Origin of the sequence: Dokdonia sp., assembly GCF_039945015.1 — a bacterium.
Lineage (GTDB): Bacteria > Bacteroidota > Bacteroidia > Flavobacteriales > Flavobacteriaceae > Dokdonia.
On the sequence record NZ_JBDUXP010000002.1, the window covers coordinates 1 to 57,671 of the forward strand.

The window sequence follows — 57,671 nt, forward strand, 5'->3', positions numbered from 1 at the left end:
GCAGCTTATAGATGGAGTGCTGCCTTTAGTGGTCTTGCTGGTTTTCAAGTTTCTGATAGTATGCTTATAGGTATTGCTTATGATAGAGAGACTACAGATTTAGGAGATACCACATTTAATGATGGAAGTTTTGAAGTTTTCTTACGATTTGAACTATTTAACGAATATGATAGGTTATTGACACCTAGATTCTTCTAACACACAGCATCATGAAAAAATACTTTATTCTCTTACTTATTTTATCTACCCCGGTCATTACAACAGCCCAACAAAGTAAAATTTCTAGAGGAAATAAAGACTTTGCAAAATATAATTATAAAGAAGTACAAGAAATATTTCAAAAGGTTGCAGACAAAGGATATGAATCTGCAAGTTTATACAAACAATTAGGTGATAGTTATTACTTAAATGCATCTTATGAAGATGCTCAGATTTGGTATGGAAAACTATTAGACAAATTTAGCGAGAGTGTAGATGCAGAAACATATTTTAGATATGCGATCTCACTCAAAGGAGTAAAGAACTATAAACGTTCTGACGAGATAATGACTCGATTTAAAGAACTCTATGAGAATGACAAAAGAGCGCAACTCTTTAAAAAAGCACCAGATTATCTTACAGAAATTCATAAATATAAAGACACTTATAAAGTAACTAATGTTTCTATAAATTCTGAATACTCTGATTTTGGTCCAGCATTATATAATGATAAACTTATCTTTTCATCTGCAAAAGACACAGGTGGTTTTGTAAAAAGAATACATAAGTGGAATGGACAACCATTTTTAGACCTCTATGAAGTGTCATTAGAAGATGTCTCTGAAAATGGCGCTACGTCTAGAGACGTTAAGAAGTTTAGTAAAAAGATTAATGGTCCTTTCCATGAGAGTACACCTACTTTTACAAAGAGTGGAGATACAGTATACTTTACACGTAATAATTATAATAATGGCGTGTATAGAGATGATGTAGATGGTATAAATAGATTAAAAATTTATAGAGCTATTAAAATTGAAAATGATAAATGGGGAGAAATAGTAGAATTACCATTTTCTAGCGATAATTATACAATTGCGCATCCAGCATTGAGCCTAGATGGTAAACGTTTATATTTTTCTTCAGATATGCCAGGTACTTTTGGTGGAGCCGATTTATGGTATGTAAATATTCTAGCCGATGGGACATATAGTGCCGCTGTAAATCTAGGAAATAAGATCAATACAGAAGGAAGAGAGTCATATCCATATATATGTGATGAAAACGATTTATACTTTACTTCTAATGGACATGTAGGTTTAGGAGGGCTTGATCTTTTTAGAACAACACTCGGGGATAATGGTGAAGTAAGTACTATTGTAAACCTTGGTGAATCTGTAAATACACCAACCGATGATTTTGCATTTGTAATCAATCATGCAGCAAATAAAGGATTCCTATCATCAAATAGATCTAATGAAGCTGGTAATGATGATATCTATATGTTAGAACGCAATCCACCTCCACCTCCAGCGCCTTGTGATATAGTATTAAAAGGATTGGTGACAGATAAATATACAGGAGAAAAAATAAGTGAAGCTATAGTTACACTATCTGATACAAATAAAAATGTATTTAGATCTTCAGTAACAAATAGTAGTGCAGCATTTACTTTTGATCCTAGTTGTGATAAAGTAATGGTACTAAGAGCTGAAAAAGATGGATATAAATCTGCAGAGATAATTGTAACAATACCACCTACATCTGCAGAACTCGAAGAATTATTACAATTAGAAAAAGAAGTACCATCTCCTATAGAAATTCTTGATATCCTTTTTGATTTTGATGAAGATTATATTAGAGATGATGCGACTGTAGAGCTAGCAAAAGTGCTTGTCTTTATGGAAAAATACCCAACGGTACATATAGATGTAAGATCACATACAGATAGTAGAGGTAATGATGCTTATAATCAAGATCTGTCAGAAAGAAGAAATAAATCTACTATACAATGGCTTATAGAACATGGAGTAGATTCTTCACGTTTAACAGGTAGAGGTTATGGAGAATCAGACCCTATTAATACATGTGTAAATGATGTACCATGTAGTGAAGCCGATCATCAACTTAATAGACGTAGTGAATTTATTATACCAGACGATCTTTAAAATATAAAATAACTGTTTTAAAAAGCGCTCTATTAAGAGCGCTTTTTTTATATAATCAATAGCTATTTTGTATTTTTACACTGAATATGAAAGAAGAATTAGTCATCCTGGTAGATGAACAGGATAATCAGATAGGATTAATGCCCAAAATGGAAGCCCATGAAAAAGCAATCCTTCATCGCGCCTTCTCTGTTTTTATTTTTAATGATAAGAATGAACTCATGCTTCAACAGAGAGCATTACATAAATATCATTCTCCAGGATTATGGACAAATACCTGTTGTAGTCACCAACGTGAAGGAGAGAATAATATAACTGCAGGAACCAGAAGGCTCCAAGAAGAAATGGGATTTGTAGTTCCTCTTAAAGAGACAACATCCTTTATTTATAAGGCCCCATTTGATAACGGACTTACAGAACATGAACTAGATCATATCCTTGTTGGATCTTATGAAGGACAACCTCTCATTAATGAAGACGAAGTTGCTGCTTGGAAATGGATGCCTCTAGAAGCTGTAAAAGACGATATCCAAGAACATCCAGAAGAATACACCGCTTGGTTTAAGATTATTTTTGAACGATTTTATTCCCATTTAGAATTATGAGAATTACTGTAAATAGACATGCACATTTTAATGCCGCACACAGATTATATTGTAATGACTGGGATGATGCAACAAACGAAAATGTATTTGGAAAATGTAGTAACCCACATTTTCATGGACATAATTATGAGCTCATTGTAGGGATTACGGGAGAAATTGATCCCAAAACTGGATACTTGATAGATTTAAAAATCGTCAAAGATCTTATTAAATCAGAAGTAGAAGACGTTTTAGATCATAAAAATCTAAACCTAGAAGTTGAAGAATTTAAAAATGTAAACCCGACGGTAGAGAATATCGCGGTTTTTATTTATAATAAAATGAAACCTGTTTTGGGTGCAAAGTATGACCTTACCATTACTTTATATGAGACTCCTCGTAACTTTGTGGTATATAAAGGAGAATAAATGATACTATCTGAAGGCGATAGCGCTCCTATTTTTTCTTTAAAAAATCAAGATGATCAAGAAGTACATCTAAGTTCATACATTGGAAAAAAAGCACTCGTCATCTATTTTTATCCCAAAAACTTCACGCCAGGATGCGTTGCAGAAGCTTGCAGTTTTAGAGATCATTTTGAAGAATTTACAGATATAGGTGCTATGGTAATAGGAATAAGTACAGATAGTGTTTCTTCACATGCACGTTTTGCAAAAAAGTATGAACTTCCATTTACAATGTTATCTGATAAAGGAGGTAAAATAAAGAAAATGTATGGTATACAAGGAAATTTTATGGGACTCATTCCTGGACGAGAAACATTTGTAATAGATAAAAAAGGTGTTATTAGAATGCGATTTAATAACATGATGGCTTCAAAACATATTTCAGAAGCACTTCGCATGGTAAAGAAAATTTGTAATGAATAATATAGATTGGTACCCACTTCGGTTTCAACCGATTCTGAAAGAGAAAATTTGGGGAGGAAATGCTCTAAAAACATATCTTAATAAAACTCATGATGATATGCCTTTCGGCGAAAGTTGGGAGATTGTTGACTTACCAGAAAATCAGAGTATCATTACAAATGGATCATTAAAAGGAAAAGAGTTAGGGGAGGTGGTAACCGCTTTCGCGAAAGCGATATTAGGAACATCAGTCGTAGAACGTTTTGGAACTAGTTTTCCATTACTCATAAAATATATTGATGCAGCCGACGATTTATCGGTTCAGTTGCATCCGGATGATGTACTTGCAGCACAGTTGCATAAAGGGAAGGGAAAAACCGAAATGTGGTATATCCTTAAAGCCGATTCAGGAGCACAGCTTATTATTGGGTTTAAAGATAAAATGACATTAGAGCAATTTGACACTTGTGTAGCAAATACAACAGTAAATGATCATCTTCAATATATTGATGTACAAGAAGGAGATTCTTTTTTTATAAGTGCAGGTCTTATCCATGCGATAGGAAAAGGGATTGTACTTGCCGAGATTCAACAAACATCAGATATTACCTATAGAGTTTTTGATTATAATAGAAAACAACAGGATGGGAGTTTGCGTGACTTACATATAGATCATGCACGTAGTGCTTTAAATTTTACAAACCCTGACGATTATATACTCTCTTATGATAAAGAGAAAGTAGGAGCACAAGTACTCAAACATGGTGCCTACTTTAAGACCGATATTGTACAATTAGCCACTTCTTCTCATAAAGTTGACCGTACAGATAGTTTTACAGTTCTTATGATGGTTTCTGGCAATATGACTTATACTTTTGATAATATAACAGAAGTGCTTGAGATAGGGGAGACACTACTAATTCCTGCAGATTGTACAGAATGTGTCATTCAAGGAATTGATGCTAAATTTCTTGAAGTTTACCTTTAAATAGATATAATTTATCTTAATTTTGCATTCAAATAAATTATTATGGCAAATCTTAGAGATTTAAAGAAAGACCTGAACTTTGTGTTAGGCGATATTATTGATGCGGTATATGTACATGAAGCATTGAATCCTAAAACAGACGCTACAAAAAGTGAAGCAATTATAGATGATGCTATTGCAACTTTTGACGAATTAATAGCAAAGGTAAACGACCGAAAAGTAGAAAATCGTAAGGCGCATATCAAAACTGTTCGTACAGAATTGCAAGATAAAGCAACTGCTTTGGTAGAGCGTATCAACGCTTTATAAAAAAAGTATAAAAGGGGTTGCAAATATGGTACTAACTATTATATATTTGCCCCCGCAATGCCGATGTAGCTCAGCTGGCTAGAGCAGCTGATTTGTAATCAGCAGGTCGTGGGTTCGAGTCCCTCCATCGGCTCTTTGTAAAAAAACCTTCCATAATTGGAAGGTTTTTTGTTTTTATACCAATCCCTAACGACCATCTGTGGGTGACCTTCATTTTAAAAGGGTAGCTTGCAGCACCCTTTTAAAATGAAGGTCGTTCCTACGCAGTCCCATTGGCTTACATTATTACAGTGTTTTTTTAAATAAAGGTCGTTCCTACGCAACTCCATAAGCTTTTACTATGAATGTGATTTATAGCATGCTTTTAGAATAGGGTCGTAACTACAGCACAAAACCAAAAACCTATTTTTATAATAATAACATCTTTTATGGGATATGGTTGTTTCTAAAGAACTATATAAAGAGATATACATAGTATAAAATATTGCATTTGCTTATTATAGTTAATAAGTGAAACATAACTACTTGATACTGCGTGTTACATAAGTCATTTTTTTTTCATTAATTAGCATTTCCTTAACACTAGTGATTAATTTACATATGAGAATACTATTTTTTGCATTTATTTGTATCATAACTTCTACGCTTTATGCACAACAAAAAGCAGTTACAGAAGTAGGAGATGAAGTATTACTTTATGAAAATGGTACTTGGAAATATGCAAATCAAAAGGATGAAATTGCAAATATAGTTCCCGTAAATACAGAACCATTTTTTAAAAGTGATGATGCTACATTCCTTCTTAAGAGTAAAAATGTAGGTGTAGGTGTTTGGCTAGATCCTACAGAGTGGAGTTTTCAAAAAGCAAAGGATAATCCAGAAGCAGAGTATGAGTTACAATTAAAAGGAGAAGACTTATATGGAATGATCATCGCAGAAAGACTAGAGATTCCTATTGAGAACTTAAAAGAAATTGCATTAGAGAATGGGAGAGCTGCGGCACCAGATTTAGAAGTCATTCAAGAAGAATATAGAACCGTAAATGGACAAAAAGTACTATTCTTACAATTAAATGGTACATTACAAGGAATTAAGTTTACATACTATGGATATTATTATTCAAGTTCAGAGGGTACTGTACAATTTATAACATACACATCTCAGGGACTTTTAAAGTCGTATATTGAGGACTGTGAAAAGATTTTAAACGGCTTTGTAAGAATAGACTAGACATCATTAATTTTTTACAAAGACAAACTAACCCAACCAACTAGGAATTCCCTATCTAATTAAATTAGATGGGGAATTTACTTTTTAGGACGACTAGTCTAGATACAGTGTAAAATCATTAACATTGATAGAAGTATAGTTAACCTGCATTTTGAATCCCTATAGAGTCTTGCAATGATAAGATTCCCAAGAGTTGTATTTATAGGTAAAAGCACAGTTGATCCTGTGGTCATATATAATCTGCATAATGTGATTTTAGGCTTTCTAGGATAGATTCTTTACCTCCTTTAATTTCCTTTTGTTCGAGAGAACTATGAGTATTTGCTCCTTTTAAGATTCATTAATTTTTTCATAATAATAAAGTATTAATATCCCTGAATATTTAAAGGCACTCAGATTTATGTCTTTATTGATATAGTATACTCGTTATTTACGGTATCAGATAATTGTATTCTACGTATGTTATTTTAGTAAGTACTTTTTAGGTAAATTGTACTTGCTTATCAAATTACTTGAAATAAATACATAGAAATTATTATAATGTGTAAACGTGAAAGTGTAATGATTAAAAGAGCTTACTAGTTTAGTATATAGGTGATTTACTAAGTAAATTTAGTTAAAAGAGTAATAAAAATCGAATTTGTTATATTGGATTTTTGCCCTTTTTCTTTAGGGATATGAATAAAAAAAACATCCAACTATTTATAAGTAGTTGGATGTTTTTTTAAGATATATAGAAATAAATTTTATTCTTTTTCAGCTTCTTTGCGTTCTTGGATAAGTTTTTTAAGTTGTTTTCCATATTTAGAACGTCGTATTTTATTTGGGAATCTATTATAGATAGTGTCTAAGTATGTCACATTTGCATCAGGAATTTGACTTAAAATAAGAAAAGGAGCCATTTCTAATTCTGCATTTGTAGATGCAAATTGACCTGTATACCTATATTTTGTTGTTAATAAGCGTTGTAATGAATCGTCATATTTTAAGATTTCGTCTTGATCACCTGCAATTTGAGCTTCATACGATCCTTTAATAAGGTCAAGGTTTTTATCATTAAATTTTTGATTCATTTTTTGAAATTCGATCCATCGCATTTGATTTTCAGAACCTATAACAGCGGCAAAACCTTCAAAATTTTTAAGAGAAGTTGTGATATTCATCTCACCAGGCTCCGCAAAGAATAAAATACGATCATCATATCCAGATGCATCTATCTTGTCTAGATGTAAATACAATACCTCTGGTTCTTCAAGGTTGACACCAAACTCAAATTCAGGATCACCATCTACCACTAAAGAATCTATATTTACAAGGATTGTATCTTGGATACGTTGTAAATAGATCGTTCCTTTTTTAAGTCCTTTTACGGTTCCTGAAACTTTAAAATTTTCTGTTTCTGAACAAGCGACTAATAAGCAAGTACATAGAATGAAAGCACAAATTCTTCTCATCAAAATGGTTTAATTAGATAGCAAAGATGCTATTATTTTCTTTGAAAAGCTAGCTTGCAGAAGCCATTTCCATTAAAATTGTACACAATATTGCTCCATAGGTTCCTACGACATATCCAAAGACAGCTAGTAAAACACCTACACTTGCTAGTGAAGGATGAAACTCGGCAGCTACAACAGGGGCAGAGGCAGCACCGCCAACATTGGCTTGACTTCCTACTGCGAGGAAGAAAAAAGGAGCTTTAATTAATTTTGCAACAAGAATAAGAAGCCCAGCGTGTATAGTCATCCATACAACACCTATAGCAATAAGTCCAGGATTTTCAAAAATAGTTGTCAAGTCCATTTTCATTCCGATGGTTGCCACAAGAATATATATAAATACACTTCCTATTTTACTAGCGCCAGCGCCTTCATAATTTTTTGCTTTTGTAAACGATAGAAGAATACCAATAAGAGTTGCTATGGTAACCATCCAGAAAAACTTTGATCCAAAAGATGCCATAGCAGAGTCTTTAGGAATGTTTTCAAAAAGAGCAGCCATACCATCGGCTCCCCAATGAGCAATTCCTACCGCACCAAATGCAATACCCATCATAATCATTAAATCTGATAAACTTGGATTTCGTTTTACACTTTCAGCAAATGAAGATACTTTTTCTTTTAATTCTGTAATAGCTGTATTATCTGCTTTAAGCCATTTATCAATTCGATTTGATTTGCCTATACCTAGTAGTAAAATAGCCATCCATAAATTTGCAACAACGATATCTACAAGTACCATTCCTCCATATTTTTCAGGATTGTATTGATAAATTTCTAACATAGCTGCTTGATTTGCACCCCCACCAATCCAACTACCTGCTAGCGTGGATAACCCTCGCCAAATTGCATCTGGACCTGCGCCTCCAACAGTTTCTGGAGATACAGCCGAAATTAATAATATAGCAATAGGGCCTCCAATGATGATTCCTATTGTTCCTGTAAAAAACATAACCAATGCCTTAACGCCTAAATTTGCAATGGCTTTTAAGTTAATACTAAGTGTCATTAAAACTAATGAAGCGGGTAATAAATATCTAGATGCTACATAATAAAGTTGAGATGTACTATCACTTATTAAACCTAAAGAATTAAATATGGCTGGTAATAAGTAGCACAATAAAAGAGCTGGGATTATTTTGTAAAATTTATGCCAAAACCCAGACTTTTGACTTGATGTATAAAATACTCCTGCTAGCGCCACAGCTAGAAGTCCAAAAACGATAGCGTCGTTTGTAAAAAATACGTGTTCTTCCATAAATGATAGTTAGTGTTGGTACGCTTTCGCGAAAGCGTACTCAGACCTACAATATACTACTTATAAATATAACCAGTAGGTCACCTTTAAATTAAGAGAACGTACACGAGGTGCAAAAACAGTATCTGTAAAGTAATTGTCATTATAGACTAGGAAAAGGTCTGAGAGAGGCGCAAAACGCCATTGTAACCTAGAGTTAATACCTAAGTTATCTTGCAAAGAACTATACTGAATGAGTGTATTCCAGAATAATGATTTACTAAAGGTCACTTCTACACGAGGACTAATTAACCAGATATCATTATCTGAAAAAGGATCAGGTAAATCTATATTGTCATAACGAGCATTTAGCCCAATAACCAAGTGTGGTTGTAATCTTAGGTTTATTCCTCCTTGTAAGGTGAGTAAGTCTCCATTAAAAAACTCTCCGTATGTTGTATTTAGATTATAAGAAAATACACTACGCATGTCCGATCTATATTCTGCTTCTACACTTTCATAATAATACTCAGTATTTGCAGCAAGCTCAATTCCATCAGAACGTGAAGGGTCAAATCCATCAAATAAGAAAGTATATCTAGAACGTCCAGTAAAACTAAGATTACTTGTGTTTTTAAATTCAGCTTGCCAGCGAGGAGCAAAAGTGTGATCTGCTTTTTGAAAATCTAATTCTGGACGAAAAATAAAGAAAGTCCCTAAAGAGAAAATATGTCTGTTTATTTTTCCTTTTTTTGGAAAAATAAGACGCTCTATTCTATTAAAAGATCTGAGAATATCTTTACGAGGAATAAAACCTAAATCAGAATTAAAATTATCACCTACAAAAATATTAGATGTAAGAATACGCCAGTTATTACGATTGTATTCTAAACGCACCCCTCCTGAAAAGTCATTACTAGTCGTATTAGGAGTAAAAGATTTGTGTAAGAAAAACTTTCCGTTCCAGCTGTTATCTTTATTTGCTAAGTTGTAATCTATACCTATGAGCCTATTATATTCCTCATCAGGAGTAACAAAAGTCTCATTACTAGTATTTTGTCGATTTACAAAAATAACCCCAATGTTAGAACGACTAAATACTTTATGTTGTAAGGCTACAACAGTGTTGTTATTTCCAGCAATCTCTTGTTGAGCATCATTTGCTGTTTGTATATTAAGTAAACCAATTCTAAAATTATTATTGAGTTTACCACTTAATCGAGCACCTGCAAGAATATCATTTTGTGTAGAATTTCCATCTATATCTGTGGCAATGCCTATGCGTCTAGAGAAGAAAGGGTTTGCGGCACGTGAATCTCCAAAATTTGCAAATAGGTCATTATTTTCGATAAAAAATTGACGCCGTTCTGGTAAATTTACTTCAAAACGACTCAAATTCGTAATGACATTATCTACTTCTACCTGTGAAAAATCTGGGTTTATAGTTACGTCTAAATTAAGACTATTTCCTATGGTAAATTTTGCATCACCACCTACTTTAAAATCTGTGGTTTCTTCATCTGTTTCAAAGTCTTTGCCTACTAATCCATTTACATATGGAATGATTGATATAGGACTACGAGGACTCCCTAATGGTTTTTCAAAAACCATGTCACCCATATATGCTAAATTAAAAATAAACTGACTTTGTGGAATTTGTATCCAAGTATTTCGCTCGTTTCCTTGTGTGTCAAATTGATATGAATTAAAACGCCATCTGGTTTCGCCTTCGCGAAATTTAAAAGCAGAAAAAGGAATGGCCCATTCACAGATATAATACCCTTCGTACTTTTTAGTTTCACCTACCCACTTTGTATCCCAACTGGTTGTAAAACCTCTTAAATCAGTTCCTCCGCCAGATACAAGAGCTTCTCGCAAAACACCTTCTGGATTTGATCCAAAAAGAAATGCATTTGCTCCATCATTAAAAGTATCAAACATTAAAGTGATGTTGTCACTCCCGCCAGCTCTAAAATCACGACGTAATGATGGAACAATATAATCATCCCCTTGTGCATAAATTTTTATGCCTACATATAATTTTTGGTCATCATATAAAAATCGAATCTCAGTTTGATTTTCTGCTTGTACAGTATCACTCGGGAAATATTGCCAGAAATTTTTTGCTGGTTCTACTTGATTCCAAACGGATTCATTTAGAGTTCCATCTATTTCTATAGGGGTATCTATATATTTTACAAAGACTTCCTTCTCTTGAGCAAAAGATGTTATACTAATATGTAATACAAATAGAAAGAATAGTTTTCTAAGCATGTTCACAAATATAGTAGGAATAGAATTTAAAAAAAGCCTTTTTATGATCCTTTTAACCAACTCTTGCGGAGCCTTAATTCAGGGCCTTCAACAAGATATTGTAATTCAATTAGACTTGGTTTATTGATAAGAGGGGTAGATACATTCCCAGATAGTGTCATTTCTTCACCATCTCTTTCTATAACCATCGTTATAGCATCTCCTTCTTTCCAATTATTTGAATTTCCTATAAGATCATATACATTTGATAAATCATATGTTTTATCATTTATTTTTTTAATGACATCTCCTCCTTGTATATTCATGTCTTTAAAAAAAGTATGAAGCTCTATGCCTTGTCTAATAAAAACAGTATTCTCAGCTTGAGATCCATCTATATATGGAGTACGAGAATCTACATCTATAAAATATCCAGTTGGTACTTTGTATGAATTATATTCCAAACCAACCTTGTCAAAAAAGGCACTGTAATTAATAGGCATAGTTCCTATGACATGTTTTTCAAAAAAATCACCGACAGCAGGGTATGTCATAGCTGTAATCTGTGGAATAATAGCAGTATCTTCAAAGGGACGATTTGCTCCATAGCGATCAGTAAGTTCTTTCATAAGACTTAGAATACCTCTTTCTCCATTACTATTTTCCCTTATTAAAATATCGATACACATAGCTATAAGTGCACCTTTTTCATATACATTTCCAAAGTTAGAAGCATAAGGCTCTTCTAGTATGTTTTCACTCATTTTTGTAAATGATAATGAATCATTATAACTTTTTGAATTAGTTATCTTACTTACAATGGTATTGTAAAATTCCGCATTATTTACAAGCCCTTGTTGTACTTGGAAGTGTTGTGCAAAATATTCTGTAATACCTTCATACATCCATAAATGTTGACTCATTTTTGGATCATTATATTTAAATTTATGAATTTCTGTAGAGTGTAAATTGAGAGGGGTTACGATATGAAAAAATTCATGAGCCACTACATCCACGATGGCACCATCCATGGCATCTCGTGGCATTGCTTCAGGAAGAACAACAACTGTAGATTTATGATGTTCTAACGCTCCAAAACCTTGAGCATCTTCTGGACCTACTGTACTTAGATATAATAGAATACTATAACGATCTGTAGCATCCATGGCTCCTAAATATGTTTTTTGAGCTTTCATCATTTGCTCGATATTGGCTCTTAATTGTGATGCTTTTACAGTGCCAGATGGACTATATACACTTACTTCTATTGTAATCCCTCCGATGTCAAATACTTCTTTATTTGGAGCATTATACATGATAGGATTATCAATCACTTCAAAATAACGCTTTGCTTCATAACTATCTATAGATTGAGGATTTTCAAAAGTAGCTTTTGTATACGTTAGATTTGTTTGTTTTGGTAAAGATGTTGTGGCTTCAATAGCCGTAGGTCTATGTATATCAATATTATATGAATATTCTTCTTGATTTTGAATATACCCAATCAGCCCATGAAGATTAAGCATAAATTGTTCTTCAACTTTAAAATTAGTACCCGCTGGAGAAAATATATCATGTTCACTCTCTATATCATATGTGTCATTTACTTCGTATTGAATATATCCAATTTGTGTAGCGTTTTGTATATCCCAAGTATTTGTAGAGGTCTGTTGTACTTTTAACAATGATCCACTCTTAGAGAAGACTTGTACATTCTCTATATATGCTCCATAATCAGAATCAGTATATGTGCCCGGAACCGTTTCTGGCAGATAGAATGTGATCATATCTGTTGTTATTGTACCAGGTTGAATACGCACATTGACTTTATCATCTGTTATATTTACTAAATCAATAGCAACTTGTACAGTTGAATTTGTTGTTGTAGAAACAATATTTTTTGTAGAATCACAACTTATAATAAAAGCAATAAGAATAGAGTAAAATACTAATTTTTTCATGTATGAATCAATAAATAATTAAGAATGTAAAAGTACGGAAACAGAAAGAGATATTTATTTAATAATAAAATCGACTATGGTTGTTATGAGTTTTGAAGAAATAGGACGATGAGGTTCATTATAAGATTTTGTATTTTCAATAGTATCATCTCCTTCTATAATTCTTAATACGTGATTCATATTATCTATAAAAATAAGAGAGGCATCTGCCTTCACTTCTTTTAAAGCCTTTGCTTCTTGAATATCTACCTGAATATCATTTGTTCCAGAGACTATTAATATAGGTATCTGAAGTTTCTGAATTTCTTTTTTAGGGTCATATTGCATCCAACTAGCCATAAATGGTTGTGTGTCAGGTCTAAAAATAGAAGATAAAGCAGGACTATATTTCTTTACTTTTCCATTTTCTTTTAATTGTATAAATGCTTCTTCTGCTTTGTCTTTAAGATCAGGCATTTGCAATTCTATCTGACTCAAAATACTCTGATCGATTGTTTGACCAGAACCTGCTAACGAAATAAAACCTGTTACATTCGTTTTTTGAGAAGCAATCATTCCTACAAGTGATCCTTGATTATGACCTATAATATATATGTTTGTATATGTACCACGACGTGTAAAATAATTTATAGCAGAAACAGCATCATCTATAAAATCATCAAAGCGTAATTTATCTTCTTCTAAAGCTCGTTGTTTTAATAGTGTAAGCACTCGTTTATCATACCTAAATGTAGCAATACCATTAGAAGTTAATTTTTCTGCAAGTATGCGTAAAGCATTATTACGAGTTAATTGTTGATTACCATCTCTATCTACAGGACCAGATCCAGGAATAATAATAACTAAGGTTTCTGCTCCTTCTCGGGGTTGTAATAACGTCCCATATACATAGGAGTTTACTTTTATATCTCTCTCAATAGGAGTCTCTTGTGCTATAGATATAAAAGAGATTAAAAATGTAATGATTATTGAGGGTATATGATTCATAGAGTACATATTAAAATCGAATATTGATGTAAAGGTACGGATTATGCTTAGGTAAAAACCTATTCATTCTTACTACTACTATAACAGTTTCTGTCTTATTTCATTGTATTTTTGTAAAAAAATACATAATGAGATATCTATTTTTAATACTGTTTTTAATTTCTAGTTCATCATTTTACGCTACTAATTTTGATTGGGGTAAAACAGGACATCGTACTACTGGAGCTATAGCAGAGCAGTATCTTTCTAAAAAAGCAAAAAAAGAAATAGCAAAACTTCTCAACGGACAATCTTTAGCTATTGTATCTACATATGCCGATGAAGTAAAGAGTGATAAAGCATATCGTTCTTATGGTCCTTGGCACTATGTTAATATCCCATTTGATAAATCGTATAATACACATTCTAAAAATGATAGAGGTGATATTATACAAGGAATAGCAACCTGTATCGAAGTTATTAAAGATGAAAATAGTTTAAAAGAGGATAAGGCGTTTTACCTTAAAATGCTTATTCATTTTATAGGAGATCTACATCAACCATTACATACTGGGATAGGAGAGGATAAAGGAGGAAATGATTTTCAAGTACAATGGTTTAGAGACGGTACAAACTTGCATAGAGTATGGGATACACAAATGATAGAACATTATAATATGTCTTATTCAGAACTTGCTACTACAATGCCTAGACTTTCAAAAAAACAAGTGAAAGTATTACAAAAAGGCACCGTTCAAGATTGGATGGAAGATAGTCGAGTACTCGTTAAAGATATTTATGAAAATACAAAGAAAGGAGAAAAACTAGGGTATGGATATATGTATAAATATTTCAATCCTTTACGTACTCAATTACAAAAAGGAGGAATACGACTTGCAGGTTTACTTAATGAGTTGTTTGGGTAATAGTAGTAATATATTAAAGACTATTACTCTCCTGTAATATCATTGTTTTATATTTTTTTGGTGTCATATCATTGTACTTTTTAAATATACGCGTAAGATGACTCTCGTCAGTAAAACCTAGTTGATATGCAATTTCTGATACTGTGAAGTCAGTATTTTTCAATCTATATTTAATAAGATGTAATTTATACATGAGTATATAATGATGTATAGATTCACCAGTTTTCTTTTTAAAATATAAACTTAAAGCACTATTTGTCATATTAAAATGTGAGGCAAGTGAACTTACTTTCATAAGATCCGTTTCATAAACATGTTGTCGGATATATGATAATATTTGATCTATAGTAGTAGGGATATCTTTATTTAATTTTTCTGGAATAACTTCAAAATCTCTAGTAATATTTCTGGCAATAACACTTAATATCGTACTAACCATATTAGAAATATTATGCTTGTAGAACTCTTTTTCATTGATGTATTCTTGATTTATAACTTCATGAATATGCCAAATAAGATTTCTATCGTGCTCCTCTTTTATAATATCTCCTGGTAATAAATTTGGGTGATGTATAATTCTTTCAATACGATGTAGCCAGTAGGATCTATCAGGAAGATTCATTTTACTAGAAAAAAGTAATTCTGTAAACTGAAAATAGCAAAAAAGAGTTTCTCGCTCAATTTCAAAATGATGTTTGTCTTCTGGAGCGACCAAGAAAATATCTCCTTTTTCATAGGAAACAATAAATTCATTAATATAATGTTTGCCTTTTCCTTCTTCTATAAAAATAATTTCAAAGTAATTTCTATGTTCAGAATCTCTATAAACACCAGTCTTTGCAAATTGTTTGATAAGGAATGTATCATGTAAACTAAAACTTTTCATGATAATAGTATTAATTTTTTACAATTATTTAGTGATTCCTTTTTCTTACAAAAATGTTATAGCAATGTTAATTATCAGTAAGTTACGAATTTTGTACAATTTATTATAAAAAATATACAAGAAATACTATGCGTGCTTAGTATATTTTTGCCCCGGTTAATAAAGTGATTTTCATGAGATTAGAGGTGTTGTCACATTTAGTTGTAAAACTTATTATCTGATTCTTATCCTTGTATAGTGATTATATGTTATAGTGAGATATGGTTAATACATACCCAACTTAGAATCAAATGTAGCAAACATCAATTTGTTAAATAATAATTTTTCCTACCAAATAACACCTCTTTTTACTCTTTTAGAGTTTCGATTAGAATACAACAATATCATAAGTGCATACCAGATTGTATGACTTGTATTTTGATGACACATTATTATCTATATGGTTGTTTATAAATAGAATAGCTATATGTGAATATAAGAATTTTGGCTACTTGTAATAACTAGATCCCCATGGTATATATGAAATAATATATACACTATAGACGATCTGGAGCGAGGATCATACTGGAAATAGCGTACACCCTAATACACTATAAACATTACTTCGTTCTAGATCTTTATCATTAAATGGCTTTCACCCCAAAACCATTCGGAATGTAAGATTTATTCTTGGTTCCACCATTTTTAAAGTCTTTGGTACTTGGTGTTGCCAGTTATGCTGGGTAGCATTTTTCATAAGTAATAAACTTCCGTGCTCTAGTAGCATAGAATGAACAGAAGATTTAGCCTTTTTATCCCTAAATTTAAAAACCCTGCTAGCGCCCAAACTTACTGAGGCAATAGTGGGGTTTTTTCCTAATTCCTTCTCATCATCAGAATGCCATCCATTACTATCTTTTCCATCACGATATAAATTGAGAAGACAAGTAGTAAATTCAGATTTCACAAGAGTCTCAACGCTGTTTTTAATTTCGCTTAAAGCGAAAGTAAACTCAAGAGGATGCATCGTTATATTGGAGTAGGAGTATGGTAGTTTATTATTCCCATACAATGCAGTAAGTCTAGGTTGGGGATATACCTTTCCAAACACTTTAATATCATCTTGTTGCCAAGGTGTCTCATGATAGAGCGTAGTATAATATGCCGAAGCCATTGATTGAGACAAAAACTCAGGGTAATATATAACATCTGCTCCTGGTAAATGAAGGTGTTGCGGTTCTTTAGGAAATAATGACATATTATCTTGAAGGTTTTTTTCTAGTAAAAGATAAAGTTGTATTAGATATAATAATGGTAATAGTATCAGATTTTAGATCTCTACGTTTATATTTTAATTCTGGGACAGTGTCTGTTATTTCTTTATACCAATTATAACTTGCCTTCCCTTCATATACATCAGGTTGCCCTGAAACTCTTGAGAACTTCCCTAAAGTACTAGATACTATTTTAATATCATCTAACTCTTCTTCAGAAAATAAATTTTCTGGAAATTCTAATTTGGCAAAAAGCCCTTGCCCGCGATTAGGAGTATAATCTTTAAAGTATGTACAGGTTACATCTATAATTCGTTTGTCTATGAGTTGTATCGTTGCTCTATTCCATGAAGTTGATCGGATGCAATCTGCTCCTACATAATGATAAGGATCCTGACTTATAGGTGGACATCCTACTAGAAAAAAGCAACAATAAAGTAGTACTATCTTTTTTTTCATGAATTCTAAAGATAAAAATATGCCCAATACATAAGACCAAATTGAGCAATGAATCGAAACCACAATAAAGGTTTCGGAAATTTTTTATGAAACTTTTTGTCTACAATCATATACCAATGTACTACTAGAAAAACTGTTAACATACAGATAATTGCCCATATCGCATATGACCTTGTTTGGTCAAAACACAAAGCAATTCCTAGTCCAACTTCTGCCATACCACTTAGATACACCATTGTTTTGCCAGCAGGAATATACCTAGGCATTATGCTTAAAAATGCCTTGGGTTTTAAAAAGTGCATACATCCTATAAAGATGTACATAAAAGACATAAGGTAGAGATGCCATAAGGCCATAATAAGATGAATTTAAATGATTTTATAAAGTTACTATATATAATGTATAGAAACGATCTTGATTTGTTGTTTGATATTCTATTAAAACCCCTTTGAAAATCAGAAAACAATACGTACTTTTGCACTCCTTTTTGGTAACCATTAGAAAGCCACCAGGAAGATTTAAATCAAATATATAAAACCACTTTTACGGTTTTGAGGTTTAGAGAGCTTTCGCGAAAGCGTAAAATACAAAAACCCATCAGTAAAGAATATTAATTCTAAACTGGTGTAACTTTTTAGCAAATGGCTGAAGAAACTAAAAATCCTGAAGTTCAGGAAGAAGCTGTAGTAGCAGCACCAAAAGTTGAGCAATCTCCTGCTCAAGCAAATCCAGAACAATTTCTTAAAGACTTTAACTGGGAAAAATACGAAGAAGGTATTGATGTTGTAGATGATAAGCAACTTGAAGAATTTGAAGCTCTTGTAGCAAAGAATTTTGTAGATACGCTTAATGATGAAGTAGTAGAAGGAACTGTAATTAATATTACAGATCGTGATGCTATCATTGACATTAATGCTAAGTCTGAAGGTGTAATCTCTCTTAATGAGTTCCGTTACAATCCAGATCTTAAAGAAGGAGACAAAGTAGAAGTACTTATAGATGTACGTGAAGACGCAACAGGTCAACTAGTATTATCACACCGTAAAGCTCGTGTGATTAAAGCTTGGGATCGTGTAAATGCAGCTCACGACGAAGGTACTATCGTAAACGGGTTTGTAAAAGCACGTACAAAAGGAGGAATGATCGTTGACGTTTTTGGAATCGAAGCATTCTTACCAGGATCACAAATAGACGTTAAGCCTATCCGTGATTACGATCAGTATGTAAATAAAACTATGGAATTCAAGGTTGTAAAAATCAATCATGAATTTAAAAACGTTGTTGTATCTCATAAAGCACTTATCGAAGCAGATATCGAAGAGCAGAAAAAAGAGATTATCGGGCAGCTTGAGAAAGGACAAGTACTTGAAGGTGTTGTTAAAAACGTTACTTCATACGGTGTATTTGTTGATCTTGGAGGTGTTGATGGACTTATCCATATTACAGACCTTTCTTGGTCTCGTATCAACCACCCGAATGAAATCGTTGAACTTGATCAGAAATTAAATGTAGTAATTCTTGATTTTGATGAAGATAAAACACGTATCCAATTAGGTCTTAAGCAACTTTCTAAGCACCCTTGGGATGCATTAAGTGAAACTCTTAAAATCGGAGATAAAGTAAAAGGTAAAGTAGTTGTTATTGCAGATTACGGTGCATTTATCGAAGTAGAAGAAGGAGTAGAAGGATTAATCCACGTTTCTGAAATGTCTTGGAGTACGCATTTACGTAGTGCACAAGATTTTGTAAAAGTTGGAGATGAGGTAGATGCTGTTGTTCTTACTTTAGATCGTGAAGATCGTAAGATGAGTCTTGGTATCAAACAACTTGCTCCAGATCCATGGACAGATATCACATCAAAATACCCTGTAGGTTCACGTCACGAAGGTGTTGTACGTAACTTTACAAACTTTGGTGTATTCTTAGAATTAGAAGAAGGTATCGATGGATTAATTTATATCTCTGACCTTTCTTGGACTAAGAAAGTGAAGCATCCGTCTGAATTCTGCGCTGTAGGTGATAAACTAGAAGTAGTTGTTCTAGAGCTAGATGTAGATGGTCGTAAATTAAGCCTTGGACATAAGCAAATTGAAGAAAATCCTTGGGATAAATATGAAGCTGACTTTGGTGTTGGAACAAAACACACAGCTTCTATAGCAGAAATCGTTGATAAAGGTGCGACAGTAACTTTTAATGAGGATATCACTGCATTTGTACCTACACGTCACCTTGAAAAAGAAGATGGTGTAAAACTAGGAAAAGGAGAAGAAGCAGAATTCCAAGTAATTGAATTCAATAAAGACTTCAAACGTGTTGTTGCATCTCATATGGTAATCCATAAAGAAGATGAAGCAAAAATCGTTAAGCAAGCAGCTAAGAAAGCAAAAGCACAAGCTGATGAAGCAAAACCTACATTAGGGGATGCAAATAACGCTCTTGCTGCTCTTAAAGCAAAAATGGAAGGTAAATCATAATACTATTCTTATAATCTAAGAATAGGTATTCACCTTAACTTTATAAAACCCATCAAGATACGCTCTTGATGGGTTTATTTTTTGTTTATAGATTTCTAAATACTAACTATAATGACTTTTATACGCTATTCAAAATGAAATGTTTATTGAGAGGCTTAAATGAATATACCGTTTTATGTGCCTTTAAAATTCCTTATTGCTAGACAACACATGGGTGTAATGTAATAATAGAAGAGGTATAGTGCTTATGACGTGAGATGAAGGAAAGGAAAGGGAAGGAAAGGAAAGGAAAGGGTTGTTAGACCTTAGTCATCTTTTTTTTTACATCGTCAGAAGTGTCAGACTGTTGAGAAGCTTCAAATTTAAGTTGTTGTGCTTTAGAAACCCAGTGGTCATTTTTAATACGATCAGGAAAGAACTTAATTAGTTTTGTGATAGTTGCGATATCCTCATCAGAAAAATTACTTATCTGACTAAAAGTATAAATACCTAAATCATTAAGTTTTGTTTCTGTGTATGGGCCTATACCAGTTATTTTTTGAAGATCATCTTTAATTTCTATTGAAGCATACCCTATGCGTTCAAAATTAATCTTCGTAGCGATAGCATCAGTTTTTTTTGTTAACACCTCTTCTGAGAAAGCTCTTTTTTGAAAATTAACTTGCTCATACTCTTGATCCATTCTGTCTTTGCGGTATGTCAGCTTTCTATTTTGCTGTTCGTTCTCTTCTTTTAGTTCTTGGATTTCTTTTTTGAGGAGATGTATATCTTCCTCTTCTTTCGTTTTCGTTTTTTTATTTTTAAAACGTTCGTAGAATGTAGCCCCAGTGTATCCAATAATAAAAGCACCAAGCATCATGACAAAAATCTCTACATAAGCTACGGGAATAGATATGGTTTCTTGAGTTTCTAGCATGTTATTAATCAACAATGATCTCAATTCTATTATTTTTTTTACGCCCCCAGATACTTGAGTTTTCTTCTATAGGGGTTAATTCTCCTCTAGAAATTGCAGTTATTTTGGATCTTTGGATACCTCTACGTGCTGTAAGATACCATTTTATTTGTCTTGATTTTTTTAATCCTATTCTAAAATTATCTTCAGCATTTCCTACATTGTCTGTATGTCCTATGATGGTTACTTTTTTGCTTGGATTTTCTTTTAATATTTTTTTAAGCTCTGTTGCATAAACAACCAGTTCTTTATCTAGAATTAAGTCAGAATTTGAATAACTAGGGTAAAAAACTCGACTTGGGGTACTTGATTTATTAGTGTGCGTTTTTTCATCTTTATATACAACTTCTGGCTCGTCTTTGTCAATATCTATAGTATCGCTTATCGCAATAGATTTTTTTATTTCATCTGCTAGTGATTGAGAGTCTAAACTGGAACCTTCTGTGAGAGATAAGTTTTCAATGATATCATATGTAATTTTATCTACGAGTGAATCTTTATCTATAGAATCGTTTTCTACAGTATTTGTACTATTCTCGGGAGGTAATTCAAACTTTTTTACTTCTTCAAAATTAGTGGTGTTTTCTCTGTTAAAATCAGTTTTTTGTTGAGTATCCACCATAGGGGAGATAGCAGTTTTTCTGCTTTCTTTAATGTGTGTATAGTATATTCCAGCCGAAGCCCACAAAAGAAATATAAAAAATGTCCCCAAAAAACCTTTCATTTACTGTTTTACCCCAAAATATTGTAAGAGATTTCATATCAAATCTAATGAAAACTTTTTTAGTGTTAAGTAAAGATTAAATTGGGTTATACACTTGTTTTTAACAAAAAATAGAATACTTTTGTGTCAGTTATGCAAAACAATACTATACATCATCATCATTTTTACTTCTATCGCTTGAGCGAGGTAAGATGATGTGTATACATACTATATATCAAAACCCGTTTGAGTTATTCAAGCGGGTTTTTTGTTTTGAATAATTTAAGCATAAAAAAGAAAAAGAAAAATGAATACCAAAATTAGAATTGCAGTCCAAAAATCAGGTAGGCTTAATGAAAAATCATTAGAATTGCTTAAAAATTGTGGGATCTCTATTGATAATGGAGCAGATCAATTAAAAACAACGGCTCGTGATTTTCCATTAGAGATTTTTTATCTCCGTAATGGCGACATCCCTCAGTACTTAAGGGATGGAATTATTGATATCGCTATTTTAGGAGAAAATACATTAATAGAAAAAGGCGAAGACTTACAGATTGTTGAGCGTCTTGGATTTTCAAAATGCCGTGTGTCCTTGGCGATTCCTAAAAATGAAGATTATACATCGGTTCAGGATTTTGAAGGAAAACGTATTGCGACCTCATACCCCAATACGGTACGTAGCTACTTAAAAGAAAAAGGAGTAAATGTCGAGTTACATATTATTAATGGATCTGTAGAAATAGCACCTAATATAGGACTAGCAGATGGTATTTGTGATATCGTATCTAGTGGAAGTACGCTGTTTAAAAACAACTTAAAAGAGGTAGAGACTATGCTTACCTCTGAAGCAGTACTTACCGTATCTCCAAAAATCTCTGATGAGCGTAAAGAAATACTAGAAAAATTGCGATTCAGAATAAAGAGTGTTCTCAAAGGGCGTAATAATCGGTATGTACTTATGAATGTACCTGATGATAAACTAGAAAATGTTATTGCAATATTACCAGGAATGCAGAGCCCTACAGTACTACCACTAGCAGAAGACGGATGGAGTAGTTTGCACAGTGTTATAGATAAAAATCAGTTTTGGGACGTCATAGATCAGCTTAAAGTGGCTGGTGCCGAAGGAATTTTAGTATGTCCAATCGAAAAAATGGTGTTATAATGAATAAAGTATATACTCCAGAAACCAAGGATTGGGAAGAAATTCTAAAACGACCTACCCAATCTGTAGCCGATATTGAACTTGCAGTTACAGATATCTTTAAGGAAATTAAGCAAAAAGGAGATGTCGCCGTTGCAAAGTACACCTCAATTTTTGACAACGTAGTACTAGATACTGTCCAAGTATCAAATGATGAGATTAATAATGCAATAACAGTAGTTCCTCAAGAGGTTAAAGATGCGATCCAACTCGCAAAAAAGAATATAGAAACCTTCCATAAAGCACAACAAACAGAACGTATTTCTGTAGAAACGATGAAGGGAGTTTCTTGCTGGCAAGAAAAAAGACCTATTCAAAAAGTTGGTTTATATATTCCAGGAGGAACAGCACCATTGTTTTCTACAATACTTATGCTAGCAGTTCCTGCAAAATTAGCTGGATGTACCGATATTGTATTATGTACACCTCCTTCAAAGGATGGGTTGATAAACCCTGCAATACTCTATGCGGCACAGTTGTGTGGCGTTACAAAAATCTATAAAGTAGGAGGGATTCAAGCCATTGCGGCTATGACTTTTGGCACAGAAACGATTCCGAATGTATATAAAATATTTGGACCAGGGAATCAATTTGTAACCGTAGCAAAACAACTAGCAACAAAACATGGAATTGCAATCGATATGCCTGCTGGTCCATCAGAACTTTTAATCGTTGCAGATCAATCGGCAGATGCTGCATTTGTGGCTTCAGATTTATTAAGTCAAGCAGAGCATGGAGTAGACAGTCAAGTGATTTTAGTATCTACGTCACGTGATTTTATAGATAATGTAGAAACAGAAGTTGAAAAGCAGATTAGTACGCTTTCGCGAAAGCGTATAGCTCAAAAGGCCATAGATAATAGCAAGTTAATTTATGTAGAAAATGATGTAATAGCATTATCACTAATTAATGAGTATGGCCCTGAACATTTTATCATTTGTGTAGAAGATGAAGACTTTTATGTACAAGGCATTCAGAATGCAGGCTCTGTCTTTATAGGGAATTATACTCCGGAAAGTGCAGGAGATTATGCATCAGGAACAAACCATACCTTGCCTACAAATGGATATGCAAAGCAATATAGTGGTGTTAATCTTGATAGTTTTATGAAGAGTATGACTTTTCAGAAAATTACAGAAGAAGGGATTAAAAATATAGGAAAAGCGATAGAGGTCATGGCAACTGCCGAAGGATTGGAAGCACACAAGAATGCTGTGACATTAAGGCTTGATAGTATAAATAATCGTTAATGACTATTATGAAAAAACAATTTGACCTTTATGCACTTGTAAGACCTAATGTTGCACGTATGTCTGCGTATAGCTCGGCGAGAGATGAGTTTACAGATTTTGATAAAGCAATGGTATTTCTAGATGCCAATGAAAATCCTTTTAATAATGGTGTAAATAGGTATCCAGATCCACAACAGGGGAAATTAAAGGATTTGTTGGCCTCCCAAAAAGAGGTGTCAAAAGAGCAATTACTATTAGGGAATGGTAGCGATGAGGTGCTAGATCTTATTTTTAGAGCTTTTTGTGTGCCAGGAAAAGACAATATTATAAGCTTACCACCTACCTACGGAATGTATAAGGTCTTGTCAAATACAAATGATATAGAAAATAGGGAAGTGCTACTTACAAAAGATTTTCAGCCGGATATAAAAGCAATCTTTGAGCAGGTAGATGTACATACAAAAATCATTTTTTTATGCTCCCCTAATAATCCTACCGGGAACCTTATAGCTCAAAAAAGTATAGAAGAAATAGGGACACGTTTTCATGGGCTTGTTGTAATAGATGAAGCCTATATTGATTTTGCAGATTCAGAAAGTTGGACAAAAAGAATGGCAAAATATCCTAATATTATCGTGATTCAAACCTTATCAAAAGCATATGGTATGGCGGGAATTCGACTAGGAATGGCATTTGCATCTACTGAGATTATACGTCTTCTTACAAAGATAAAACCACCCTATAATGTAAACAAACTTACACAGGAAAAAGCAATAAATCATATTACAAAACGAGATATTGTTGATAATGAAATATATTCAATACTAGAGATTAAGAGTATTTTATGTAAAGAATTACTTGATATTAATTATGTTGTGAAAATATTTCCATCAGACGCAAATTTTTTACTAATAAGAGTAGATAATGCAGACAAGCGATACCAGCAATTAATAGAAAAAGGCATTGTTGTAAGAAACAGAAGTACACAACCTCTTTGTCATAACACATTGAGATTTACAATAGGAACATCAGACGAAACTACAATCTTAATAAAGGCTTTAAAAAGCTTATCTTGAAAACCGTAATTACTAAATAAATTATTTTTTTTTATGAAAACAACATTAACCATCATCACCATTATTGCTTTTACATTCATGCCATTTGTAAGTAGAGCGCAAGATCAATCTGAAAATGATACCGAAACTGAAATTCAACTTACAGAAGAAGACTTACAACAACTAGAACAATACCGAGTATATGCAGATAGTGTGGAGTCTGCAATGAATTATAAATATGGAAAAATAAGTCTAGACGGAGGCTTAGCTGTTATAGATGTCCCTGAAGGATATAAATTCCTAGAAAAAGAACAGGCAAACTATATCATGTCTGATGTTTGGGGAAATCCAGAAGACGCATCTACATTAGGATTATTAATTAAAGAAGACGAAAGTCCTATAGATGCAACATATGCTATTGAAATTTCTTATTCTGAAGAGGGATACATCGAGGATGAAGATGCAGAAGACCTTGATTATGATGATCTATTAGAAGAAATGCAAGAGGATGCTATTGCAAATAATATTGAACTTGAAAAGTTAGGATACCCTACAGCAAATCTAGTTGGGTGGGCAGCTCCTCCATTTTATGATAAAGAAAATCACAAATTACACTGGGCAAAAGAGCTTAAGTTTGATGGATATGATACGAATACACTTAATTATAACATAAGAGTGTTAGGGCGTAAAGGGTTTATTACTCTTAATGTTATAGGAGATATGTCTGTTCTATCCGATGTACAACAAAACATTGACCCTATATTAACCAGTACTACCTTTAATGCAGGAAACCAATATTCAGATTTTAATCCAGACATAGATGAAGTTGCTGCCTACGGAATTGGAGGGCTTATTGCAGGAAAAGTACTAGCAAAAGCAGGATTTTTTGCCTTGATTGCAAAGTTCTGGAAGTTTATTGCTATCGGAGCTATCGCTGTATTTGGAGGGTTACGTAAAAAGATCTTTGGAAGTAAGGAAGCTTAATAGAATACGATCAAATGTGCGTTGCTTATGAGCACGCATATTCATAAAATTGCTATGAAAAAGAAAGTTTTATTTATCGACCGAGATGGTACGATTATTAAAGAAACCGCAGACGAACAAATAGATGCGTTTGATAAAATGATATTTTACCCTAAAGCCTTTACTTGGCTTGGTAAAATAGCACAAGAATTAGACTATGAGTTAGTGATGATCACAAACCAAGATGGTTTAGGGACAGATATATTTCCAGAAGATACCTTTTGGCCCGTGCATAATTTTATCATAAAATCATTTGAAAACGAAGGAGTTATTTTTGATAAGGTCTTTCTGGATCGTACATTTCCTCATGAAAACAAAGATACTCGTAAACCAGGCACAGGCTTGCTTACCGAGTATTTTTCTGAGGAGTATGATCTTGCAAATTCTTTTGTAATAGGAGATCGGCTCACTGATATGCAACTCGCAACCAATCTAGGTGCAAAAGGAATTTATATAAATGACCAAACACATTTAGGTACTGGAGAAATCACGATAGAACGATCAGAACTAAATAAAGACATCGCCTTAGAAAGTAATGATTGGGAAGCTATTTATGCGTTTTTAAAATTAGAAGATCGTATACGTACGCTTTCGCGAAAAACAAATGAAACCAACATCAATATTACATTAAACCTTGATGGAACAGGAATATCTTCTATCCATACCGGTATTGCATTTTTTGATCATATGTTAGATCAATTGGCTAGACATGGTGCTATGGACCTATCTATAGATGTACAAGGAGATTTAGAAGTAGATGAGCATCATACCATAGAAGATACCGCGATTGCTATGGGAGAGATCTTTGCTGATGCACTTGGGAATAAGTTGGGTATAGAACGTTACGGATTCTGTTTGCCTATGGATGATTGTCTAGCACAAGTAGCCATTGATTTTGGAGGACGTAATTGGTTAGTTTGGGAAGCAGATTTTAAAAGAGAAATGATTGGAAAAATGCCAACAGAGATGTTTTATCATTTCTTCAAATCATTCTCGGATGGAGCAAAAGCAAACCTAAACATCAAAGCAGAAGGAACCAATGAACATCATAAAATTGAAGCTATTTTTAAAGCCTTTGCAAAAGCAATTAAAGTAGCCATTAAGAGAGACCCAGATAAAATGATTTTGCCCTCTACAAAAGGAATGTTGTAATGAATATTGTAATCATAAATTATGGAGCAGGTAATATCCAAAGTATCAAATTTGCGATAGAACGATTAGGGTATACCGCCGTTTTAAGTAATGATCCAGAAGAAATAAAGAATGCAGACAAAGTTATTTTCCCAGGTGTAGGCGAGGCGAGTAGTGCCATGCAAAAGCTAAGAGAAAGTGGTTTAAATACTGTTATACCTGAGTTAACACAACCTGTTTTAGGGATTTGTTTGGGAATGCAATTAATGTGTAATCACTCAGAAGAAGGAAATACAGATGGTTTAGGAATTTTTGATGTGGATGTGGTACGCTTTCGCGAAAGCGTAAAAGTCCCCCAAATACAATGGAATACCATCTCAAATCTTAAAACACCTCTTTTTGAAAAAGTTGCTGACCAAGAATTTATCTATATGGTACATAGTTATTATGCACCCGTTACTAGTCAGACGATAGCCGTGTGTGATTATGGAGTGCACTATGGAGCTGCCTTTGCAAAAAACAATTTTTATGGTACTCAATTTCACCCAGAAAAGAGTAGTAGTACTGGAGAACAGATCTTAAAGAACTTTCTAAGGTTATAATATGGAAAATACTATAAAGCAGGATATCACAGCACTTACAAGGGGTATCACAGAAAAATGGAAAAACTTCCCTGTTTGTGAAATCAATGATCATGTGGTGCGTGTGAGTGTTCTTGAAAAAGATTTTTACTGGCATAGTCATAGCAAAAGTGATGAATTCTTTTATGTAGTAGAAGGAGAACTCTTTGTAGATTTTGAAGACCGAACAGAAACGCTTACTCAAGGTCAAATGATTAAAGTGGCTAAGGATGTACGTCACAGAACGCGATCTCAGAAGAGAACCGTTATTTTATGTTTTGAAAGTACAGATAATGATGTAAACGGAGATGATAAGAAAGTAAATGAAATAATAAATTAATAAGATTCCGTAAGTACGGGAATTCACAATGAGAATAATACCAGCAATAGATATCATAGATGGAAAATGTGTACGTCTTTCAAAAGGAGATTATGATACTAAAAAAATATATAATGAAAACCCGTTAGAAGTTGCAAAGAACTTTGAAGCTCACGGAATTAAACATTTGCATTTGGTAGATCTAGATGGAGCAAAGAGTAAGCATATTGTAAATCATAAGATATTAGAACAAATTGCTTCTAAGACGAGTTTGCATATTGATTTTGGTGGAGGATTAAAGACAGATGAAGATTTACATATAGCCTTTGAAAGTGGTGCATCCCAAATTACAGGAGGAAGTATTGCTGTAAAAGACCCAGAAACATTTGAAAATTGGATCAACGTATACGGGGAAAATAAAATTATTCTTGGAGCAGATGCACATCATGAAAAGATTGCTATCAGTGGGTGGCAAGAAGAAAGTAATAAAGATTTGATCCCTTTTATAAAGGAGTATATGAAGAAAGGTATTTCGTATGTTATCTGTACTGATATAAGCAAGGATGGCATGTTGGAAGGTCCTTCTTTTGATCTATATCAAAAAATTATACATCAAGGAACTGTTAGTACCGATGACAGTAGTATAACAAGATCAATACAGCTTATTGCATCTGGAGGAATATCAACATTTGATGAACTTCCGAGATTAGCCGAGTTAGGTTGTGAGGGAACTATTATAGGGAAAGCTATTTATGAGAATCGTATTACACTCAAGCAATTAGAAAACTTTATTTTAAGCCAATAGATTATGAAAGCAGATTGGATTCAGGATTTTAAAGAGAATACCCTTTATAGGATAGACGAGAGTACACGTATGATTCAAATTGCTTTTACAAAAGTTGATGATCAGCAACTATGGCAACGCCCCAATGGCTCTAGTAATAGTTTAGGAAATCAAGTATTGCACCTTTGTGGCAATATGACACAGTATGTGATTTCTAGTCTTGGAGAGCAAGAAGACAACCGTAACCGTGATGCAGAGTTTGATGCTACAGATGGATATAGTAAAGAGGTGTTGATAGAGAAGCTTTTGACAACGGTAGCTGATGTTAAAGACACTATTCAAAATGCAACAGAAGAACAGCTTTTAAAAAAACGTGATGTCCAAGGTTTTCATTTTTCGGGAATGGGGTGTGTGATACATGCCGTAGAGCATTATAGTTATCATACAGGACAAATTGCATTTTGGGTAAAAGAATTAATAAATCAACCATTAGGATTTTATGATGGATTTGATTTAAACGAAAACAATCCATAAAAATAAAAGGCATTGTTTATTTACAAATTATTAAATAGTTAAAAATTGTTTACAAAAAGAATCGTTCCTTGCTTAGATATTAAAAACGGTAGAACCGTTAAGGGAACAAATTTTATCAACTTAAGAGATGCAGGGGATCCTGTAGAGCTTGCAAAAGTCTATTCTGAAACAGGAGCAGATGAACTTGTGTTTCTGGATATATCTGCTACAGAAGAACGCAGAAAAACATTGTCAGACCTTGTATTACGAGTAGCATCACAAGTTAATATTCCATTTACAGTAGGAGGAGGTATCTCTTCGGTAGAAGATGTAGATATACTTCTTAAGAATGGAGCCGATAAAGTATCTATAAACTCAAGTGCAGTTAAGCGTCCAGAGCTCATTAATGAGTTGGTTGCAAAATTTGGCTCACAATGCATTGTTATTGCTATAGATGCAAAATATATAGATGGTTCTTGGATTGTCCATCTAGTGGGAGGAAAAGTGCCTACAACGCTTCATCTATTTGATTGGGCAAAAGAAGTAGAGCAACGTGGTGCAGGAGAAATTTTATTTACCTCTATGGATCATGATGGGACAAAAGATGGTTTTGCAAATGATGCCTTAGCGCGTCTATCTCAAGAATTAAATATTCCAATTATCGCTAGCGGTGGAGCAGGAAATAAACAACATTTTATAGATGTATTTACAAAAGGAAATGCAGATGCAGCTCTGGCTGCAAGTGTTTTTCATTTTGGAGACATACCAATACCAGAATTAAAAAAAGAATTACACGCGCAAGGAATTACTGTGCGTTTATAAACTAAAAAAAGAAGAAATTATGACAATCGATTTTTCAAAATTTTCAGATGGACTTGTTCCAGCAATAGTGCAAGATGCAAAGACTAAAAATGTCTTAATGCTAGGGTATATGAATGAAGATGCATATACTCAAACCTTAGACTCAAAACGAGTTACATTTTTTAGTAGAAGTAAAGACCGTATATGGGTCAAAGGAGAAGAGTCTAATAACTACTTAGATTTGATCGATATAAAGCTTGATTGTGATCAAGATAGCCTTTTAGTTTTGGTAGAACCTACGGGACCAGTATGTCATAAAGGAACAGATACTTGTTGGGGAGAGCGCAACCTTACTCAATATGGATTTTTCTCTCATTTGGAAGAAGTTATACGTGACCGTAAGGATAATCCAGAGCTTAATCCAGATTCGTATGTTGCTAGTTTATTTAAAAAGGGAATTAATAAAGTAGCTCAAAAAGTAGGAGAAGAAGCAGTAGAGGTGGTTATCGAAGCAAAAGACGATAATGATTTATCATTCTTAAATGAAAGCGCCGATTTATTATTCCATTTTATGGTATTACTAAGAGCAAAAGGTTTTGGATTACGTAGTGTTGAGAAAACATTAATAGCAAGACACAAATAAAATACTCAGATGTATACAGACTAACCTGAGTATTTTATTCTTAGTAAGCTAGTTGTATATATTAACTATGCTCAGGTATTGTCAGTGTTTTACGTTTAAGTAAATGCTCTTCAGAAGCTTGTAATTTTGAAGCAAGCTCTTCCTTTATTTTAGTAATAATGGGACCATTATCATATGCTAGATTATTGATTTCGTCAGGATCTTCCTTTAAATTGTATAATTCATACTCTGTAGGATAACTACCTAATGCGTGAAAATAATAGGCATATTTCCATTCTTTGGTTCTAATACAGCGTATTCTATTTGCTGCGAGTACCGCAGAAGGTACATCGGCAGAGCTAGCTTTGGTATCGTCAAACGTAAACATAATAGAATCTTGTACAGCAGTATTGTCTTCCATAATAGGAACAAGGTTTGTACCTTGTAAAGAACGAGCTGGATTTTTAATATTGACCAACGAAGCAATCGTAGGCATAATGTCTATTAATGAAGCTAGATTATCTGAAGATTTCAATATTGGTTTTATTGAATTCTCAGGGAATAAAATAGGATTTGAAATAACCATAGGTACTCTAAGTGTTTGCTCATAGACATTAAACGCCTTTTGACGCATACCACCATGTGCTAGACCCATTTCTCCATGATCAGACAATCGAATAACCAACGCTTCATCTGCAAGCTTTTTACCAGATGCTGAGGTTGCATATAACGCATCGATAAATTGACCTATCTGCGTATCAATTTTCTTGAGAGCATACCCATAGAAATTAATGTAATTTAATTTGTCATCTCTATCGGGTAATGCTCCTAATAATTTGTTGGCAGCTTTCACAATTTGGAATTGAGCCATAGGTTTCTTGTTTTTTAATAACTCTTCTTCGACCGATATAGGTAAGTGAATATCTCTAGAAGACCAATCTTTTTCTGAATACCCATAATCTACTCCATTAGGATATGCTAAGACATCATGAGGATTTACTAAAGAGATAACCAAACAAAAAGGAACTCGTTTTTGACCAGCTTCTCGTTCTTCTCGTACTCTTTTAAGAAACTCGATTCCTTGAGAGATGTATTTTTCATCGTGATTTGCAAACCCACCTCCAAAATTCTCAGGTTTTACATCTTCTCCAGCATCAGGAGCTACCCAACCTTGAAATCCTGTTAACGCAATTTGTGATGAGCTTAAATCATTTTCGGTATCCCCTTTATTAAGATGCCATTTACCTCTATATTGTGTATTATATCCTTCTTGTTGTAACATTCTTGCCATATTAAAAAGACTAGGATCTAGTGTGGTTTCTGCATCAGAATAACGACCACCCCAAGTAAGGGTTTGAGTAACTCCATGTTGTGCAGGGTACGTACCCGTAAATAATGTAGACCTACTTGGAGAACACATACAAGAATTACAAAAGGCACGATCAAAAGAAAAACCATTCTCTTTAAGGAATGTCATGGTCTTAAGGTTTTCAGATTCCCAATCAGGAGGGAAATTCTGGGTAGCACGTTCTTGATCTGTGATTATTAAAATTAAATCAGGTTGTTCGGGTAATACAGCGCGGCGTTTAGAAAAACTCATAGGTATATTTTATATGATTAAGTCATAAAAATACTATGGTATTATAAAGAATTATAGCGTATTAATACCTGATTATTAATTGTTTATGTGTAGAAAAACTACCACAATTCGAGAAGTCAAACTCGAATGTGGTAGTTATTGCATTCATGTATTTATGGAAGTTTTTCTTCTATAATCTCTAAGGTTTGTACAACCCAATCTTCATTAAAATCTAATAGTGTATCTGGTTGTATGCCCACCATTTCATACTCAATAAACTTATGGAAATTCATATCAGTAGGGTAGAAGGTGAAGTTTCCAGTCGGTGAATCATATCCAGTACCATAATTAAGACCATATGCTATGATTCCGTTAGTGCGTTGTCCAAGATGAGTGGTGTTTTTAAGTTTTTTAAGCTTTAATGTAAATTGCTCTCCATTACTTCCTGTAAAATAGTTTGTTATCACGTAGATATGAGCACCAGACTTCTTTAGTATTTTCAAAAAAGGGTCGCTATACTTAGCATTACCACCACCATTATTGCGAAGATCTACAATCATATTTGGAGCACTTATCGTGTCTTTATAACGATTATAAAATTCTTTAAATGCGGCTACATTACTTTTTCTATTTGAGAATGAACCAAAATATAAATATTGAGTGTTCTCAGAAAGCTGTTTAAATTCCCAATCTTTATTTTCAGAAGGTGCTTCTACATAGTTAGGACCTTCCAGTGGTTTTTGTAAACCCCATAACTTTCCATTATAAAATAACATTGATTTTTGAAACCATAATTTACGAGAATATGGATGGTATCGTAGTACTTGATATTCGTTTTCTGTTATTGCATTGATTTGATAAGCAATTTGCCCTGTACCCCAAAAATCTGAAGAAGATTCTAGTACAACTGCGATATATGCTCCTTTCTTAATTGTTTCATAAACTCCAATCTCTCCTACATGCTTGTCTATATAAATTCCTTCTATAGCATCAAAAGGGTTTTGTGATAATCTAGTACGTAATTTGTTAAGATCTTTAGACACTGTAGGGTGAGCTTTAAAAATAGCTGTTTGCTTAAAATTTGATCGATATATTGTATCTAGATACTGTTTGTCTGTTACCAGTGATTCTGTAGAAGTAATACTTGCGTGTTTGTCTTTTACTACACTAAGAAGCGTATTCAATTTAAAGAGACAAACTATTTTGGAAATGGGCGATTGCATTTCGTTTGATAGTGTGATGTATACTTCTTGGAATTCTTTTACTTTATCTCCTTTGATTTGTTTCTTGTAAGAGATCATCTTTTCCATGTTGCTAGCTAGAAAATCTAAATCTTTTTTACAATCACATAATTGAGGTGTTTGCGCTCCTGTTTGTCGTGCTATATTTTGCGCATTAGCGGCAGACAGGTTCGCGAAAGCAAATAAAAAAAAGAATAAAGTGGTTAAAATAGCAGTTAATTGCGTTTTCATAATTAAGATTTTTACGTTTGATTTCTGATTCAAAAGTATTTCTCAAATATCAGTGAGCCTATTATATATGAGGCTTTGGGGTGAAATGAAGCTATTTTGTGGTAGAATGTATAACCGTTTTTACGGTTGTGGCGTAGGTCTTAGATATTGGGATGAAAATATCGTTTGATAACGTAAGGCCTAACTTACCGTTATTGGTTTTCCAAGATTGGAAATGATAGGGATTAATTAAAAAAGAACGATGTGTACGTACAAGCTCTGGAAAACTAGTTTCTATAACCGATAGCTTATTACGAATTAATTGTTTTTTAAGAGTATTTACATCTAGAAAAGATACTTCTATATAATTATCTGATGATTGAATACAGATTATATCGTTAAATAGCAGTCGCAAACTTTCATAATTACCTTCTCCTTGTATTTCGATTTTTGAACCTTCAAGACGTTTGTTCTTATATTTCCCTAATGCCCATCTTCCAGCAAGCACTATCGGAAGAATCGTTAGTATTGCGGGAATAAAAATACGTAGTGTATAATATCCTAATGTATATGGATTACGCTCATTTGCCATAATTACATAGAGATAAAATGAACGCACAACGATAAACGAGAAAACGATAAATACACTATTAAAAAAGAGTTCATTTTTTAGAGACCATACCTTTGCTGTTTTCTTATATAAAAATTGCTGCAAGGGTAATATTGCGATATAACAAATAGCTCCTAAAAGTCCATATAATGGTAGATACGTGAGCTTTTGTTTATTATCAAACTCGTGTACATCTAGAGGTTCTGTAAAATAAAGGAATATAAAAATCCATATAGCAAGCGCAAATGCTACAATCAAATGATGTTTAATAGATGAATCAAAAGGGTAAGTTTTCAAAAGATGTTATGTTGAACATCTAAATATACTATTTCTTGCTTATTTGGTTGTCATTATTTTTCCGTGCGTTAAGTATTTTTCGGCTTTTAATTTATCCATTAAAATAGCGTAATCTTCTTTTTGTATACAATTTATAACGAGGACATTACTCTTTGTTTCTTGGTCATAAAACCCTATGATATAAGAATTATCTGTTGTAAGACCTTTAGGAAAATCTTTGAATTGTTGTTGTAATACAGTCAATATACGAGCGTGATCTTTATCTAATACGATTAATTTTGTTCTATTGCTTTCGCGAAAGCGTTCAAAAGAATCTTCAGAATCTATAGGACTAGAAAAATAGGCAGATCGCATTCTAAAACGCTCTCTTACCCCTGTAAAATAAGAATCTATGAGGGATTCATCTTCTGTCTGTGAGGAAATATTTAGATTATTCATTAAGATATCTAGATCTGTAATAGCTTTAGGAAACGCTTCTCCAAAAAGAACAATTGCTTGATCTATAAAATCCTGATCTATTGTTTTTTGAACATCCATATACTTCTTTACAAGCGGATACAGCTTTTTTCCAAACCCATTAATATATTTAAAACTATACCACTCTCTCGGGTCTAATTCTCCGTGAAGTTGTTCATATGCCCATCCATTACCCACAGCCGTAGCAAGTCCTTCATCAAAAAAATCATAGGCTAGTGGCGCATACGGATTGGTTGAGGTAGTAAACCATGTATCTATATCTTCCTGTAATGCTAAGGGTTGCGCATCAAAAAGAATATGATTCATCTCGTGTATGGCAATTCCTATAAGATCTTCTGCTTCTTTTTCTCGCTCGGATAAATAGGAACAGATGAGATTGTTTCCTTTTGGAATCGCTGTGGTTCCGCCACTTTTTAAAGGAATAGGATATAACATAATTCTAAAAGGAGTTGTTTTTGACCAACCACTTCCTAAGAATACATCTACTTTATTAAATAGAACTTCTATTTGTGGCGCATATGGTAGTAATGCCTGCTCCATATACGTTCTCTTATTTTCTGTAGGAACCCAAACTTGCTCTTTGTAATAGGGTAACGTGTTTCTTAAAATAGCGATGAGTTCTGTATGATCATTGGGTGGTAAGAAACCAATGGTACGCGTTGCAAAGTCGTCTATATCTGTAGCATTGGCACTTGCGATCCACAATAGATCCATTGTACTTGTAAATGGATGTCTTTTTTCTGGAAATTGCTCTCGATGCAAACTTGCCTGTACATCTATTTTTGAAAAACGTTCTGAGAGGGATTGAAACGCGGTATCACTTCCTAATTTAGTTGTTATGTACTGATTATAGGAAGGAGCTGTACCAGGTTGATTACTAGCGGCTGCTATAAAGGTTAATGTTCCTAAGATTTCGTTATGTTCTATTTCAATAAAATCGTTTTGTGCAAAAAGCGATAATTGAAAACATAGGAGGATGCATACAAGTTGTAGTGTTTTCATTGATTTGATGTTGATTGATATTACAAAAGACGAAAATAACAATGAAATGTTACGTCTTTAGAAAATTTTGAATACTACCACCAAACGATAAAACAGCGATCTATCGTCTTATCATCTTTTTTTATCCATACAATAGGCGCACGTTTCTGGAGGTGCTTTGCTTGAATTTCAGAGAGTGCTTCTTGGTAAGAAGTCCAGACAACATCATGATGCGGAGTGTGTATCCATTCTTTTTTTTGAGTGATGTAATATTGATATCCTTTAAACACTGAAGATTTAAAATTAGAAAGTTGTATCCAAAAACCAACAATACAATCTGTGTTTAATGGATCTATAACTGAAGGAGTTGCCTTATAGGGTATAAATAACTGACCTAAGAATAATACCTGCTGTTCAATTTGTAAAGGGTCTATCTCTAGTGATTGTAGTGTTTTTATACCTTCTTCTGTATAGAGTAATGGGAGTTGTTTCTGTTTTGTCTTTTCTAGTTTGGCAAAAAAAGCATCCTTTCTATTTGGTCCGATAAGTTGGTGAATAGGCTCTGAAATGCTAGGATCGATGATGTAAAATTTATAAGTAAGTTCTAGATGGAGTAGGTGTCCGCTTTCGCGAAAGCGTATCAAAAAATCTAACTCTCCTAAAGTATCATGTCCTCTTTTAATCTGAATATTATGTGCCAATACATCACAAGCTTCAGAATGATCTAATAACTGATACAAAATGTGCTCTACTTGATGTCCTAAACGTAAATTTTCGGGAATAGGTTGCAGCCGAAACGTATTAAGATTTATCTCAGGAATAACAAATTGTTTGAGTCCAAATTGTTCGTGTTTCCATAGAGGAGGAGAAGCTAAAAAACCATGTATATGTTTCACTATTTAAAAATACAAAAGGTCGCTTTAACAAAGCGACCTTTTACACGTTGATTTTATATACTATTTAAGATAGTAGTCCTTTACTGGCAGCTTTCTTACTATAAAGATATAGAAGGACTCCTATTAGAATCACGATTATAGGCATAACATATGCATCTACAGGTCCTAAAACATTCCCCCATTTCATAAAGAACATACCATATCCCATTTGGATAATAATACAGAGTAATGATATCAAGAATAAAGGAACAGCTAGTTTCTTACGCATTAACAGCATAATACAAGCAAGTACACCACCTATCGTCGCAATACCATATACAATTACTCCCCAAGAAGGAGCACTTTCCATAAGCTCTAATCGTTCTGGAGGTAAAGCTGCTTTAACTTCATCAGTCATCATGAAATTTTCTGCCATCCAGAAAAACACGCCAATTAAATTCCATAAAAGTCCAAGGATACCAATAATTTTGAGCCCTTTACCAGGATTGTTTGTTGTTGTCATTGTTAGTCAATTTTTGGTTGTTAGTACTAACAATGTACAAATTTTTGAGAATAATGATTATGTGTATCTATAACTTTACTTATTTACTATTGCCTTTATTTAATTAAATGGACCATTATAAATATTTGATTCTATAACACTTTCTATTCCATTTGGAATGTTTTCAAATAGATCATACCCAGTGAGATTTTCGATATCATTTACGGTAGTTCTAAACTGAGACCAATCACTTGAAATTCCTTGATCATTAGGAATATTAATCGCGATGACTTCTGTACTTGTTGTCACTCTATTTATATCATCTGACCCATTAGGAAGTATCAAAGCAACCTTCCAGAACGAGTCAGGTACTGTGATATTACCACCATCTATTGTAGATGCAAAACCATTTCTTCCAGTTCCTCCAGAGCCTATAACACCCGCGAGTATATATACTTCTTTTCCTTCGGTGATTAAAGACCTTAAGAAATTTTCAAAATTAGCCCAACTGCGCTGATTATTATCTGGTGCTTGTGGTGCAATGTTTGTCATATAAAATGTATTCTCATTGGCATCATCTGTATACGTTCTATCTGCCGATGGGCATAAATGACCTCTATCAAAACCAGAGTTTGTATAATCACTAGAAGTTGCTCTAAAGAAATTACTAGGTAATGCTGTATCTCTTTTAAAACAATTACATCTTGGAGCATTCCCTGTCCAAGCACTACTTAAATGCCAACTTACCCAATTTGCCGTTCCTTTACTATTGTTATAAGACAAGGCATAATCTGGTTTTGGGAGGTAATAGTTATTTGCACTAGATGTAGCGTTTGAGGGGTTTCCAAAGGCAATATTACTATCTCGTGTTGCAACTCCTTGATCACCACCTCCAGGTGTTGTAGTTGTTATTACTTCAAAATTATCTATGTTTATTCTATTAGACCCTCCGCTTGTTTTATAAACCCCGTATCGTATACTCCGTGTTTCATTTACAGTAAACGAAACTGTGTTTAAGCTTGTTGAGTTTGTAGTAACTGTATTTCCAACAAAAAACCAAGAACTTCCATTGTCAGTAGAAGCGATAAGTCGCCAGGTTGAGGTACCGTTATTGCCATATTTTGCATGCCTAATGCGTACTTCTTCAGCACCATTGTCTAGATTAAATTCCATTACTGCGTATCCAGAATTTCGAATACGTACAGATTTTGATCCAAATTTTCGGTCATTAGATAAAGTACCTATTAACGCATCACTCAGAAGCCAGATTCCTGAATCTGATAGGTTTACAGTTCCACTGGCATAACTTCCCTTAGATCCTGTTTCAAAAGTCTCCATAAAGCCATCTGCGCGACGTGTTGAGTGATTGTGCTCATGAGGTCCTTCGTTGTCATAATAGTGTGTTTCTATGCTGAGATCTTCTTCTATAGAAAGCGGGATGTTTAAAGTATCTTGTGTTTGATCAAAAACAAGTTGATCATCGTCTGTACTACATCCTATAAAAAAGAGCATAGCAATTAGAGACATGGTTACGGAATTCAGTCTTAGTGATTTCATAAAAAAATGTGTTTTTAGTTAGTTTTTTAGTGATAAATACTGTTTTTTTAATCCTTTAAAATTAGAGCGGTGTTGTTAACTAGTAATCACTCTAATGTTAGCAAACCATTATATACATCTATGTTTGATAAGCGTTTCTATTACTTACTTAAGATCCAGTATTTAGGATTTAGATACCATGGCTGGCAAAAACAACCTGATGTACTTACGGTAGAGCGTATGGTAGAGCGTACGTTTTCGTACGTTTTGGGGCATAAAAATTTTAAACTACTGGCTTCAGGACGTACGGATGCAAAAGTGTCTGCAAATGTGGCGTATGTAGAATTGTTTTTAAAAGATGCCCCGTTGCCAGATGATAATTTTTTAGAGCTCTTGAATTCGAATTTACCGCAAGACATTAGATGTCAAGGAATTACAAAAGTAGACAAAAAATTTAATGTCATGGATGCTCCAAAACAAAAGGAGTACATCTATCTCTTTTCTTATGGTGAAAAAAACCATCCTTTTGCTGCGCCATATATGGTAAATATCGCTGCAGCATTGGATATAGAACTCATGAAAGAAGCAGCTCAATTGTTTGTGGGAACGCATGATTTTAGAACCTATGCATATAAGCCAAATCCTGAGACAAAAACAATAAGCACATTAGTAACTAGTGAAGTCGTTACAAACGAGTTATATACAGCTAGTTTTTTTCCAGAGCAAAGCTTTATTTTCCGGGTATGCGGAAAAGGTTTTAAAAGACACCAAGTACGCTTAATGATGGGGGCTTTATTTGATCTTGGTCAAGGTAAAATCGATCTTGATTTCATAAAACAAACCTTAGTCCCTAACAATGGGATCAAATTAGAGCATATTGCACAACCTAGCGGATTGATGCTTCATGATGTGCGTATGTAAGGGTGTAAAATAGTATCTTTAGTACGTTAAAAAATGAGACTATGAATACGATACCAAAATCTTCCTTTGCCTTTTTAAAATCTCTTAAAAAGAACAATCATCGTGACTGGATGACAGAAAATAAAAAGGAGTATCAGACCAATGAGAAATCCTTGAAAGCTTTTTATGCAGATATACAAGCAGGACTTAATGTAGATGACGAAATAGCAAAGCTCAAGGTTTTCAGGATCAATAGGGATGTTCGTTTTAGTAAAGATAAAACGCCTTATAATGTACACCGTAGCGTTAGTTTTAGTAGGGCAGGAGCTCATCGTAGAGGAGGATATTATTTACGATTAGAACCAGGAGGGAATTCGGTAGTAGCAGGCGGTTTTTTTAATCCAGAACCTAAAGACTTACTGCGTATCCGTACAGAGATCCAAATGGATAGTAGTGAGATACGTTCTATTCTTTCTGAGCCCGCTTTCGCGAAAGCGTACGGAGGAAAATTTGATGCTTGGAATCCTGTGAAAACAGCTCCTAAAGGATTTAGTAAAGACGATCCAAACATAGATCTAATACGCCTTAAAAACTTTGTAGTGACACATAAATTTACAGATGAAGAAGTACATGCACCAGACTTTGGAAAGAAGGTACTCTATCATTTTGAACTCTTAAGACCGTTTTTTGATCTTATGAGTGATGTTCTCACCACCGACTTAAACGGGGTTTCATTACTAGACTAAACATTTTCAGTTGCTATAAAGTAAATACAACCGACCTCAAAAATGATTTGGATCGGTTGTATTTTCTTTTTTATGAGCGTTTTATGATTTTCTTTGTCATAATTGCACCCTCTTGAGTTTCTAAACGTAGTATATACAATCCATTATTTAGATTCTTAAGGGAAACCGTATTGTCACTTCCTTTATACACTTGTTTACCACTTAGGTCATATACTGTTATATTTTTTACCGTTTGTGAGATGTTTATAATATCTGTTGTTGGGTTTGGATACACTGCGACTAGTGGCTTATTTATATCTTGAATAGATAAAGTGCAATCTTCTATAATTTCTGTAGATGGTGGTACATTCTGGAAATTTTCTTCTGCAAATGCAATATTATCTACACATATAGAGGTGAGATTATTGTTGTTTTGAAAAAAATTAGCGCTAGTAGGGAAACTATACGAAGCTTCAAATACTGATATTTCACAAGTTCCATCTAGGTCAAGCAATTCGTTATTACCATTCTGTAAATTTACAGAGATCAGGTTCTCATTTTGGTTTACGGAAACAAAACAAAGCTGTGGATTCATTGAGAAATCTAATGTCGTTAGGTCAGTCATACCAATATCTATAGCACGAAGTGCACTCAAATTTGAAAGATCAATAGATGCTAGTGGATTTCCAGCTATAAAGAGAATTTTAAGTTGTGTATTTTGAGAAAGATCTACAGATTGAAGATTTGTATAGCTTATATCCAGTATTTCTAGATTCGTATTATTTTGTAAATTAATAGATGTTAGTCCCGAACCTCTTAAATCTAGTGCTTCCAAAAGTAGATTATTAGAAACATCGATTTCATTTATCTCTGTGATATTCATAGATAACTGTATAAGTTCTGTAAGTCCAGAAACATCAATTGTACTAAGCAATGTATTAGTAAGAGAGAGGACTTCTAGATTATTGTTTGCAGTAAGATCTAACTCTTGAATTAAGGTTCCGTCTAGATCGAGCCTTCTTAAATTGGAATTAAAAGATAAGTCTATCTCTTGAATTTGGGTTTGACCAAGTCTTACTATTTCTAAATCAGGAAGAAAAGAGAGGTCAATATCGGTAATGGGGTTTACGTCAATAGCAAGAATTTTGAGCTTTGTGTTTTGTGATAAATCTACTGTAGTAATCTCATTGTTGCCTAGACTGAGCACTTCAAGATTTATAAAAGCTTCTATTCCTGTGATGTCAGTGACATTATTCAATATGGCATTAATATTTGGTACAAGTTCTGCTTCAGAGGTTTGAATCTCTCCGTCTCCATTAGTATCAATAGGTAGAAAGTTGTCAAGTAATGCCGCTTTAAAATTTTCGTCAGGAATATTGACTATTTGCGCAAAGGTCGATAGTGAAAATAGTATGATGATACTCGTAAATAATATTTTTTTCATGAGAATGGTTTTTATAAGTGTTATACTATATAAAGTCTATAATTTTTTAAAAGGTTGCGTAGAAGTTGTCTTTATAGCATTTATGGTTAGCGCTCAAAGAGAAATGGATAGAAGCTTTTTAGTTAATGAACTATTTGATTTTCAGGTGCGTATTGTAGGGTGTGAAGAGTTATTGCTGAGTTCGCTTTCAAGGAGTATAACGACGTAGAAGTTTATGCTGAGCCCGCTTTCGCGAAAGCGTACGGAGGAAAATTTGATGCTTGGAACTCTGTAAAAACAGCTCCTAAAGGATTTAATAAAGACGATCCAAACATAAATCTAATACGTCTTAAAAACTTTGTAGTGACACATAAATTTACAGATGAAGAAGTACATGCACCAGACTTTGGAAAGAAGGTACTCTATCATTTTGAACTCTTAAGACCGTTTTTTGATCTTATGAGTGATGTCTTCATCACCGACTTAAACGGAGTTTCACTACTTGATGATTAACAGAAACTACTTATTCTTCTTCTTTTGTTGCCGTCTCGCAATAAAGTAAACCACAATAAGTAATATAGGCAACGCTATAAAAACCAACACTTCAATAGGAGAAGATGGGTCTATAGGCGAATTGTTTCTTGTTTCTGGAACTTGCATTAACTAGCTTTTGTTAGTGCTATTGGTCGTTCAAATAGCTGAATATTACTAAGAAGTCGCTCTTTTACAATATTCATCATTCGTTTATTTAATGCTGACGAATTTTGAATATAAATAAGATACTCCTCCACAGTACATTGACCTATAATCATCCCTTTTAAACTATTTCGGAACTTTGTATCCTTATGAATCGCATTTTCTATATAATCTGTGCGTTTTTCTAGAGATAGATCATAAAATACATTCTTATGTTTTGTTATATAATTACGAAAAACTTCAATAAATAATGGGCTTTGTAGTTTTACAATAGGGCGTATAGTCGCGTTTTGAAAACGCTCCTCACTACTCATTTGATCATGTATTCTAGCCGATGGAATTTCTGGACGAATGCGTTTAATGTCATTGGGTCTGTCATTCATAATTTTCAGTTTTATTAAATGTACAACGAGTCGAACAGCATTTATAGGATGACAGAAAATACTTCTTAACCAGTTATCAACGTATAAATTCCTTGTGATACACAAGGAATTTATTAATGTATATTGATCTTCGAATAAGATATTATGTAGTCTAAACTATAGGGTATGTGGATATTATCTAGTGTATGATGTGATGATTTTTGTGGTTTTTGAATTCGGCTATATCACCTTTGCAGATGCTTACTCATAAAACACAGTCATTTCATCTAATCCTTTTCTTTTCAAATCGGGAACATAGGTAGGTAATTTTGGATACCCAACGGGGAGTAACAAAAAAGCTCTTTCGTTACTAGGTCTATTAAGTGTCTTTGCGAGAAAATTCATAGGACTTGGCGTGTGTGTTAATGTCACTAGTCCAGCATTATGAATGGCAGAAATAAGCATACCACAGGCAATTCCAATAGATTCGTTTACATAGTAATTATTATATTTTTCTTTATTTTCTCCAAATTCATAGACTTTCTTAAAAGCGATGATAAGCCAAGGTGCTGTCTCTAAAAACGGTTTATGCATATCTGTTGCTAGAGGAGCAAGGTCTTCCTTCCAACGCTCACTCATCCTGTTTTCATAACTCTCTTTTTCTTCTATCTCTGCTTCTTTACGAATTTTAGTTTTTAATATTGGGTTTGATATCGCACAAAAAGTCCAAGGCTGTTTATGCGCTCCAGAAGGAGCTGTAGAAGCACTTTTTATTAAGTTTTCAATGACCTGTTTTGGTACTGGCGTATCAGAAAAATCTCTTACAGATCTTCTTGTGTCTAACCAACTATAAAACGATTGGCTTTTTTCAACCAACTTGTCTTCAGGAATATGTTCAGGTTGGTATGCAATATGCTTATATCCATTGATAATAATATGGGTAGGTGATTCCATAGAAATATTCTAATTTTTTAAAATGAAATGGGATTCGTTTTATGATGTAACTTGCTGAATTATAGATTGAAATGCATTTTTAAAAGCATTAGTCTTTAAGTGCATTAGTTTTTACTAAAGTTAGGAGAGAAAGAAGAGATAGCCAAATATTACCTGCTTTTAATATTTATAATTTTATAATGGTTTAAAAATGTAGTGTTACTAAGTACGCTTTCGCGAAAGCAAAAAAATATTTCTCAAACGAAAAAGGAGTGAAGTATGTTGATTATTCAGGCCAAGGACCTACCGCAGTAATTTTGGAAAAAGAAGTTCCATCATAATGATAGAGCCCAGTCCAGCCACCAAACCAAAGCCTTCCTTGGTTATCCTGATAAATACATTGTATGGCATTTGTAGTGAGGCCCTCTTCTTTTTGGAAGTTGGTAAAAGATTGTCCATCGTACCGATAGACTCCATAATTTTCAACAGGAAACCAGATGTTGTCTGATGCATCTTTATATAAACTCCATACTTCAGTGCCTAGAACTCCTTCCTGTGGCGTGAAATGAGTAAATGAGGTTCCGTCGTAACGACAAACACCATTATGATGTGTTGCAAACCAGATATTTCCGTCTGCATCTTCTAAAATATCATTTACACTATTACCACACATACCATCCTTCTCAGAAAGATTGGATAAAGAGGTTCCATCATAGATATAAGCGCCTCCATTAACGCCAAACCACATGTTTCCTTTATTATCTTGCATAATAACGTGTACAATCCTTGCACTAGTAACTCCTCTAGTATAATCTGGTTTTGTGTCTGGAATAGAAAAAGGAGTAAAGACTTCTCCATCAAACTGACTTATCCCTTGATAGGTTCCTATCCATAAGAGCCCGTCACGGTCTACCATAATGCTCCAAATATCATTATGAATGAGTCCGTCTTTCTCGGTAAAATTTGTAAATGTGGTACCATCGTATTTTGTTAACCCGCTATTTGTCCCAAACCAAACGTTTCCTTTTTTATCGGCTACCATTCCTCTTACGGCAACACCTCCAAAACCTTCATTAATAGAAAAATATTCTAAGACTTCTCCATTATAACGTGCGACTCCATCTCCATTTGTTCCAAACCATAAATGGCCTCTTTTATCTTGAAAAATCCTGCGTACAAAATCACTTATTGGAGGAGGAGCAAGCAATGTATTCTCATAGGGTGGAGTAATAGGTTGGTTTTCTTTTGGTGTTATTGTATCGCTAGGAATTTCGGTAGATTGAACAGGATTGTCTTGTGAAGTTTTTGTTCCGTCTTGTCCATTACAAGAAGTTATTAAGACAAAAGACAGAAATAAATATAAGAGTTGAGAGGATACTATAGACTTATTCATACGTATGATTCTTTACTAACAAAGATAGGATGAACTATTTTCTATACGCTTTACCAAGTGTCAAAAAAGTGTCAAAGTTGCGTCAAAAAGCCTTAAATAGGTTAAAAAATGCATTTTTATGTACAATCCATTTTTCGAAGAGCTATAATTTGATTAATTCCCATGGACAATACAATTACACCTATGACTCCAATGATTATGTTACCTATTTGTGTAATGTCAAAAGGATTAAATAGTAGTAGATAAAGGCTTCCTAATACCCAAAGAAAATCTTGAATACTAATCCATAAAATGGCTGACCTTCGTTGTTTCTTGGTTTCATACCATATAGTACCAGCAAAATACAATAATACAATTCCAATAATCCAAAAAACACTATTGTTTTGGACTCCAAACAAATTTGCAATTTGGGTATGTAATATAATCATGATGATACCAGAAATACTAGAGAATATAGTATTAACGATCAATGCTTTTTTTAATGTTTCCATATTTAAGAACTTTATTTTTGGTGAAGTTCTTTAAATAAGGCGTGAAGTCTCTTGACAAATGTTAAGTAATTGATTTGATAGTGTTTTTTCGTAATCTACTTAGGGATTCTGGTGTGATTCCTAACATAGATGCTATATATTGTAGAGGAACATTCTGAAAAAGTGTTGGCTCTTCAGCTAGTAAAGCGTGAAACCTCTCTTTTGCTGTAGTATGGAGCTGCGAAAACATTTTTTTTTCTAATAGTGCAAATGAATTTGCGAGTAAAATATTATCAAATTCTAACCATTTTGGTTCTTCTTTATTGAGTTTAAAATGTTGGTCTCTATGTATCGTATATAATTTACAATCTGTGATTGCTTGTATATTCCACATATTACTTGTTTGAAATACAAAACTTGATAATGAGGTAATAAATCTGCCTTCACTACCAATCCATAATGTGACTTCTTTTCCATCTACAAGATCATACATTCGCATAAATCCAGATTCTATAAATGCCATTTGACGACAAATTTTTCCAGATTCAAGAAAGAACTGTCCTTTTGTTAATTCTAAAGGTTCAAAAACAGATAAGATAGTATCCATTGATTTTTTTTCAATTGTTACTTGACTTAAAATACACTGTTTTAGTTTTTCCATTTGTTATATATAGATTATTTATTTTTAATTCCTGACACCCACTTTCTTATGTTTTTAAAGAACTCTTTTTCATTTGTAGTAATATTAATAAATACATCCTTATACATCTTAACTCGAATTTTTTGATTTTTTGTATTTAAAAAAACATACTCAGTTAGGCAGGTATCTTCTTTGCTTTTTGGTAATATATTTATATATATAAACCCTAGTTCTTTTTTAGGCTGAGCATAGATTTCTTTTAAGTGATTTACAATGACATTGAAAATTATTTTTTGATGATCTTCAAAATAATGAATGGCATTTATTTGTAACGCATCCATGCTATGGAGGAAACTTAAACTAATATGATTGGCGTATATATTGCAATATCCATTGGTTTCCTGAGAGACATCAACAATTCTGTTATTTATATCAACACTTCTAAAACCGTTTAAAGAAGGAACAAAAATGTAATCGTCGTAATCTCGTGTTTGCATATAGAATTTATTTGGATAACTCGCTCAATCTGTCCTTTTCTTTCTGAGATAGTTTGTCATATCCGTTTTTATTTATTTTATCTAAAAGCTGATTTAACTCATTCTGTTTTGATACTTTTTTTTCATTGTATACATCCTCGATGGTATATGCATTTTTTGACCTTGAAAATGGATTGGAAACGATTAATAGATGTAGTTTTTTTACGATTAAGAATATAAAAATAAATGTTGGTACGACTATGAGTATGATAGGTATGGGGTTCTCTGTTAAGATTTTTGGCTCAAGAAGTATGGCTATGATTAATCCTATAATTCCGCCACCTAAATGAGCTTCGTGTCCAATGTTATCTTTTTGACTTTTAATACCATAAATAGAATACAATACATAGGCTATCCCATATAACCAGGCTGGAATAGCTATAGGCAATAAAATAAAGCCAATGTCCATGCCAGGAAATAGACCTATTGCAGCAAAGACCAATCCACTTACAGCCCCAGAAGCTCCAATTGCAGTATAATCTCCATGATTTCTATGAATGTATAAAGCAAATAAGTTACCCCCTATTAAACTTGCGATATATAATACTATAAATGCTGGAATCCCAATAAGTGCCTCTAGACTTTGACTAAAAAAGTATAGCGTAAGCATATTAAAAAAGAAATGTGCCCAATCTGCATGTAAAAAACCAGAAGTGATCAATCTCTTATAGTCCTTATTAATAAGAATTTGATCAACGTTAAAGGAGTATTTATTTAAGAAGAAAGTACTTTTTAGTCCTTTATATGTTATGACCCCATTGATGACAATGAGTGTTAATGCTACTATTCCAATTTCTTCCATTGGGGATTCTTCAATTTGTATTATTAACGATGGCTATATGGGTGATATGTTATAGAAAATGTCCAGAGTCTTTCTATTATAATCGAAAGATAATAAAATTGTGATAGAATTTGATGAGGTATTTAGATGTAAAAAAGAAATGTATTGTATTATTTAATTCCCTTGGACTAATGTTCCAAAGAGACCTACTGCTAGTTCTGCCCAGATAAGTAGAAGGACTATTAAAACTGTTATTATGATGGGAATTCGGTACTTTACATGCTTTATCTTCCGTAGTATAAAATCTATGACATACCCAGTACCAAGAAGAAGTGCGCCAGCAATAATAAAATCAGATAGTGTCCAATGCACTTCATCAGTAAACTGCATGGCTATTAATGGAATAAGCAAAATAACAACTGTAATGAGTATAATGACGCTATTCCTTTTATTTTTCATAGTTATAAATGTACCTTTTTATTCATATACATCTTCAATATATTCACATTAATACATATAATTTTATAGGTGTTTTAATAGTACATTTGAATATATAATGATGCTTTTGTAGTTTACATAGTGTACTCATGTATTTATGAAGAAGAAAGAACTCGATACTAAAAAAATAAAGAAACCTTGGCCTACTAAAGAAGCTATGGAACAGGTCTATGAAATGAATCTTTGGGGAAACAATACCTCTGATTTTTATTCAGGAGTAGGATCGCATCTTCCAGAAATAGTACAGCCATATGTAGAAGCTGTGACATCATTTTTGACTTCTTTTACAACCCCGCTTACGGTATGTGATTTAGGATGTGGAGATTTTAATGTAGGAAAAGAATTAGTAAAACACACTAAGAAATATGTTGCTGTAGACATCGTAGCAGACCTTATTGCTCATAATACGGTACTATTTAAAGAAGAACATGTAGAATTCCAATGTTTGGATTTAGCAATAGATGAATTACCTTTTGGAGATTGTGCTCTAGTAAGGCAAGTACTTCAACACGTATCTAATGCTGAAGTACAAGATATACTAAGTAAGTTGAGTGATTATAAATATGTTATTATAACCGAACATATTCCTGAAGGAGATTTTATACCTAACAAAGATATTATCTCAGGCCAAGGAATTAGACTAAAGAAGCAGAGTGGGATCAATGTATTAGCTCCGCCATTTAATTTTAAAGTAAAAGATGAAAAACAATTAGTATCAGTTATTTTAAATGATTGTAAAGGAGTTATAACAACAACATTATATACAATTTTTTAAAATCAATTTAAGCAAAGACCTTTTATGTTTTTTAAACTAATCACTCATAATAATCTATACTAAACATTTTATAACCACCTACCCTAAAGATTAAGCCTTAGTAACATAAGATATAATCATTTTAATACTCTTTTTAATTCATTTTTAGTTAACCAAGGTCTTTTTCGATGTAGCATTTTATGACAATTAGAACACACCATTACGATATCCTCTATTTTAGTTTTTTCATCTTTTTTCATTTCAGATATTGGTCTAGAATGATGACCTTCAATAAAATCAATGCCAATATCACCATATTTCGACTCAAAATTGAACTCACAAACTTCACAAAATAATTTCTTATTGATTTCTAAGAACTTTTGTTTAGCTAATCGTATTATTTTTGGATTTCGTTCTCTTAGAATATGTTGTCTAAGTTTCTTTTTTCCTTCAGGAAATCCACTATCATCTTCCGTTAAATCAATAGTTTTTCCATATGAAATGTAATCATTATATCCCCAAATTCCATTTCCTAAACCATCAACCGTAAAAAAAAGATCTTCATTACCTCCATATACTTTGGAATCCTTTGAGAATCGCTCTATCGTTCCTCTTACTGAAGCCTTCCATGTTTTTGTTAGTTTTTCTTTGGGCCTTATTTGTTCAACAGCATCATATATATCAGAATAATGACCTTCCCCTCCGATTAAATTAAATGCTTTTATAATATCGTCTTTCCAACTACTCATTTTATTTTAATTACGTATAACATGCATATAAAGATGTATCAAATATACTAGTAATACTGATAATTAATTAGTTATACGTTTATAAATTAGTCTATTACATAAACTTACCCCAAAAATAAAAATCAACGTTTAGCACGTGCCTCAGCAATTTCAACAAGTCGACTATCTATAGCTTCTTTAGACAACCAATGTCCTTGTACAAAGACACCCGCTACGTTTTTAAGATGCTTGATATCTTGTAAAGGATTATTATTTAATAAGACAAGATCGGCGCTTAAACCTTCTGTAATTGTTCCATATTCATCTTCGGCAGCAAAGAATGTCGCAGGATTAATTGTTCCCGATTGTAAGATCTGTAAAGGTGTCAGTCCGGCTCGGGACATTCCTGCAATCTCATGATGTATCGAAAACCCAGGAACATTAAATAATTGCGGTGCATCAGATCCTAATAAAATACCATGACCACCATCTTGCAATGCTTTAATGAGTTGTCTTCGTATGTCATTAAACTGCTGCCATTGTGCCTCATTAAAATCAGGATTATCTGTTGTGTATTGTCCTTTGCGTGCTTTCCAGTTAGCCAAAGTAGATGCAGGCATATATTTCATTTCTGGATCTTGTAATAAATCATCGGCAGTAGCAGGAGCAAACCAACGTTCGTACAAGCTTTGTGTAGGTATAATCCAAATGTTATGCTTTCGCGAAAGCATAACCAGTTCATTTATCTTTGTAACATCGGCTAGTGGTGTAAAGTTATACCCAAAAAAACCATTGTCTTCCGGTCGTACATTTGCTTCGGAAGGAACAAGTCCTTCTATAAACCCATCTACATGGTCAATGGCAGCGTAATTACTCTCTATCGCGTGTCGAATCCCTACATCTACAGGAACGTGCCCTGCAAAAGGAATCCCCACTTCATTTGCTGTGATAACTACTTGGTCAAAGACCTCACGTTTGATTCCAGGATGGATTTTCAAAAAGTCAAACCCCTCTTTTTGATACGCCGTTACTTTCTCGATGGCTTCCTCTTTGGTTTTGACAGAATTCCCGTTAAGCGACGGACTAGCTGTATAGATACGCGGACTTAAGAGATCGCCGTTTTTTGCTCTTTCGCGCAAGCGTAGATGTTCAGCATGTCCCAGCATACCGCGTATGGTGGTAATTCCGTTGGAGAGATATAAGAACAAGGTTTCTTCGGTATGCAGCGCACTCGAAGTAGGAGGAGGGATGTGTGCATGCATTTCGGCAAGTCCTGGGATGAGGTATTTTCCCGCCCCATTAATGATAGTTTTATAGGATTCTGGATGTTCTATGACAGTCGTAATGGTTTTTATTTTTCCAGAATCTATGACGACCTGTTGTGAAGGAATTTCATTTCCAGAGCGTACATTAATAATCGTAACATCGGTAATGAGTTGTGCCGATGGACTCACTGCTTCTTGTGGTTGCGCACAGGAAACGAATAGTAAAAAAGTTGTAAATACAGATAATAAAGTTTTCATAACAGTAATTTTAAAAAGTGTCAATAACAAGTACGCCTTTGTTTTTAAATTGATTCATTGCAGGAAGTTCGCTAATTGCGTCTTCTAGTGTAATGGTACGTTCGATTAATTTTTCGGGATGTAATTGTCCGTTTTTAATCATGGCAAGCATTTCTGGATACCGATGTGCTTGCATTCCGTGGCTTCCTATAATTTCTAATTCGTCAGAAAGCACCCGATCCATAGGCACCTTTTGATGTTTATGATCACCTGTCATCAACCCAACTTGAATATGCTTGCCTCGTTTGCGTAAACAGGAAATCGAATTAAAACAGGTCACGGCACTTCCCAATGCATCTACAGATACGTGCACACCTCCGTGAGAGAGTTCTTTGATATGGGCTACGATATCAGGATGATTATTTGCATTTATAGTGTGTGTGGCTCCTATCGCTTTCGCGAAAGCTAACGTCTCCTCATGAATATCGATAGCGATCACCTGTGCACCGACCGACCGTGCAATCATAATGGCAGAAAGTCCAACACCACCACATCCATGTATTGCGACATACTGTCCCCCTTGAACTTTTCCTTGATCTATAATGGCTCTGTATGACGTTATAAACCGACATCCTAAAGTAGCCGCAGTAATATCACTGATTTCTTCAGGAAGCTTGACAAGGTTGGTCATTGCATAATCTACAGTAGTATACTCGGCAAATGATCCCCAATGCGTAAATCCTGGTTGTGATTGGGTATCACATACTTGGTGATTTCCAGAAATACATTGATTACAACTCCCACATCCACATACAAATGGCATGGTCACACGATCACCAATGGCAAATCCTTTAACGTTTTTTCCTAACGCTTCTATCGTGCCTGCCAACTCATGACCAGGAATATGGGGTAACTGGATATCAGGGTCATGACCCATCCACCCGTGCCAATCACTTCTACAAAGTCCCGTAGCTGCTACTTTAATAACAACTCCGTGATCTTTAGGAGAAGGATCACTGACGTTCTGAATGCTCAACGGAGCTTGAAAATTCTCATATACAAGTGCTTTCATCAAATATGTACTGTTTTTTTAGGTATCTTTAAGTGGTATTAAATGCTACTATCTATGAAAATGATATCCAAAATAGCCTGTATTATATGTATTCTTTTGTCATTTCATTCCTATGGACAACAGACACAAAATGTACAGAAGACAACCATACAAGCCTATAATTTTAATACAGGAGCAATACGTAGTCATTCTGGATTTGCGCTTACCTTAGGTAAAAAAGGTATATCTGCTGTATTTGATCAAAGCTACGGACTTGCACGTCATATTGATCTTACACAAGTTACCAATAGCTATAAACAAAACTTACTCAGTGATACTTTTGTAGATACTTCTTTCATTTATAAGAAAGAAATTCCAGGGACAGCACCGTATAATAGTAGAAGGAGCCTTAGAGGCACCAATCTAGAGAGTTTTATAGTCACAGGTCTGATAAACACTTTTTTTAATTAACTTTTTGTTTTAAATTTTATACTATGATATCTCGTTCTTTATTCCTTTTGTTATTTATAGTGTCTTTTACTGCACAATCTCAAACACAAACTCCTTCCATTAGTGGGATATTAGATATAGATGCTAGTAATTTTTTGTTACAAACAAAAAGAGTTCAAAATATGGATATCGATATTTCATTCCGTTTTAATAAACTACCTAATATAGATGGAGTTTCTTCTTTTTCTCGTTATAACCGTATCACTGGTCTTAATGATGCATATATCCGATATCAAGAAACCTATGAGTATACAAGTTCTTCTATTCTGTTAGAAAATCAAACCCGTGGATTGTCTAAAATAGATTCCTTTAACCCCAATGGTGCTACCGATTTTGGTAATGCAATTGTAAATGGTGTCTTGAATCTTATTTTTGATTGATATGATCCAAAAATGGTTTCATATCTAATAACTTGATATCATCCCGTTTTCTAAGTTCTCTTAAGAACCACCCTTTATGTCCTGCTCCATAAATGATAAGCACACGCTTTCCCTTATAACGATGTTTTTCTAATGCTTTCTCGATATGCCAATAATGTGCAATATTGATATTCTCCCATCCACCAAGTCCTAACTCGACATTAAATAACCGATTATAAGTTTGTAATGCAACATCTTGAATCTCATCATAGCGATCTGTATGGATAAAGTAGGGGTCATTTACTTTTCCCGTGGCTTTGTATAAAGAATCAGAAAGTTGATTTGCCGTTACATAAGCTTGCCAGTCTTTTGTTCGAGTTGAATCTCTACTGATAGCTCTTAATTTTGCACTACGTTCTTCTGCCATAGGACGTGTCCAACCTGCAGTAGGAATGATTTCAAAATCTAATTCCTTAGTGAGTGGAAATACAACATCTACATATTCAGGAAAACGCATTACACGTGGTTCTGAAATACTATCGTCTCTCTTAAAACCTTCCATGACTTCTTGCATACGATCTGGAGGAATTTCAGCAAGAATATAATCAGGCTTGATCTCACGAATGAGTTTTTCTAGATATGCTGTGTTGTATACAGAGTCTGTCTTGTGTCCACTATGGATGGCTCCAAGAACAAGGACTTCGTTAAGTAGTTTTTCTGGTGCTTGTGTATCTTGTTGTTGTACACAACTTAGTATGGATAAAGATAGGAGGAAGAGAAGGAGTTTTAATTTCATATCTGGTGTGTTATCTAATGAGTGACGGTACTAGCGTGTTTAAATACAACAATTTGAGTACTCTTATTAAACATAGTCGTATCAATCGTATACCTATTACTAGGGAGACGCGTTACATTTGTTTTTTCTTCTAACCAAGGATCAATACCTCCTAAATCTTCAGGCTTGTCTATATCGGTTTCTAGATCAGGAATGCGATAGTGCATAGGGATAATAATAGTTGGCTGTATTGTTTCAAGAACAACGTCTAATTCTTCTTTTTTTAAGATATGGTATTTTGAATCTATTGGTGTTAAAAGGATATCGGTTTTACCTAAAGCGTCGTAATTTTCTTGTGTTAAAGGCCCATTGTCACCAAGATGTGTTATGGTAAGACCATTAACTTCTATTTTCCAAATGGTATTTTTTTGTCCAAATTCTTTGCCATAGGGATCACAATGTTTTCCTTTAATACCAGTGATTTTAAAATCTCCAAGGGTATAACTTCCCGGATCCTGATACAATGGGATTTTATCTTTCCAATATGGGGTTTTACCTAAGAATAATCCTCCATCGTGATCATAATGTGGATGTGTACTAAAAATGGCATCTGCTGTAATATCTTTAGGGAAATTATACCCTAGCCAAACTTTATCAGTATATGGATCAAGTAGGAGTGTGGTACCATGATATGAAATTTTGAAACTAGCATGTGCGATATACTCGATGATTACTTTTGGGGAATCATCTTGGGCAACAGTCTTATGTGTATTTGCTAATCCTATTATGCATAGCGATATGGTTATATAACGAATCCAGAAGTTCTTATTTTTCATATAATTTGTGTCATGGTAATTACTAGAGAACCCATAATTATAATTAATAATGCAATCGAAAACAATTTATCAGAAGCTTTTACATGTGGGTTTTTAGCTCCTAAACTATCATTTATCTCACCTGAGTTTCTTAGATAAAGAATGAAATCCCTCTGATGTATGCGTTCACTTATTCTTTTAAAAATTCGATCAAAAATCCAATAGACTATAGGTAAACAAAGTCCAAAATAGGTCATACGATCACTTTTGAATTGACTGTTTGTATTTATAATTCCTAAAACCCCAATGAATAGTAATACACCGCAAATAATCCATATTATTTTTGGGTTTTGCCATTTTTCTTTTCTAGTATAGAGAATAGAAAAAGGAAGAAATAAAGCAATTCCGATTCCGATGATGCTAGTATCCAATGTAGTTTGTTTTTATATAATCACTTTCTGTTGTTATTTATATACATGATTATGTCATTAACGCATCAATAATAGGGGTGATGGGTTGTAATTCATCTTGTGATATCGTAGTAGATTCTAAAACACTACTTCCTACAACGGTAAAGTGCGATTGCAATGCTTGTATACACTCTACAGATTCTTTGATAGTAACACCGTCTGGAACACGATAATAGGTTTTATCATAATCGGTGGGTTCTAGACAATCAAAATCAAAATGTAGGTATAGATGTGTTATACGCTTTCGCGAAAGCGTATCTACTAAATTTTGAATATCCAGTGTTTTAGGGTGATAAATATTACCTTCATCTAGGCGTATTTTCTCGGTAGCATCAATATCTCGTAATCCTACATAATGTATTTGATGTTGCTCTATTGTACTAGAAAGAAGTGGACTCATTTCTGGTTCTCCTTCGTCTAGTAAGGTACGTAATGGCATTCCATGAAAATTACAACTTGCCGAGTCACATGGTCTATTAATGTCTGCATGAGCATCAAACCAAATAACACCTAGGTTTGGGTATTTTTTATTTAGATAGGAAACAGGCACAATTTCCAAACCACAGTCACCACCTATTGTTTGTAGGCTTTCAGGTTGTTCTTGCTCTAATCGTTCTTTAAAACGCGAGAGCTGTTCTGTAATGGCTTCGTAATTATTAATTTTGTGTTTTTGGATTCCTTCTTTTCCTGCAATGATAGTAGATAAAGGAATGCTTTCAAAAGCAGGGTTATCAAGATAGTCTAATACTGTTTTTGCACCAGCTTCTATACCTTCGCCTATACCAGCGCCTTGCCATTGTGGGAAATATATTTTCAAGGGTTTATCTTTTTTAAATCAACATAAAAATCGTTAGCTATTTTGATCGTTTTTATTTTCCCATCTGCCTTAAAGGTTTTCCATTGTGTTGTAGGAGAAACCCACTGCCTTTCACCATTAATGAGAAGTTGTATAGGCATATCAAAATTTCTAACAGCATTTATATATCTAAAGGATACTTTGTTTTTTGATTTTTGATATTCTAATACAGGAATCTTTGTCGAACGTAAATATTGATTAAAGACATACTTTAAATTTCTACCTAAGTGTAGGCTTAAGTAGTTTTCTATCTGTTTAGTTGTTACCGTTTCGTGGCAAAATTCTGCATTTAAACCTCTTAATGTGCTACGCCATAATTCATCGTCTTGCGTGATCATACGGAGCATATGTAATAAATTCCCCCCTTTATAATACATATCGCCACCGCTACCTGTTTTTCGCACATCATAGGTACCTATAATGGGTTCATCATTCTGAATGTTTTTTCGAGTACCTATCACATATTCTGTAGCGGCTTCTTTTCCATAATGATAATCTAAAAATAGACTCTCAGAATAATTTGTAAAGCTTTCATGAATCCATAGATCTGCAACATCCTTACTGGTAATATTATTTGCAAACCATTCATGGCCTGACTCGTGAATAATAATAAAATCAAATTTTAATCCCCATCCAGTTCCTGATAGGTCACGTCCTAAATATCCATTCTGATACTTATTACCATAGGTCACCGAGCTTTGATGCTCCATCCCTAGATATGGAGCTTCTACAAGCTTATAGCTGTCCTCATAAAAAGGGTAAGGACCAAACCAGTGTTCAAAGGCTTCCATCATCAATGGCGCTTGCTTGAACTGCTCTTTTGCTTTTTCTTCATTTTCTTTAATTACCCAAAAATCCATGTCTAAAGGCCCTTTCTCTCCTTGATACGTTTGAGAGAACCGTATATAGTTTCCTATATTTAAGTTGACTCCATAACTATTAATAGGGTTTTTTACAGTCCAATGATATGTTTTTGATATAGCAGTAGAGTCTATACCTACCAAACGACCATTTGATACATCTACCAATTCCTTAGGCACTGTCACATGCATATCAAGACTATCTACCTCGTCATAGTTATGATCTTTGTTAGGCCACCATACACTGGCGCCTATTCCTTGATTTGCTGTAGCAATAAAAGGGCGTCCTGCGTTGTCTTTACTCCAAGTAAATCCGCCATCCCAAG

General features: G+C 33.7%; 62 protein-coding genes and 1 tRNA gene (1 of these 63 running past the window's edge). 28 read left to right on the forward strand and 35 right to left on the reverse strand.

Translation table 11 applies throughout. The features are described 5' to 3' along the window. The 9 genes from ABJD27_RS00065 to ABJD27_RS00105 form a co-directional block, all read left to right on the forward strand. A partial coding sequence (locus tag ABJD27_RS00065) for a type IX secretion system membrane protein PorP/SprF (RefSeq protein WP_348169572.1) occupies positions 1-198 on the forward strand: 198 nt, incomplete at its 5' end. A gap of 11 nt (positions 199-209) precedes the next feature. Then, a complete protein-coding gene (locus ABJD27_RS00070) occupies positions 210-2,144 on the forward strand; it encodes an OmpA family protein (RefSeq protein WP_348172761.1) in 1,935 nt (644 codons plus the stop codon). Between the two features lie 86 nt (positions 2,145-2,230). Beyond that, entirely contained in the window at positions 2,231-2,749 is a 519-nt protein-coding gene (gene idi / locus ABJD27_RS00075) for an isopentenyl-diphosphate Delta-isomerase (protein WP_348172764.1), read from the forward strand. After that, entirely contained in the window at positions 2,746-3,156 is a 411-nt protein-coding gene (locus tag ABJD27_RS00080; RefSeq protein WP_348172766.1) for a 6-carboxytetrahydropterin synthase, read from the forward strand. Before idi ends, ABJD27_RS00080 begins: the two co-directional genes overlap by 4 nt. Then, positions 3,157-3,618, forward strand: a complete 462-nt coding sequence (locus tag ABJD27_RS00085) for a peroxiredoxin (protein ID WP_348172768.1) — start codon at positions 3,157-3,159, stop codon at positions 3,616-3,618. Further along, positions 3,611-4,585 (forward strand): type I phosphomannose isomerase catalytic subunit, encoded by a 975-nt coding sequence (locus ABJD27_RS00090; RefSeq protein WP_348172771.1) that lies wholly within the window; start codon positions 3,611-3,613, stop codon positions 4,583-4,585. The genes ABJD27_RS00085 and ABJD27_RS00090 overlap by 8 nt, the downstream gene beginning before the upstream one ends. A gap of 42 nt (positions 4,586-4,627) precedes the next feature. Further along, a complete protein-coding gene (locus tag ABJD27_RS00095) occupies positions 4,628-4,894 on the forward strand; it encodes a hypothetical protein (protein ID WP_348172773.1) in 267 nt (88 codons plus the stop codon). Positions 4,895-4,953: 59 nt separating this feature from the next. Further along, positions 4,954-5,027 (forward strand) — tRNA-Thr (locus ABJD27_RS00100). 467 nt (positions 5,028-5,494) lie between these two features. Next, positions 5,495-6,124: a hypothetical protein gene (locus ABJD27_RS00105; RefSeq protein WP_348172776.1), complete on the forward strand. Its 630-nt coding sequence runs from the start codon at positions 5,495-5,497 to the stop codon at positions 6,122-6,124. A gap of 746 nt (positions 6,125-6,870) precedes the next feature. Here ABJD27_RS00105 and ABJD27_RS00110 read toward each other — a convergent pair. From ABJD27_RS00110 to ABJD27_RS00130, 5 genes are read right to left on the reverse strand one after another with little or no spacing between them, the layout of a single operon-like run. Then, a complete protein-coding gene (locus ABJD27_RS00110) occupies positions 6,871-7,578 on the reverse strand; it encodes a DUF4369 domain-containing protein (RefSeq protein ID WP_348172779.1) in 708 nt (235 codons plus the stop codon). 49 nt (positions 7,579-7,627) lie between these two features. Next, positions 7,628-8,878, reverse strand: a complete 1,251-nt coding sequence (locus tag ABJD27_RS00115; RefSeq protein ID WP_348172782.1) for a DUF819 family protein — start codon at positions 8,876-8,878, stop codon at positions 7,628-7,630. A 60-nt stretch (positions 8,879-8,938) separates the two neighbouring features. Beyond that, on the reverse strand, positions 8,939-11,131 hold the full coding sequence (locus tag ABJD27_RS00120; RefSeq protein ID WP_348172785.1) for a DUF5916 domain-containing protein: 2,193 nt from the start codon (positions 11,129-11,131) through the stop codon (positions 8,939-8,941). Positions 11,132-11,172: 41 nt separating this feature from the next. Next, complete coding sequence (locus tag ABJD27_RS00125; protein WP_348172788.1) at positions 11,173-13,071, reverse strand: peptidase M61; 1,899 nt, start codon at positions 13,069-13,071, stop codon at positions 11,173-11,175. 54 nt (positions 13,072-13,125) lie between these two features. Then, entirely contained in the window at positions 13,126-14,058 is a 933-nt protein-coding gene (locus ABJD27_RS00130) for an alpha/beta hydrolase (RefSeq protein ID WP_348172791.1), read from the reverse strand. Positions 14,059-14,186: 128 nt separating this feature from the next. On the opposite strand from ABJD27_RS00130, the gene ABJD27_RS00135 reads away from it, so the two are divergent. Then, on the forward strand, positions 14,187-14,963 hold the full coding sequence (locus tag ABJD27_RS00135) for a S1/P1 nuclease (protein ID WP_348172794.1): 777 nt from the start codon (positions 14,187-14,189) through the stop codon (positions 14,961-14,963). Between the two features lie 13 nt (positions 14,964-14,976). Here ABJD27_RS00135 and ABJD27_RS00140 read toward each other — a convergent pair whose 3' ends face one another. The 4 genes from ABJD27_RS00140 to ABJD27_RS00155 form a co-directional block, all read right to left on the reverse strand. Continuing rightward, positions 14,977-15,849 (reverse strand): AraC family transcriptional regulator, encoded by an 873-nt coding sequence (locus tag ABJD27_RS00140; protein ID WP_348172797.1) that lies wholly within the window; start codon positions 15,847-15,849, stop codon positions 14,977-14,979. A 634-nt stretch (positions 15,850-16,483) separates the two neighbouring features. Next, positions 16,484-17,086 carry an alpha-ketoglutarate-dependent dioxygenase AlkB gene (locus ABJD27_RS00145; protein ID WP_348172800.1) on the reverse strand — a complete coding sequence of 201 codons (603 nt, stop codon included), beginning with the start codon at positions 17,084-17,086 and terminating at the stop codon, positions 16,484-16,486. Position 17,087: 1 nt separating this feature from the next. After that, on the reverse strand, positions 17,088-17,561 hold the full coding sequence (locus ABJD27_RS00150; RefSeq protein WP_348172803.1) for a hypothetical protein: 474 nt from the start codon (positions 17,559-17,561) through the stop codon (positions 17,088-17,090). Between the two features lie 5 nt (positions 17,562-17,566). Next, positions 17,567-17,917 carry a MauE/DoxX family redox-associated membrane protein gene (locus tag ABJD27_RS00155; RefSeq protein WP_348172806.1) on the reverse strand — a complete coding sequence of 117 codons (351 nt, stop codon included), beginning with the start codon at positions 17,915-17,917 and terminating at the stop codon, positions 17,567-17,569. Positions 17,918-18,202: 285 nt separating this feature from the next. Between ABJD27_RS00155 and rpsA the strand changes: the two genes are divergently transcribed. Continuing rightward, positions 18,203-20,035, forward strand: a complete 1,833-nt coding sequence (gene rpsA, locus ABJD27_RS00160) for a 30S ribosomal protein S1 (protein ID WP_348172809.1) — start codon at positions 18,203-18,205, stop codon at positions 20,033-20,035. Positions 20,036-20,333: 298 nt separating this feature from the next. Here rpsA and ABJD27_RS00165 read toward each other — a convergent pair whose 3' ends face one another. Next, positions 20,334-20,951, reverse strand: a complete 618-nt coding sequence (locus ABJD27_RS00165) for a hypothetical protein (RefSeq protein WP_348172812.1) — start codon at positions 20,949-20,951, stop codon at positions 20,334-20,336. Positions 20,952-20,955: 4 nt separating this feature from the next. Continuing rightward, on the reverse strand, positions 20,956-21,714 hold the full coding sequence (locus ABJD27_RS00170) for an OmpA family protein (RefSeq protein WP_348172815.1): 759 nt from the start codon (positions 21,712-21,714) through the stop codon (positions 20,956-20,958). Positions 21,715-22,000: 286 nt separating this feature from the next. Between ABJD27_RS00170 and hisG the strand changes: the two genes are divergently transcribed. The 11 genes from hisG to hisIE are packed head-to-tail and all read left to right on the forward strand — an operon-like array spanning position 22,001 to position 31,021. Next, on the forward strand, positions 22,001-22,861 hold the full coding sequence (gene hisG / locus ABJD27_RS00175) for an ATP phosphoribosyltransferase (protein WP_348172818.1): 861 nt from the start codon (positions 22,001-22,003) through the stop codon (positions 22,859-22,861). Beyond that, complete coding sequence (gene hisD, locus ABJD27_RS00180) at positions 22,861-24,150, forward strand: histidinol dehydrogenase (protein WP_348172821.1); 1,290 nt, start codon at positions 22,861-22,863, stop codon at positions 24,148-24,150. Before hisG ends, hisD begins: the two co-directional genes overlap by 1 nt. A gap of 8 nt (positions 24,151-24,158) precedes the next feature. After that, positions 24,159-25,208, forward strand: a complete 1,050-nt coding sequence (gene hisC, locus ABJD27_RS00185) for a histidinol-phosphate transaminase (RefSeq protein ID WP_348172824.1) — start codon at positions 24,159-24,161, stop codon at positions 25,206-25,208. A gap of 33 nt (positions 25,209-25,241) precedes the next feature. Continuing rightward, positions 25,242-26,171 carry a DUF2167 domain-containing protein gene (locus ABJD27_RS00190; protein ID WP_348172827.1) on the forward strand — a complete coding sequence of 310 codons (930 nt, stop codon included), beginning with the start codon at positions 25,242-25,244 and terminating at the stop codon, positions 26,169-26,171. A 54-nt stretch (positions 26,172-26,225) separates the two neighbouring features. Next, positions 26,226-27,362, forward strand: a complete 1,137-nt coding sequence (gene hisB, locus ABJD27_RS00195; RefSeq protein ID WP_348172830.1) for a bifunctional histidinol-phosphatase/imidazoleglycerol-phosphate dehydratase HisB — start codon at positions 26,226-26,228, stop codon at positions 27,360-27,362. Next, positions 27,362-27,943: an imidazole glycerol phosphate synthase subunit HisH gene (gene hisH, locus ABJD27_RS00200; RefSeq protein WP_348172833.1), complete on the forward strand. Its 582-nt coding sequence runs from the start codon at positions 27,362-27,364 to the stop codon at positions 27,941-27,943. The genes hisB and hisH overlap by 1 nt, the downstream gene beginning before the upstream one ends. A 1-nt stretch (position 27,944) precedes the next feature. Beyond that, positions 27,945-28,301 carry a cupin domain-containing protein gene (locus ABJD27_RS00205; RefSeq protein ID WP_348172836.1) on the forward strand — a complete coding sequence of 119 codons (357 nt, stop codon included), beginning with the start codon at positions 27,945-27,947 and terminating at the stop codon, positions 28,299-28,301. Positions 28,302-28,329: 28 nt separating this feature from the next. After that, a complete protein-coding gene (gene hisA, locus ABJD27_RS00210) occupies positions 28,330-29,085 on the forward strand; it encodes a 1-(5-phosphoribosyl)-5-[(5-phosphoribosylamino)methylideneamino]imidazole-4-carboxamide isomerase (RefSeq protein ID WP_348172839.1) in 756 nt (251 codons plus the stop codon). A gap of 3 nt (positions 29,086-29,088) precedes the next feature. Beyond that, positions 29,089-29,598 carry a DinB family protein gene (locus ABJD27_RS00215; protein WP_348172842.1) on the forward strand — a complete coding sequence of 170 codons (510 nt, stop codon included), beginning with the start codon at positions 29,089-29,091 and terminating at the stop codon, positions 29,596-29,598. Positions 29,599-29,643: 45 nt separating this feature from the next. Beyond that, positions 29,644-30,399: an imidazole glycerol phosphate synthase subunit HisF gene (gene hisF, locus ABJD27_RS00220; RefSeq protein WP_348172845.1), complete on the forward strand. Its 756-nt coding sequence runs from the start codon at positions 29,644-29,646 to the stop codon at positions 30,397-30,399. Between the two features lie 16 nt (positions 30,400-30,415). Beyond that, positions 30,416-31,021, forward strand: coding sequence for a bifunctional phosphoribosyl-AMP cyclohydrolase/phosphoribosyl-ATP diphosphatase HisIE (hisIE, locus tag ABJD27_RS00225; protein ID WP_348172874.1), 606 nt, complete (start codon positions 30,416-30,418; stop codon positions 31,019-31,021). A gap of 61 nt (positions 31,022-31,082) precedes the next feature. Here hisIE and ABJD27_RS00230 read toward each other — a convergent pair whose 3' ends face one another. The 7 genes from ABJD27_RS00230 to ABJD27_RS00260 form a co-directional block, all read right to left on the reverse strand. Beyond that, positions 31,083-32,600 carry a sulfatase-like hydrolase/transferase gene (locus tag ABJD27_RS00230; RefSeq protein WP_348172848.1) on the reverse strand — a complete coding sequence of 506 codons (1,518 nt, stop codon included), beginning with the start codon at positions 32,598-32,600 and terminating at the stop codon, positions 31,083-31,085. Between the two features lie 152 nt (positions 32,601-32,752). Next, positions 32,753-34,051, reverse strand: coding sequence for a hypothetical protein (locus ABJD27_RS00235; protein WP_348172851.1), 1,299 nt, complete (start codon positions 34,049-34,051; stop codon positions 32,753-32,755). Between the two features lie 91 nt (positions 34,052-34,142). After that, positions 34,143-34,937, reverse strand: a complete 795-nt coding sequence (locus ABJD27_RS00240) for a LytTR family DNA-binding domain-containing protein (RefSeq protein WP_348172854.1) — start codon at positions 34,935-34,937, stop codon at positions 34,143-34,145. 39 nt (positions 34,938-34,976) lie between these two features. After that, positions 34,977-36,416: a hypothetical protein gene (locus ABJD27_RS00245; RefSeq protein ID WP_348172857.1), complete on the reverse strand. Its 1,440-nt coding sequence runs from the start codon at positions 36,414-36,416 to the stop codon at positions 34,977-34,979. Positions 36,417-36,490: 74 nt separating this feature from the next. Further along, complete coding sequence (locus ABJD27_RS00250; RefSeq protein WP_348172860.1) at positions 36,491-37,291, reverse strand: DUF1853 family protein; 801 nt, start codon at positions 37,289-37,291, stop codon at positions 36,491-36,493. A 64-nt stretch (positions 37,292-37,355) separates the two neighbouring features. Continuing rightward, entirely contained in the window at positions 37,356-37,793 is a 438-nt protein-coding gene (locus tag ABJD27_RS00255) for a hypothetical protein (protein ID WP_348172863.1), read from the reverse strand. Positions 37,794-37,892: 99 nt separating this feature from the next. Further along, positions 37,893-39,329, reverse strand: coding sequence for a DNA/RNA non-specific endonuclease (locus tag ABJD27_RS00260; protein WP_348172865.1), 1,437 nt, complete (start codon positions 39,327-39,329; stop codon positions 37,893-37,895). Between the two features lie 120 nt (positions 39,330-39,449). Between ABJD27_RS00260 and truA the strand changes: the two genes are divergently transcribed. Both truA and ABJD27_RS00270 read left to right on the forward strand, forming a co-directional pair. Next, positions 39,450-40,229, forward strand: coding sequence for a tRNA pseudouridine(38-40) synthase TruA (gene truA, locus ABJD27_RS00265; RefSeq protein ID WP_348172868.1), 780 nt, complete (start codon positions 39,450-39,452; stop codon positions 40,227-40,229). Positions 40,230-40,270: 41 nt separating this feature from the next. Further along, positions 40,271-40,954 carry a DUF2461 domain-containing protein gene (locus tag ABJD27_RS00270; protein ID WP_348201986.1) on the forward strand — a complete coding sequence of 228 codons (684 nt, stop codon included), beginning with the start codon at positions 40,271-40,273 and terminating at the stop codon, positions 40,952-40,954. Between the two features lie 70 nt (positions 40,955-41,024). Here the strand turns inward: ABJD27_RS00270 and ABJD27_RS00275 are convergent, their stop codons facing one another. Beyond that, on the reverse strand, positions 41,025-42,377 hold the full coding sequence (locus ABJD27_RS00275) for a leucine-rich repeat domain-containing protein (RefSeq protein WP_348169979.1): 1,353 nt from the start codon (positions 42,375-42,377) through the stop codon (positions 41,025-41,027). A gap of 171 nt (positions 42,378-42,548) precedes the next feature. On the opposite strand from ABJD27_RS00275, the gene ABJD27_RS00280 reads away from it, so the two are divergent. Beyond that, positions 42,549-42,869: a DUF2461 family protein gene (locus ABJD27_RS00280; protein WP_348169988.1), complete on the forward strand. Its 321-nt coding sequence runs from the start codon at positions 42,549-42,551 to the stop codon at positions 42,867-42,869. A gap of 146 nt (positions 42,870-43,015) precedes the next feature. On the opposite strand, the gene ABJD27_RS00285 is transcribed toward ABJD27_RS00280, so the two are convergent. From ABJD27_RS00285 to ABJD27_RS00320, 8 genes are all read right to left on the reverse strand, one after another. Then, the gene (locus ABJD27_RS00285) at positions 43,016-43,435 is read right to left on the reverse strand and encodes a glyoxalase (protein WP_348169977.1); all 420 of its coding nucleotides are present in this window, start codon (positions 43,433-43,435) and stop codon (positions 43,016-43,018) included. A gap of 240 nt (positions 43,436-43,675) precedes the next feature. After that, a complete protein-coding gene (locus tag ABJD27_RS00290) occupies positions 43,676-44,368 on the reverse strand; it encodes a nitroreductase family protein (protein WP_348169975.1) in 693 nt (230 codons plus the stop codon). A gap of 265 nt (positions 44,369-44,633) precedes the next feature. Further along, complete coding sequence (locus tag ABJD27_RS00295; protein ID WP_348169972.1) at positions 44,634-45,740, reverse strand: two-component regulator propeller domain-containing protein; 1,107 nt, start codon at positions 45,738-45,740, stop codon at positions 44,634-44,636. A 116-nt stretch (positions 45,741-45,856) separates the two neighbouring features. Next, complete coding sequence (locus ABJD27_RS00300; RefSeq protein WP_348169969.1) at positions 45,857-46,231, reverse strand: hypothetical protein; 375 nt, start codon at positions 46,229-46,231, stop codon at positions 45,857-45,859. Positions 46,232-46,292: 61 nt separating this feature from the next. Continuing rightward, entirely contained in the window at positions 46,293-46,871 is a 579-nt protein-coding gene (locus tag ABJD27_RS00305; RefSeq protein WP_348169966.1) for a Crp/Fnr family transcriptional regulator, read from the reverse strand. A gap of 14 nt (positions 46,872-46,885) precedes the next feature. Beyond that, entirely contained in the window at positions 46,886-47,347 is a 462-nt protein-coding gene (locus ABJD27_RS00310) for a hypothetical protein (protein WP_348169963.1), read from the reverse strand. Positions 47,348-47,354: 7 nt separating this feature from the next. Further along, positions 47,355-48,188 (reverse strand): rhomboid family intramembrane serine protease, encoded by an 834-nt coding sequence (locus ABJD27_RS00315; RefSeq protein WP_348169960.1) that lies wholly within the window; start codon positions 48,186-48,188, stop codon positions 47,355-47,357. A 153-nt stretch (positions 48,189-48,341) separates the two neighbouring features. Next, on the reverse strand, positions 48,342-48,626 hold the full coding sequence (locus ABJD27_RS00320; protein ID WP_348169957.1) for a hypothetical protein: 285 nt from the start codon (positions 48,624-48,626) through the stop codon (positions 48,342-48,344). Between the two features lie 136 nt (positions 48,627-48,762). On the opposite strand from ABJD27_RS00320, the gene ABJD27_RS00325 reads away from it, so the two are divergent. Continuing rightward, the gene (locus ABJD27_RS00325) at positions 48,763-49,440 is read left to right on the forward strand and encodes a class I SAM-dependent methyltransferase (protein WP_348169954.1); all 678 of its coding nucleotides are present in this window, start codon (positions 48,763-48,765) and stop codon (positions 49,438-49,440) included. Positions 49,441-49,556: 116 nt separating this feature from the next. Here ABJD27_RS00325 and ABJD27_RS00330 read toward each other — a convergent pair whose 3' ends face one another. From ABJD27_RS00330 to ABJD27_RS00340, 3 genes are all read right to left on the reverse strand, one after another. Further along, complete coding sequence (locus ABJD27_RS00330; protein ID WP_348169952.1) at positions 49,557-50,168, reverse strand: HNH endonuclease; 612 nt, start codon at positions 50,166-50,168, stop codon at positions 49,557-49,559. A 122-nt stretch (positions 50,169-50,290) separates the two neighbouring features. Next, the gene (locus tag ABJD27_RS00335; protein ID WP_348169949.1) at positions 50,291-51,670 is read right to left on the reverse strand and encodes an amidohydrolase family protein; all 1,380 of its coding nucleotides are present in this window, start codon (positions 51,668-51,670) and stop codon (positions 50,291-50,293) included. Between the two features lie 10 nt (positions 51,671-51,680). Beyond that, positions 51,681-52,721, reverse strand: coding sequence for a zinc-dependent alcohol dehydrogenase family protein (locus tag ABJD27_RS00340; protein ID WP_348169946.1), 1,041 nt, complete (start codon positions 52,719-52,721; stop codon positions 51,681-51,683). Positions 52,722-52,775: 54 nt separating this feature from the next. Between ABJD27_RS00340 and ABJD27_RS00345 the strand changes: the two genes are divergently transcribed. Then, positions 52,776-53,171 carry a hypothetical protein gene (locus ABJD27_RS00345; protein ID WP_348169943.1) on the forward strand — a complete coding sequence of 132 codons (396 nt, stop codon included), beginning with the start codon at positions 52,776-52,778 and terminating at the stop codon, positions 53,169-53,171. Positions 53,172-53,194: 23 nt separating this feature from the next. After that, a complete protein-coding gene (locus ABJD27_RS00350) occupies positions 53,195-53,590 on the forward strand; it encodes a hypothetical protein (protein WP_348169939.1) in 396 nt (131 codons plus the stop codon). Here the strand turns inward: ABJD27_RS00350 and ABJD27_RS00355 are convergent. The 5 genes in view from ABJD27_RS00355 to ABJD27_RS00375 are tightly spaced (at most 49 nt apart) and all read right to left on the reverse strand, a layout consistent with a single transcriptional unit that may run on beyond the window. Further along, a complete protein-coding gene (locus ABJD27_RS00355) occupies positions 53,577-54,365 on the reverse strand; it encodes a hypothetical protein (RefSeq protein ID WP_348169936.1) in 789 nt (262 codons plus the stop codon). The genes ABJD27_RS00350 and ABJD27_RS00355 overlap by 14 nt on opposite strands. Positions 54,366-54,379: 14 nt before the next feature. Then, positions 54,380-55,180 carry an MBL fold metallo-hydrolase gene (locus ABJD27_RS00360; protein ID WP_348169933.1) on the reverse strand — a complete coding sequence of 267 codons (801 nt, stop codon included), beginning with the start codon at positions 55,178-55,180 and terminating at the stop codon, positions 54,380-54,382. Further along, complete coding sequence (locus tag ABJD27_RS00365) at positions 55,177-55,590, reverse strand: hypothetical protein (RefSeq protein WP_348169930.1); 414 nt, start codon at positions 55,588-55,590, stop codon at positions 55,177-55,179. Before ABJD27_RS00365 ends, ABJD27_RS00360 begins: the two co-directional genes overlap by 4 nt. A gap of 49 nt (positions 55,591-55,639) precedes the next feature. Further along, positions 55,640-56,446: an arginase family protein gene (locus ABJD27_RS00370; RefSeq protein ID WP_348169927.1), complete on the reverse strand. Its 807-nt coding sequence runs from the start codon at positions 56,444-56,446 to the stop codon at positions 55,640-55,642. Beyond that, positions 56,443-57,671, reverse strand: the 3' portion of a protein-coding gene (locus tag ABJD27_RS00375) for a M1 family metallopeptidase (RefSeq protein ID WP_348169924.1). Its footprint extends 397 nt past the window's final position; the window shows 1,229 of its 1,626 coding nt (coding positions 398-1,626); its start codon lies beyond the right edge, outside the window; the stop codon is at positions 56,443-56,445. The genes ABJD27_RS00370 and ABJD27_RS00375 overlap by 4 nt, the downstream gene beginning before the upstream one ends.

Coding starts and splice junctions, on each gene's coding strand:
- ABJD27_RS00345 (WP_348169943.1), top strand. CDS start 52,776: ATGAAAATGATATCCAAAATAGCCTGTATTATATGTATTCTTTTGTCA.
- ABJD27_RS00150 (WP_348172803.1), bottom strand. CDS start 17,561: ATGAAAAAAAAGATAGTACTACTTTATTGTTGCTTTTTTCTAGTAGGA.
- ABJD27_RS00205 (WP_348172836.1), top strand. CDS start 27,945: ATGGAAAATACTATAAAGCAGGATATCACAGCACTTACAAGGGGTATC.
- hisD (WP_348172821.1), top strand. CDS start 22,861: ATGAATAAAGTATATACTCCAGAAACCAAGGATTGGGAAGAAATTCTA.
- ABJD27_RS00270 (WP_348201986.1), top strand. CDS start 40,271: ATGAATACGATACCAAAATCTTCCTTTGCCTTTTTAAAATCTCTTAAA.
- hisC (WP_348172824.1), top strand. CDS start 24,159: ATGAAAAAACAATTTGACCTTTATGCACTTGTAAGACCTAATGTTGCA.
- ABJD27_RS00095 (WP_348172773.1), top strand. CDS start 4,628: ATGGCAAATCTTAGAGATTTAAAGAAAGACCTGAACTTTGTGTTAGGC.
- ABJD27_RS00090 (WP_348172771.1), top strand. CDS start 3,611: ATGAATAATATAGATTGGTACCCACTTCGGTTTCAACCGATTCTGAAA.
- ABJD27_RS00140 (WP_348172797.1), bottom strand. CDS start 15,849: ATGAAAAGTTTTAGTTTACATGATACATTCCTTATCAAACAATTTGCA.
- ABJD27_RS00105 (WP_348172776.1), top strand. CDS start 5,495: ATGAGAATACTATTTTTTGCATTTATTTGTATCATAACTTCTACGCTT.
- ABJD27_RS00110 (WP_348172779.1), bottom strand. CDS start 7,578: ATGAGAAGAATTTGTGCTTTCATTCTATGTACTTGCTTATTAGTCGCT.
- ABJD27_RS00330 (WP_348169952.1), bottom strand. CDS start 50,168: ATGAGTAGTTGGAAAGACGATATTATAAAAGCATTTAATTTAATCGGA.
- ABJD27_RS00190 (WP_348172827.1), top strand. CDS start 25,242: ATGAAAACAACATTAACCATCATCACCATTATTGCTTTTACATTCATG.
- ABJD27_RS00230 (WP_348172848.1), bottom strand. CDS start 32,600: ATGAGTTTTTCTAAACGCCGCGCTGTATTACCCGAACAACCTGATTTA.
- ABJD27_RS00085 (WP_348172768.1), top strand. CDS start 3,157: ATGATACTATCTGAAGGCGATAGCGCTCCTATTTTTTCTTTAAAAAAT.
- ABJD27_RS00215 (WP_348172842.1), top strand. CDS start 29,089: ATGAAAGCAGATTGGATTCAGGATTTTAAAGAGAATACCCTTTATAGG.
- ABJD27_RS00165 (WP_348172812.1), bottom strand. CDS start 20,951: ATGCTAGAAACTCAAGAAACCATATCTATTCCCGTAGCTTATGTAGAG.
- ABJD27_RS00235 (WP_348172851.1), bottom strand. CDS start 34,051: ATGAAAACGCAATTAACTGCTATTTTAACCACTTTATTCTTTTTTTTA.
- ABJD27_RS00260 (WP_348172865.1), bottom strand. CDS start 39,329: ATGAAATCACTAAGACTGAATTCCGTAACCATGTCTCTAATTGCTATG.
- ABJD27_RS00310 (WP_348169963.1), bottom strand. CDS start 47,347: ATGCAAACACGAGATTACGACGATTACATTTTTGTTCCTTCTTTAAAC.
- hisA (WP_348172839.1), top strand. CDS start 28,330: ATGAGAATAATACCAGCAATAGATATCATAGATGGAAAATGTGTACGT.
- ABJD27_RS00245 (WP_348172857.1), bottom strand. CDS start 36,416: ATGAAAACACTACAACTTGTATGCATCCTCCTATGTTTTCAATTATCG.
- rpsA (WP_348172809.1), top strand. CDS start 18,203: ATGGCTGAAGAAACTAAAAATCCTGAAGTTCAGGAAGAAGCTGTAGTA.
- ABJD27_RS00290 (WP_348169975.1), bottom strand. CDS start 44,368: ATGGAATCACCTACCCATATTATTATCAATGGATATAAGCATATTGCA.
- ABJD27_RS00155 (WP_348172806.1), bottom strand. CDS start 17,917: ATGGCCTTATGGCATCTCTACCTTATGTCTTTTATGTACATCTTTATA.
- ABJD27_RS00135 (WP_348172794.1), top strand. CDS start 14,187: ATGAGATATCTATTTTTAATACTGTTTTTAATTTCTAGTTCATCATTT.
- hisG (WP_348172818.1), top strand. CDS start 22,001: ATGAATACCAAAATTAGAATTGCAGTCCAAAAATCAGGTAGGCTTAAT.
- idi (WP_348172764.1), top strand. CDS start 2,231: ATGAAAGAAGAATTAGTCATCCTGGTAGATGAACAGGATAATCAGATA.
- ABJD27_RS00355 (WP_348169936.1), bottom strand. CDS start 54,365: ATGAAATTAAAACTCCTTCTCTTCCTCCTATCTTTATCCATACTAAGT.
- ABJD27_RS00300 (WP_348169969.1), bottom strand. CDS start 46,231: ATGGAAACATTAAAAAAAGCATTGATCGTTAATACTATATTCTCTAGT.
- ABJD27_RS00070 (WP_348172761.1), top strand. CDS start 210: ATGAAAAAATACTTTATTCTCTTACTTATTTTATCTACCCCGGTCATT.
- ABJD27_RS00325 (WP_348169954.1), top strand. CDS start 48,763: ATGAAGAAGAAAGAACTCGATACTAAAAAAATAAAGAAACCTTGGCCT.
- ABJD27_RS00285 (WP_348169977.1), bottom strand. CDS start 43,435: ATGAATGACAGACCCAATGACATTAAACGCATTCGTCCAGAAATTCCA.
- ABJD27_RS00120 (WP_348172785.1), bottom strand. CDS start 11,131: ATGCTTAGAAAACTATTCTTTCTATTTGTATTACATATTAGTATAACA.
- ABJD27_RS00335 (WP_348169949.1), bottom strand. CDS start 51,670: ATGAAAACTTTATTATCTGTATTTACAACTTTTTTACTATTCGTTTCC.
- ABJD27_RS00255 (WP_348172863.1), bottom strand. CDS start 37,793: ATGACAACAACAAACAATCCTGGTAAAGGGCTCAAAATTATTGGTATC.
- ABJD27_RS00360 (WP_348169933.1), bottom strand. CDS start 55,180: ATGAAAAATAAGAACTTCTGGATTCGTTATATAACCATATCGCTATGC.
- ABJD27_RS00275 (WP_348169979.1), bottom strand. CDS start 42,377: ATGAAAAAAATATTATTTACGAGTATCATCATACTATTTTCACTATCG.
- ABJD27_RS00350 (WP_348169939.1), top strand. CDS start 53,195: ATGATATCTCGTTCTTTATTCCTTTTGTTATTTATAGTGTCTTTTACT.
- ABJD27_RS00115 (WP_348172782.1), bottom strand. CDS start 8,878: ATGGAAGAACACGTATTTTTTACAAACGACGCTATCGTTTTTGGACTT.
- ABJD27_RS00315 (WP_348169960.1), bottom strand. CDS start 48,188: ATGGAAGAAATTGGAATAGTAGCATTAACACTCATTGTCATCAATGGG.
- truA (WP_348172868.1), top strand. CDS start 39,450: ATGTTTGATAAGCGTTTCTATTACTTACTTAAGATCCAGTATTTAGGA.
- ABJD27_RS00080 (WP_348172766.1), top strand. CDS start 2,746: ATGAGAATTACTGTAAATAGACATGCACATTTTAATGCCGCACACAGA.
- ABJD27_RS00320 (WP_348169957.1), bottom strand. CDS start 48,626: ATGAAAAATAAAAGGAATAGCGTCATTATACTCATTACAGTTGTTATT.
- ABJD27_RS00305 (WP_348169966.1), bottom strand. CDS start 46,871: ATGGAAAAACTAAAACAGTGTATTTTAAGTCAAGTAACAATTGAAAAA.
- ABJD27_RS00125 (WP_348172788.1), bottom strand. CDS start 13,071: ATGAAAAAATTAGTATTTTACTCTATTCTTATTGCTTTTATTATAAGT.
- ABJD27_RS00170 (WP_348172815.1), bottom strand. CDS start 21,714: ATGAAAGGTTTTTTGGGGACATTTTTTATATTTCTTTTGTGGGCTTCG.
- ABJD27_RS00340 (WP_348169946.1), bottom strand. CDS start 52,721: ATGAAAGCACTTGTATATGAGAATTTTCAAGCTCCGTTGAGCATTCAG.
- hisH (WP_348172833.1), top strand. CDS start 27,362: ATGAATATTGTAATCATAAATTATGGAGCAGGTAATATCCAAAGTATC.
- ABJD27_RS00295 (WP_348169972.1), bottom strand. CDS start 45,740: ATGAATAAGTCTATAGTATCCTCTCAACTCTTATATTTATTTCTGTCT.
- hisB (WP_348172830.1), top strand. CDS start 26,226: ATGAAAAAGAAAGTTTTATTTATCGACCGAGATGGTACGATTATTAAA.
- ABJD27_RS00130 (WP_348172791.1), bottom strand. CDS start 14,058: ATGAATCATATACCCTCAATAATCATTACATTTTTAATCTCTTTTATA.
- ABJD27_RS00145 (WP_348172800.1), bottom strand. CDS start 17,086: ATGTCATTATTTCCTAAAGAACCGCAACACCTTCATTTACCAGGAGCA.